The sequence below is a fragment of the Mesorhizobium sp. CO1-1-7 genome (genome assembly GCF_020164885.1).
GTDB classification, from domain to species: domain Bacteria; phylum Pseudomonadota; class Alphaproteobacteria; order Rhizobiales; family Rhizobiaceae; genus Mesorhizobium; species Mesorhizobium australicum.
Map to the genome: position 1 here is coordinate 1 of NZ_JAIUHA010000015.1, position 55,626 is coordinate 55,626.

The following is a 55,626-nucleotide window of genomic DNA, read 5'->3' on the forward strand; positions in this document are numbered from 1 at the left end:
GGTGTCGAGCGAAGCTCGACGGAGTGGGGGTCGACCCATGGCGCGAATGGTCAATCCACCAGAACAAAAAACCCGGCGCTAGGCCGGGTTTTTCAAGCGATGCCTGTCAGCCGAGGATCAGCTCACCTGGGTCTTTGAGGACGCGGCCTGGTCTTCGGCGAGCTTCTGCTGGAACATCTGCGCGAAGTCGATCGGGTCCAGCATCAGCGGCGGGAAGCCGCCATTGCGCGTCGCCTCGGCGATGATCTGGCGGGCGAAGGGGAACAGCAGGCGCGGGCATTCGATGAACAGGATCGGCAGCATGTGCTCCTGCGGGAAACCCGAAATGGCGAAGACGCCGCCATAGACAAGCTCGACGTTGAACAGCACTTCCTGGTCGAACGAGGCCTTGGCGTTCAGCGTCAGATTGACGTCGAACTGCTTGTCGGAGAGCGGGTTGGCGTTGACGTTGACGTTGATGGCGATGCCGGGCGCCTTGTCGCGGCCGCGCAGCGAGTTGGGCGCGCCGGGGCTTTCGAAGGACAGGTCCTTCACATACTGGGCCAGCACGTTGAGCGACGGCTGTGCCGCGTTGCCGTTGCCATTGGCGCCGACCGGCGCGTCATCATTGCTGGCCATGAGCCACTATCCTTTTCCCCTGGGCAGTCTCGCTCACCGAATTGAATCGGGGCTGACCGAATTGAAATCGGGCGTTCGCTACCATGGCCGGCAAGACAAGACAAGGTTTGCCGCCGTGTGACCGGAGCGGACCCAGACTGCATCGAGATTCAGGTCAGGCCGAGGCGAAAAGGGTGGTTTCCGAGAACCGGAGCGGAGCGTACTTGAAGTACGTGAGCACCGGAAGCGCAGGAAGCCGCCCTTTGCAGACCGGCATCACCTGAATATCGATGCAGTCTCAATCGTCCTTCAGCCGCCGCCACGGCGAATTGTGGTCCGGGCCGCGCTTGAGGTCGTCCTCGCGCGAATAGTCGCCGTCGTCGAGGTCGATGACCTTGTCGCGCTGCCGGCGGAAGCCGCCGGTGGAGAAATTGCTGGCCACCACGATGCGGCCCTTCAGCCTGCTCCAGGCAAGGTCGCGCACCGGCGGCAGGAACAGGAGCAGGCCGACAATGTCCGTGATGAAACCGGGAATGATCAGCAGCACCGCCGCGACCACGATCATGGCGCCATGGGCGAGCTGGCCGCTGGGGTCGCGGCCGGCGGCCATCTCGGTGCGGATGCGGCTCATGACGCCGAAACCCTGGTGGCGCAGCAAAAGCACGCCGGCGAAGCTCGAGGCCAGCACCAGGCCGACCGTCGCCAGCGCGCCGACCTCACGGCCGACGACGACGAAACCGGCGATTTCCAGCAGCGGAAGCGCGAGGAGAAAGAGGGGAAGCAGCGAAATGCGCAAGTCTTTACCGATCATTCGATTGTTTTGTCCCGCTGGCGGCCAATCGCCGCTGGCACGGAGGCTGTTAGATAGGTATGCCTGCCTTTGATTTGAATGATTGCGCCTTGCGTTCTATATGCTTTGAATGGTGAACGCTATGCGACCGCGGCCTGCTGGGCTGGACGGTCCGGCCTAGAGGCAGGGATTGATTGGCGGAAAATATGGGCTTCTTCGACTTCGGCACGATTTTCTTCCTGATCGCGGCGGTGGTGATCTTCTTCCAGCTGCGCAACGTGCTGGGCCGCCGGACCGGTAGCGAGCGGCCGCCCTTTGACCCCTACACGGCGGCGCGCACCGACAAGGACGCCACGCAGAAGCCCGAGAACGTCGTTTCGCTGCCGCGCAAGCGGGCGCCCGGCGAGCCGGCGCCGGCCGACGCCTATACGGCCATCGACGCCTTCGCCAAGCCCGACACCGATCTCAACAAGGGCCTGCGCGCGATCAAGGACAACGACCCCTCCTTCGATCCCAAGGGGTTCGTCGACGGCGCCAAGATGGCTTACGAAATGATCGTCATGGCCTATGCCGACGGCGACCGCAAAACGCTGAAGAACCTTCTGTCGCGCGAGGTCTATGACGGCTTCGTCGCCGCGATCGGCGAGCGCGAGGCCAAGTCGGAAAAGATCCAGTCCTCCTTCGTCGGCATCGACAAGGCCGACATCGTCTCGGCCGAGATGAAGGGCGGCGAGGCGCATGTGACGCTGCGCATCATCAGCGAGCTGATCTCGGCGACGCGCGACCAGGCCGGCACGGTGATCGACGGCGACCCCGAGACGGTGGCCGAGGTCAAGGATGTCTGGACCTTCGCCCGCGACACACGCTCGCGCGATCCGAACTGGAAGCTCGTCGCCACCGAAGAAGAAGACTGAGTCCGGCAAAGGCAGGCTCCGGTGTCGCTGTCGCCTCTCCTTGTTGAAAGGTCCTTCGGCGACCTGCCCGGCTGGGGCGACGACGACCATCTGCCGGCCTTCGCCGCCTTTGTCCGGTCCGCCTTCCATGTGCCGGTAAAACCCTATCGCAGCGGCGCGCTGGGCGTCGATTTCAGCGGCTTCGCCGAGGCCTATGCGCAAGCACGCGAAGCCCCCGCCGCCAGTTCGTCCGAAGCGCGCGCCTTCTTCGAGCGCCATTTTGTCCCCATGCTGGTCCGGCCCGAAACCGGCGCCGGCCTCGTCACCGGTTTCTACGAACCGCAAGTCGAGGCCTCGCCGGTGCGGACGGAGCATTTTGCCGTGCCGCTGCTGTCGCGTCCGGCCGATCTCGTCGATGTCGACGACACCAACCGGCCCGCCGGGATGGATCCTTACCTCGCCTTCGCGCGCCGGACCGCCGATGGGCTGGCCGAATATCCCGACCGTGGCGCGATCGAGCGCGGAGCGCTCGCCGGCCAGGGGCTGGAGATTGCCTGGCTGGCCGACAAGGTCGATGCCTTCTTCATCCATGTCCAAGGCGCGGCCCGGCTTGCCATGACGGACGGGCGGCTTTGCCGCGTCACCTACGCCGCCAAGTCAGGCCAGCGCTTTACGGGCCCCGGCAAAATCCTGAGCGGGCTCGGCGAAATCCCGCTGGCCGAAGTGACGATGCAGTCGATCCGCGCCTGGTTCAAGGCGCATCCTGGGCAGGTCGACGAGATCCTGTGGCAGAACCGCTCCTACATCTTCTTCCGCGAGGCTGCAGTGGATGATGCCGCGCTTGGCCCGATCGCTGCCGCCAAGGTGCCGCTGACGCCGGGCCGCTCGATGGCCGTCGACCGGCTGCTGCACACATTCGGCACGCCTTTTTACATCGACGCGCCGACGCTCACCGCCTTCGACAAAAACCCATTTCGGCGGCTGATGATCGCGCAGGACACCGGCTCGGCCATAACAGGGCCGGCGCGGGGCGACCTGTTCGCCGGCTCGGGCGATGCCGCCGGCGAGATCGCCGGCGTGGTGCGCAACGCCGCCGATTTTTATGCGCTGGTGCCGCGAGCGCTGGCCAGGGGCGCGAGATGAGCAAGCGAGGCGATAAACTCAGCGACGACGACCGGGTGCTGTGGAACCTGGTGGCGCGCACCGCCAAGCCGCTCAAGGGCCGCGCCGCGGTCGACATTCCGGACATGGCCGTCGATGCCAGGCCGGCGCCGGCGCAGCCGGTCCAGCCCGCCGCCAATGCGCCGGGCGCGGCAAAACCGAAGGTCCAGCATGTCACGCACCGGCTCGACGAGCCGACGCTGGACAAGCTGCAAAAGGGCCGGCTGCCGATCGAGGGCCGCGTCGACCTGCACGGCATGACGCAGGACGAGGCCTATTCGCTGCTGTTCTCGTTCCTGCACCGGGCGCATGCCGGCGGCGTCCGCTATGTGCTGGTCATCACCGGCAAGGGGTCTTCCTCGGGCGGCGATGGCATCTTGCGGCGCGCCGTCCCGGCCTGGCTGTCGACACCCGCGTTCCGGCCGCTGGTCTCCAGCCACGACCATGCCGCCCGCAACCATGGCGGCTCGGGCGCGCTTTATGTCAGGCTGCGGCGGGCGCGCTCGTGACGCCGTTCGGCGAGCGGCTGCGGGCGCTGCGGGCCGAGCGCGGCGTCAGCCAGAAGGACATGGCGGCGGCGATCGGCGTCAGCGCCGCCTATCTCTCGGCGCTCGAGCATGGCCGGCGCGGCGCGCCGACCTGGACGCTGATCCAGAAGATCATCGGTTATTTCAACATCATCTGGGACGATGCCGAGGAACTGGCGCGGCTGGCCGAAACCTCGCATCCGCGGGTGAAACTCGATACGTCAGGCCTGTCCCCCGCCGCCACCGAACTTGCCAATCTTCTGGCCGAGACCATCGAGAAACTCGACGAGGCCGAGCTTCTGCGCATCACCGCTTCGATCCGCGCGGCATTGGGCCGGCGATCGTAGAAGACAGTGCCCGCCGGCGAGCAGCCAGCGGGCAGCCGTGGTGCGATCAATTCTTGCCGGCCGTGCTGCCGCCATTGCCGCCGCGACCATGGTCGCCATGGCCCTGGCCGCCATTGCCACCGCCCAGGCAGTCCGACGCGCCGGCCTCGCCGCAACAGCGGCCGGCCCACAAATCGTTGAGGTTGGTGTTGGCGCAGCTTGGAATGGTCTGCCCGGCCAGAGCTGATCCGGTGAGCGCCGAAACGGCGGCGGCGGCGAGAAGCGTGTTGCGCAGAAAAGCAGTCATTTGAAGTCTCCATGATTTGGGTTGGTTCGGTTCACGGCTGTGTGTCGCCGGGCGAACGGAAATGGTTCACGGAGGGATGCGGAAATTTTCTGGAGGGTCCCCAAAGGGAGCCGTGGGTCAAGGCAGTGCGGCAATGGCAGAGGCCCCAGGGATTGCGGAACCTCCACGGTTCATCATCCACGGGCGGAGCGGGAGCGAAGCGGACGCGCAGCCCCGAGGATCCATGCCGCGATCTGCGAGCTTCGCAACGTGCAGAATGTAACGGTATGGCAGCGCCGGGGTGGCGCCGCCTCAGGCAGGTGCCCCGCTATGGCCCTACTGCACCGAGCCGACCAGAACCTGCTGGCCGCCGCGGATCGAGACCCAGCGGCCGGTGTTGTCGATCGCCTGGCGCTTGAGGAAGCGGTAGCCGGTCTGGTCCCAAGACTTGACCTTGTCGGTCAAATTGTCGAGCACATAGTCGCCGCCGTCGGTGCGCACCGTCAGCACGGCGTGGCCTTCACCGTCGGGCTTGCGGACCACGGTTATCAGGAGATCGGCGAGCGACATGCCCATGCGGGACAGCTGGCGCCGCTTCTCCAGCACGTAGTCCTCGCAGTCGCCGACGCCCTTGTCCGGATAGGCCCAGACCTCGTCCTTGCCGTAGATGTCCATGTCGCTCATCGGCTTGACGGCGGCGTTGACCCTGGCGGTGACGTTGACCAGCTTGCGCATCAACCCGTCGGTCAGCACCGCCGGCGCGAGATTGGCCGGGCGGATCGAACATTCGCCTGGACGCTGCTTGCAGAAATCGTAGTGGCCGATCGGCTGCGAGGTGAGGCCCCCGGTGGCCATGGCGCCCGAAGCCCAGGCCGGTGCCATCCAGCCCCCCGTTAACGCCAGCCCTGCTGCCGCGCATACGCGCAGCCTTCGCATGGTTGAGGAATTCATTGTCCCCGCTCGCCCTGTTGTTAACGAAACGTTAAGGGCGATTTACACTCCGTGTCAATTACGACATCGGCCTGATTTGCAGCATGGTTACCCGCGAGGAGGCAGAGCGGCACTTGTGCAACGGATCGGACCCGCGGCGGTTCCGTTTTCAAAACCGTCTACCGCTTGGCGGTGCGCACCAGCTTCGGCTTCACCGCGACGCGGTTCTGGCGGCCATAGCTGGTGATGAAGTCGACGATGCGCGGCACGATCTCGGAGCGGAAGCGCGAGCCGTTGAAGACGCCGTAATGGCCGACTGCCGGCTGCATGTAGTGGGCCTTCTTGTCGGCCGGGATGTTGACGCACAAATCCTGCGCCGCCTTGGTCTGGCCAAGACCCGAAATGTCGTCGTTCTCGCCCTCGACCGTGAACAGGGCAACGTTGCGTATGACGGACGGATCGATCCTGGTGCCGCGATGCGTCATCTCGCCCTTGGGCAGCGCATGGCGCACGAAGACCGTGTCCACCGTCTGCAGATAAAACTCCGCCGTCAGATCCATCACCGCCAGATATTCGTCATAGAAGTCGCGGTGTTTTTCGGCATTGTCGCCATCGTGCTTCACAAGGTTCATGAAGAATTCCTTGTGGGCGATGATGTGGCGGTCGAGGTTCATGCTCATGAAGCCCGAAAGCTGCAGGAAACCGGGATAGACCTCGCGGCCGAAGCCCGGCACTGGCCAGGGCGCGCGCATGACGACGTTGTCGCGGAACCAGTCGATGCCCTTTTCCTCGGCCAGCAGATTGACGGCGGTCGGGTTGCGGCGGGTGTCGATCGGCCCGCCCATCAGGGTCATCGTCGAAGGCACGAAGGGATCGCCCTTGGCCTCCATCAGCGCCACGGCCGCAAGCACCGGCACGGAAGGCTGGCACACGGCCATCACATGCGTGTCGGGACCCAGGGTGTGCAGCATGTCGATGACGTAGTCGATATAGTCGTCGAGATCGAAGCTGCCATCGGCCAGCGGCACCATGCGGGCGTCAACCCAGTCGGTGATATGGACATCGGCATAGGGCAGCATCGCCTCGACCGTGCCGCGCAGCAGCGTGGCATAATGGCCCGACATCGGCGCCACGATCAAAAGCTTCGGGTCGGCCTTGCGCCCGGGGGGAACGGCGCGCTCGAACCGGACGAGATTGCAGAACGGCTTCGACCAGACGGTCTTCTCGGTGACCGCGACGCTCTTCCAGTCGACCACCGTCTTGGCCAGGCCGAATCGCGGCTTGCCGTAGCGGCGCGTGGTGCGCTCGAACAGTTCGGCGCCGGCCGCGATCGAACGGCCCCAGGGCGTATGCGAAACGGGGTTGAGCGGGTTGGAGTAGAACAACCGGACCGCGTCGGCATAGAGCCGCGCCGGCTGCAGGGCCGCGTGGTTCATTTCGTAGAGCTGGTAGAACATACGTTACCCCGCGACCGAAGGGACGACGATCAGCGCCGAGCCCTAGATGTCTCGCGGGGAAGTTAACAACTAATTGCTGCGATGCAATACGTCACGTGGCGTGACCAATGCTTCTTTCGCCGAAGGCCTTGAAAACCGGGCACGGCCGGCCCAGCCGGCTCAATGTGCAGTGCCGAAATGTGTAGGATATGTGTCAGGCTCTCGCGCCCGCCTGACCATGATCCCGAAAGTTCCCGGTTGCTGCGCTGATCCGCGGTCGGGAAGGCTCATGGTCAGGAGAGGGTCAAATCAGACGCGCGCCATGCAGACGGAGGTCTGTCCGGAGCCGATGAAGCCGAGCTGGCCGGCGGCGCCTTTCGACAGGTCGAGCACCCGGCCCTTGATGAAGGGACCGCGATCGTTGATCCGCACGACGACGCTGCGGCCGTTGTTCTTGTTGGTGACCCGCAATTTGGTGCCGAAAGGCAGCGTGCGGTGGGCGGCGGTCATCGCCGAGGGGTTCATACGCTCGCCCGATGCGGTCCTCGAGTGCAGCGCGTACCAGGAAGCGCGGCCACACTGACCGGCGGCGGCGGTTGCCGAAGTGGCGGAGGCGCCGACCATCAGGCCAGCAGCGATCGTTACCGCGACAAGCGCGGTCTGTTTCGTGGTCTTCATATTTGGGGGATGGCTCCGTTTTTGACAGACCCAAGCCGTTAGGTGGGAAATAAGGCAGGAAATGCGGCAGTGATCTGGCGGTTCCATGGCAAGATCACACGTTTGGAGTCAGGGGGTAACAGTTTGTCAGGGATCTTCGGACCAGATTTCACCAGTTATCGATGATGTTCGTGCCGATATCCGAGATCCGTTTGACAAGATCCGGGATTAATCTCCAAGTAGAAACCGCTGGGATCGAGCCACTTCCTTTGGCTCTTTCATCGCGGCTATGGCGCCGCTCTCGATCGACTGGGAAAGCGAGATCCGACAATGAGACTGACCAAAAATCTGCTGGCGTTGATTGTGCTGGCGATCGGTGCGTTGTGGTCGCTGCAAGGGATCGGCGTGGTCGGCGGCAGCTTCATGACCGGCCAATCGCAATGGCTCTATATCGGACTCGCCGCCATGCTGGTCGGCCTGGCCGGCCTGGTAAGGGCGAACCGTGGGCATGGTTGATTTTCGAGCAAGCGCGCCCGCTGCTGAGCGCGCCGCCCGTGGCGACTGCGTTCACTGCGACCAGTACTGCCAGGCCCAGTAAAAACTCTCGTCGCGAGGTGGCAGGCGATCGCGCCCGGCGCGGAGATGGACCGGCGCCGGCGAGCGCGGGCTGTCGTCACTTGCCGCGTTCTCGTCGGAAGCAAGGCCGAGCAGCCAGGCGCTGACATGGGCAAACAACACGGCGGTGGAATGGGTCATCGTCATTCTCCTTTTCCGATCATTCCCGCCCCGCCCATGGGACCAGCACGCGCTCGATGCGGCGGATGGTGAATTCGAGCACGAAGGCGATGGCGGCGATCACCAATATCCCCATGATCACCACGTCGGTGACGAGGAACTGGGCCGCCGACTGGATCATGAAGCCAAGCCCGCGCGTTGCCGCCACCAGCTCGGCCGCGACCAGTGTCGACCAGCCGGCGCCGAGCGCGATGCGCAGGCCGGTCAGGATCGAGGGCAGGGCGCTGGGCAGGATCACGTGGCGGACCACTTGGCGTCGAGTCGCACCAAGCGAACGCGCGGCGTTGACGCGCTCCCGCGAGACGCCGCGGACGCCCGAGGCGGTCGACAGCGCGACCGGCGCTAGCATGGCGATGGCGATCACCAGGATCTTCGACGGCTCGCCGATGCCGAACCAGATGATGACCAGCGGCAGGTAGGCCAGCGGCGGGATCGGCCGCAGGAATTCGAGCAGCGGATCGAAGATGCCGCGCCCCACCGTGCTGATGCCTATGGCGAGCCCCACCGGCACGCCGACCAGGATGGCGGCGACCAGCGCGGCAAAGACCCGGCCCAGACTGGCGACGACATGCTGCGGCAGCGTCGCGTCGACGAAGCCGTCGCTGATAACCACGATGAACTTGTTCCACACGGCAAGCGGCGAGGGCAGGAACACCGGCGACACCAGTTGCAGGCGGGCCGACAGTGTCCAGAGCGCCAGCACCGCCAGGATGGTGGCGGCGCTGACCATGCGCGCCGAAACGCCCGTCCGTTTCGCCCGTGGCCTCGACCAGGGCACCGACAGGCCGTCGGTTTCGTCTGTCCTTGAACCGGGCCGTTCGGTGTAGGAGGAAATGGTCATGCCGCCTCTCCCTCGAAGATCGCGTCGGTCAGTTCGCCGCGCGCCGCCGCGAAGGCCGGATCGGCCTTGATGGCGCGAATGGGCTCGCCTGCCGCGTAACGCCTGGAGAAGCTCGGCTCGAAGGTTCGCACCACGCGGCCCGGGCCGGGCGCCAGCACGACGATGCGGGTGGCGAGCACCAGCGCCTCCTCGATGCCGTGCGTCACCATCAGCACGCCGGCATGGCTTGCCGTCCAAAGGTCGAGCAGCGTCGTCTGCATGCGCTCGCGCGTCAGCGCGTCGAGCGCGCCAAGCGGCTCGTCGAGCAGCAGGAATTCGGGTTCGGCGGCGAGCGCCCGGGCAAGGCCGACACGCTGGCGCATGCCGCCGGACAGCTCCCAGATGCGTTTGTCGCCGGCTTCAGCGAGCTTGACCAGCGCCAACAGTTCATCGGCGCGGCGCGCCCGTTCGGCTGGCCTCGCTCCGCGCAGCCTGAGCGCGAAGGCGACGTTCTCGCGCGCCGTGAGCCACGGAAACAGCGCATCGTTCTGGAACACCACGGCCCGGTCCGAACCGGGCCCGGTGATCGGCTTGCCATTGACCGTGGCACTGCCGCGCGCCGGTATGACCAGGCCGGCGGCGACGTTGAGCAGCGAGGTCTTGCCGCAGCCGGAGCGGCCGACAAGGACGACGAAATCGTTCTTGGCAACGCCGATCGACACGTGCTCGACGGCGGGTGCCGGCTGGCCGTCATAGTGGATGGAGATCTTGTCGAGCACGAGATGCGGCATGGGCCCTCGCCGATTGGAAGGATATCCGCCTGCCCCGAAATCGCGCCTCGTCGGCGGCTTCGGGACAGGCAATACGCGGCGTGGGAAGGAGAGCCGCGTGTGCGACGCGTCAGTTCGAGGCCAGCGCCTCGGTGACGTATTTCGAAGTGACGTATTTCGAATAGTCCGGCAGCACCGCGTCGACCTTGCCTTGCTCCTTGAGGAAGGCGGATGCCGCCGCGATCGCACTGACCGTACCGCCGCCGAGGAACTTCCCGGATGCCTGCTGTTCCAGGGTGGGAAAGACATAACCCTTGAGCAGCTCCGGCACCTCTTCCAGCTTGGCGCCGGTGAGCTTGGCGATCGCGGCGGCCTGCGGCGACGACACCGACCAGGCGTCGGGCTTGGCGAGATAGTCCGCATAGGCGGTGCCCGTCACCTTGACGAAGTCGCGCACGGCTTCCGGGTTCTTCTCGGCGAAGTCGGTGCGCACGATCCAGGCGTCGAAGGTTGGCGCGCCCCAGGCGGCGACCTGCGAGGAATCCAGCACCACCTTGCCGGATGTCTTGATCTGGCCCAGCGCTGGGTCCCAGACATAGGCGGCGTCGATGTCGCCGCGCGCGAAGGCGGCGGCGATTTCCGGCGGCCGCAGGTTGAGGATCTGGACCGATTTCGGATCGACATTCTCGTGCTTGAGCGCGGCAAGCAGGCTGTAATGCGTCGTCGACACGAACGGCACGGCGACCTTCTTGCCGGCAAGGTCTGCGACCTTCTCGATGCCGGCGCCGTTGCGGGCGACCAGCGCCTCGGATTGCCCGATCAGGCCGACGACGAAAATGGTCTGGATCGGCAGTTCGCGGCTGGCGGCGGCCGCCAGCGGGCTCGAGCCGACATAGCCGATATCGACCGAGCCGGAGGCGACCGCGGCGATGACATCGGCGCCGGAATCGAATTTGCGCCAGTCGATGCTGGCCTTGGTCGCCTTTTCATAGGCGCCATCGGCCTGCGGCACTTTCGAGGGTTCGACCACCGTCTGGTAGCCGATGGTGATCTTCAGGTCTTCGGCGAGCGCCGGGCTGAGGAAGGCGGCGCCGGCGAGGGCGGCCGACGACAGAAGGAGAATGCGTCGCGAAATGGTGGGCATCAAAGGGCTCCATGAAAAGGGAAAACCGGATTGCATGTCCATAGTTCGCTAATTCCATGGTTCTTGTAGAGTTAAATCCTTCCAAGGAAGGAGAGCTTGTTGGAAAAAAGCCACTGGCGGCGGGCCGCCACGGCGGAAGTGACGGTTGCCGTCGTCCAAGAGCGGCGAGCCCATCAACTTAGCCCGAGGGCTCGACCTCGACCGTTGCAGATACAGACAGGTTCAAACGAGAATTCCGGGTTTTCCCTACCTCCAGCAAACTGATGCTTCGAATGGCACGGAATTTAGAATGAGGTTCCACGTGTCGGCACCTAAGTATAGTAATCTTATGGACATAGGTGCGGGGTGCCGATGACAGGGCATCCCAAGCGTATCGTGGAGATCGCTGGCGTCGTCGGTTCCCAGCCGCGGGCCGTCATGCGAGCAAGCTTGGCGTCTGTGTCCTCGAAATCACAAGGCGGGCCTAAAATCGCCGCAACGAGTTGAAAATCAAGCAAGATTAACCGCAATTGGCTTGTATATCATGTCACTGGAATTTATGTGTCGTGGAGGCTTCGGCGCGGCGGGGAGGCACGCGAGGCGTTTCGCAACGGATGGCCTAAGGCCATCGCACGACAGAGAAACGTTCGGTTCATGCTCACCAAAAAAGGCAAGTACGGCCTCAAGGCGCTCGTCCATCTCGCGCACATGCCGGCCGGACGGCTCGCCTTCGTCGGCGATATCGCGACCGGCAACAACATTCCGAAGAAATTCCTCGACGCTATACTGGGCGAGCTGCGCAATGCCGGCTTCGTCCAGAGCCGGAAGGGCAAGGAGGGCGGCTATCGCCTGGCCCGGCCCGCCGACGAGATCAAGGTCGGCCACGTCGTGCGCGTCCTCGACGGTCCGCTGGCTCCGATCCCCTGCGCCAGCCGCACACAGTATCAGCGCTGTGAAGACTGCAACGAGGCGACATGCCAAGTCCGACATCTGATGCTGGAAGTCCGGCAGGCGATCGCCGAGGTGCTCGACCAGCGCAGCCTCGCCGAGATGCGCGACATTGCCGACGACCTCCCGGTCGCGAGGGACGACCTGCCGGTGGTGCGGAACGACCTGTCGGTCGCGGTGAAGGTCCAGGCCTGAAGCCGGCACTTCGCATGGGGCTCGCTTGCGCATGACCGGGCGAACGAACCCGACCCGTTCCATCATCATCGTCGGCGGCGGCGCCAGCGGCGTCGTGCTGGCCGCGCATCTGCTCAAATCGCCCAATCCGGACCTGCGCGTCACATTGATCGAAAAACGCCCGCATTTTGGCCAGGGCATTGCCTATTCGACGCTGCTGTCGGCGCATGTGCTGAATGTCAGCGCCGCAGGCATGAGCGCCTATGCCGACGATCCCGGCAATTTCTGGCGCTGGCTGCTGGAGCGGGGGCTTGCGACACCGGAGCAGGTTCCGGTCTATGCGCCGCGCAGCCTCTATGCGCGTTATCTCAAGGAATTGCTCGACGACCTGGAAACGCGCGAGCGCGAGAGCGGCCGGCTGCGCCTGATCCGTGAGGAGAGCCTGTCGATCACGCCGACGGCGTCCGGGGTCGAGGTGGCGCTCGCCAACGGCACCAGCGTGGTCGCCCATCTTGCCGTGCTCGCCACCGGCCATGACGAACAGCCCGCGCAGGGCCACGCGATCCGGATGGGCTCGGAAGCCGACACCGCGCTCGATCCAGATAGCCGCATCCTGGTGCTGGGCACGGGCTTGAGCATGGTCGATGCATTCCTTTCCCTGGAGCAGCGCGGCCATCGCGGCGACATCATCGCGGTGTCGCGGCGCGGCCTGCTGCCCTCGCCGCACCGCAAGGGCAATCCGATCAAGCTCGACGTCGCCGACATCCCGCTCGGCACCCAGCTTTCCTATTTCGTCGGCTGGTTCCGCGACCTCATCCGTCAGAACCAGAAGGCCGGCGTCGACTGGCGCGACGTGGTGGACGGCCTGCGCCCCTTCAACCAGAAGATCTGGCAGAACTGGCCGGCCTCGGCCAAGCGCCGCTTCGTCGAGCACACCAAGGCCTGGTGGGACATCCATCGTCACCGCATGGCACCGGAGGTCTACGCCAGGGTGACGGAGGCCGTGCAATCGGGCCGCATCCGGCCGCTCGCCGGGCGCGTCGTCGCCGTCACGCCGGGCGACGGTTTCGCGGTGGAGGTCCAGTCGCGCCACACCCAGCGCCTCGAAACATTCGGCGTCGCCCGCATCTATGATTGCTCCGGTATCGTGCGCGACATCTCGACCTCGTCGAACAGCGTGGTGCGCTCGCTGGTCGACCGCGGCCTGGCGCGGCCGGACCCGCTGCGCATCGGCCTCGACGTCTCGGCCAATTGCGAGATCATCGCCGCCGATGGCACCGTTTCGCGAAAAATTCTCGCCGTCGGCCCGCTGACGCGCGGCACCTTCTTCGAGATCGACGCCATTCCCGATATCCGAGTCCAGTGCGCCAGGCTGAGCAAGCGGTTGCTGGGGTAGACAACCCCAGGCGGCGATTGTCTTTGGCAAGTGGTGCCCGCCTTAAGCGGCGAGCGTCTTCCGTGATCGCACCATATTCGGCTGGGCGTAGTCTGGTATTCGTCCTGAGCGGCCCTATGTCGGTCTGAACAACTTCCGTTCTTAACTATAAAACGGCAGGACTAAAGTCTTGCGCGCTAGCAGGCCTTGGTCCGAGGGGTCTTCGAACGTTCCATGCTTGTCCATTGGACGTTCCATTACTTTAGTCAATCGAGATATACGTGGTTTGATATGGGCCGCGGTAATGGGGGTGCGAAATCGGCCTGCCAAAAGGCGCGATCTTCCTTCCGTCGAGTGCCCCAATGCCTCCCCAGCCCGGTTTCGAGCCAGTGCTTTCCTATGCCCTCGGACCAAAAGAATGGCCGGTGCGGGGATGCTTGGGTTGGAAGCAGGTCGCACCGGCCATCGCGGGTTAGGCTTCGATTGGGATCGTCCCCCGCACGACCAAGCTACATATATATTAGCTATTGCTCAACTAAGACTGAAGTCCCTCCAGCTACCAGCCGGAGGGATGGCGTTCAGCCCAATGCCTCACATACGGCGCGCGGTCTCGGCGGCTAAAAGGTTCTGCTGGCCGGTGATGCCATCGCGCACCGCAAAAGGCGCGCCACAGCGTTATCGAAGGCGGGAAAATGCCATTCCAGCAGCCCGGCCTTCGACAGCGGGATGCCGTCGGTGTAGTTTCTGCTTCCTTGCGGGGGAGATGCCCGGCAGGACAGAGGGGGCGCTGTCCCGCTGGCGTCTCGGTCGGAACCGCGTCGCCTGGATGACGGGCCCATGGAATTTCATTCCCCGTCTGGCCACCGGATTGGCACGATCTATCTTCTTTCCAACTGCGATCGGCTGGAAAAGACGCTAGGGTTGACCCATGGAGGCTCCGACATGAGTGAGCATAGAAAAACCACGGCCGACAGTGGCTCCTCGGATAGGGCGCTCTCGCGCCTGCGGCCGCCCTATGCGTCGTTGCTCGATCTGATCGGGCAGACGCCCATCGTCGAGCTGACCAAGTTCGACACCGGAAAATGCCGGCTGTTCATCAAGCTCGAGAGCCAGAACCCGGGCGGCTCGATCAAGGACCGTATCGCGCTGTCGATGATCGCGGCGGCCGAAAAACAGGGCAAGCTGAAGCCCGGCGGCACCATCGTGGAGGCGACAGCCGGCAACACCGGCCTTGGCCTTGCCCAGGTCGGCATTCCCAAGGGTTACCGCATCATACTGGTCGTGCCCGACAAGATGTCGCGCGAGAAAATCCAGCATCTGCGCGCGCTCGGCGCGGAAGTGCGCATGACGCGTTCCGATGTCGGAAAGGGCCATGCCGAATATTACCAGGACATGGCGGAAAAAATCGCCGCCGAACTGCCCGGCGCCTTCTACGCCAACCAGTTCGCCAATCCGGCCAACCCGCTGGCGCATCAGACGACCACCGGCCCGGAGATTTTCTCGCAGCTTGACGGGGATGTCGACGCGGTGGTGGTCGGCGTCGGCTCGGGCGGCACGCTGACCGGGCTTGGCCGCTACTTCGCCGAGGTGTCGCCGAAGACGGAGATGGTGTTGGCCGATCCGGTCGGCTCGGTGCTGGCGCCGCTGATCAAGACCGGCAAGATGGAAGAGGCGGGAAGCTGGACCGTGGAAGGTATCGGCGAGGATTTCGTACCGCCCAATGCCGATCTGTCTTTGGTCAAGAAGGCCTATTCCATCACGGACAAGCAGAGCATGCTGGCGGTGCGGGATCTGTTGTCCCGCGAAGGGATCCTGGCCGGGTCGTCTTCGGGCACGCTGTTGTCGGCGGCGTTGCGCTACTGCCGCGAACAGACGGTGCCCAAGCGCGTCGTCACCTTCGTCTGCGACAGCGGCAACAAGTACCTGTCCAAAGTGTTCGACGATTTTTGGCTGGCCGAGCAGGGCCTGGCCGAACACGAACAGCATGGCGACCTGCGCGACCTCGTGATGCGCACTCACCGCACCGGCGACACTGTCTATGTCGGGCCGGACGAGAGCCTGCTCAATGCCTATGGACGCATGCGCCGCTCCGATGTCTCGCAACTGCCGGTGCTCGACAATGGTAAGCTCGTCGGCATCGTCGACGAGAGCGACATCCTTGCCCATGTCGACGGCCCCTATGACGGGCGCTGGGAGCGCTTCAACGGCCCGGTGCGCACAGCCATGACCTCGAACCTGCACACGCTGCAGGCCAGCCAGACGCTGGACGCGCTGCTGCCGGTGTTCGACCGCAACGAGGTTGCCATCATCTTCGACGGCGACGAGTTCGTCGGCCTGATTACCCGCATCGACCTGATCAACCATCTGAGGCGCGCACGATGACAACATCCGGAAAGAACCGCCTGGCGTTTTCGACGCGCACCATCCATGGCGGCCAGAGCCACGACCCGCTCACCGGTGCGGTGATGGTGCCGATCTACGCCACCTCGACCTATGGCCAGCAGTCGCCCGGCGTGCACAAGGGTTTCGAATATGCCCGCAGCCAGAACCCGACGCGCTTCGCCTTCGAGCGCGCCGTGGCCGATCTCGAAAGCGGCTCGGCGGCTTTCGCCTTCGCTTCCGGCCTGGCGTCGATCGCCACGGTGCTCGAATTGCTCGATTCCGGCGCGCATATCGTCGCCACCGACGACATTTATGGCGGCTCGTTCCGGCTGATGGAGCGGGTGCGCAAGCGCTCGGCCAGTCTGCAAATTTCCTTCGTCGATTTCACCAATCTGGCCGCGGTTGAAGCCGCGATCCGGCCGGAAACAAAAATGCTTTGGGTCGAGACGCCGACCAATCCATTGCTGCGCATCGTCGATCTCGAAGGCGTCGCGGCGTTGGCGAAGCGCAAGGGGATCTTGTCCGTCGCCGACAACACCTTCTGCAGTCCCTACATCCAGCGGCCGCTGGAGCTCGGCATCGACATCGTGGTCCATTCGACGACGAAATATCTGAACGGCCATTCCGACATGGTGGGCGGCGTCGCAGTTGTCGGCGACAAAAAGGATTTGGCCGATCGCCTGAAATTCCTGCAGAACGCCATCGGAGCCATATCCGGCCCGTTTGATAGTTTCCTGGCGCTGCGCGGTTTGAAGACCCTGGCGCTCAGGATGGAGCGTCATTCCGCCAACGGCCTCAAAATCGCGCAATGGCTGGAAGCGCGAAAAGATGTTCGCCGCGTCATCTATCCCGGCCTCGCCAGCCATCCCCAGCACGCCATCGCGGTCCAGCAGATGCATGCCTTCGGCGGCATGATCACGGCTGTGCTCGATCGCGACCTTGCCCGCACAAAACGCTTTCTCGAACGCACGCAGCTGTTCACGCTGGCCGAAAGTCTTGGCGGGGTGGAGAGCCTGATCGAGCACCCGGCGTTGATGACGCATGGCTCCATTCCCGCCGAGAAGCGGGCGGAGATCGGCATATCGGATTCGCTGGTGCGGCTGTCGGCGGGGATCGAGGATGGCGACGATCTGATCGCCGATCTGGATCGGGCGCTGGGAGGCTGAGTGCCTTTCGGCCGACCGAGGAGCCCGTTGCTTTCGGGCATGCGTTGCGTCGCGCCTTGCTCCGTCCATGACGACGAACTGATGGTCGTCTCGCCGATCTGAACCAGATCAGGCGTCGTGTTTGTGGCGATGCTTTCCGCGGTCTTTCTCGGCGTGGGATTCTCCGGAGCGCACCGGCTTGGCGTTGTCCTTGTCGCGGCGCCCTCGGTGCTGGTCGCCTATCGGAGATAGCGGCACGCCGTGGCGCGCGGTTTTCGTTTCGAGACGGGTGATGAAAATATCGAAGCGATTGGGCATCGTCCGGTCAGTGCTCCGTCGTGCTGTCGGGTTTGTTGTCGGAAAGCCTGACATCCGTCGGCAAGGCAATCGAGGCCTGCTTGGTCAGGCTGGTGTCGTCCCGGGCCGGCAGCCGCTTGTCCTGGCGTGCGACAATCCGGCCGCGGCCGGCATAGTAGGGCTCGAAAGCGTCCTGTATCGTCAGGCTGTCCATCCTGTCCTCCCTTGGGAATCAGGGGCTAAATCTGCCAAAACCGGTTTCGTTCCCTACTGTGGCGAAGGAATGGCGATTGCCTTACATCGGTGTGAGTTTTGCAAGCCGGCGCCAGCCATGCCAAATGGGTTTGGCAGGCCAAACAGGGCTGAACGGAGACGGCATCGGTGACTGGCGAGACGGGCAAGCGCAGCTATGTGGTCGGGCAGACCGAGATCGCGGCCCGTCCGCTCGACCCGGCGCTCTATCTGGTGGCGACGCCGATCGGCAACCTCGCCGACATCACGCTGCGCGCGTTGGAGACGCTGGCCGCCGCCGACATCGTCGCCTGCGAGGACACGCGCGTGTCGCGCGTGCTGCTCGACCGCTACGGCATTCGCCGCCGCACCACGGCCTATCATGAACACAATGCGGGCGAGGCCGGGCCGAAGCTGGTCGCCGCACTCGAAGCCGGCCAGAGCGTGGCGCTGATTTCGGATGCCGGCACGCCGCTGGTCTCCGATCCCGGCTACCGGCTGGTCGGCGAGGCGCTCGACCACGGCATCCGCGTCGTGCCGATCCCCGGCCCCTCGGCGCCGCTTGCCGCGCTGACGGCGTCGGGCCTGCCGTCGGACGCTTTCCTGTTCGCCGGCTTCCTGCCGGTTAAATCCGGACAACGCCTGGCCCGGCTGGAGGCGCTGAGAGCCGTGCCGGCGACGCTGATCTTCTTCGAATCGCCCCGCCGGCTGGCCGAGTCGCTCGGCGCCATGGTCGAGGCGCTCGGCGGCGAGCGCAAGGCCGCCATCGGCCGCGAATTGACCAAGACGTTCGAGGAGATGCGCACCGGCACGCTGCGGAAGCTTGCCGAGCATTATGCGGCGGCCGATACGCCCAAGGGCGAGATCGTCGTCTGCGTCGGCGCCGCCGAGGCCAAGGCCGACGAACCTGAAGACATCGATCGCCTGCTCTTGTCGCTCGCCGCTGAAATGCCCGCCTCCAAGGCGGCGGCGGAAGCGGCGAAAATGACCGGCGGCCAGAAGCAGGCGCTGTATCGGCGGCTGCTCGAGCTCAAGGACAGACCATGATCGCGAAAAGCGGAAACCGGTTTTCTCGGACAAACGGTTCCGTTTGTCCAAAAGTCATGGCCGAGCAACGAGAAACCAGCGGTGGCTGAGCGCCCGAGCGCCAGCCGCCAAAAGGCCTACCGGCGCGGCCATCGCGGCGAATGGCTGGCGGCGGCCGCGCTGATGTTGAAGGGCTACCGGATTCTCGCGCGCCGCCACCGCACCCGCTTCGGCGAGATCGACCTGATTGCGCGGCGCGGCGACCTCGTCCTGTTCGTCGAGGTCAAGGCGCGCCGCACGCTGATAGAGGCCATGGAGGCGATCGGTCACGAATCGGAGCGCCGCATCGAGGGTGCTGCCGATATCTGGCTGTCCCGCCAGCCCGACTATGGCAGGCTGTCGATGCGCTTCGACATGGTCGCCGTGCTGCCGTGGCGCTGGCCGGTGCATGTCCCGAATGCGTTTTACGGAAGGAGTTGACAGAAATCCGTGCGAGGCAGCCCCCTCATCCGGCCGCTAGGGGAGAGCTCGGGTTGCCCCGAATTGCCCCTCTCAATTCGGTTGGCAATCCCGGTGAGGGGCCTGCAACAACGCACGTTCAGCCCCAGATCATCAACGCCACCAGCCCGACGATCCCCACCACCAGGCGCCACCAGCCGAACAGCGAGTAGCCGTTGCGCGAGACGTAGTCGAGCAGGTAGCGCACCACGACCAAGGCCGTGACGAAAGCGGCGACGAAGCCGATGGCGATGATCGGCAGATCGGCCGAGGTCAGCACGTTGCGGTTCTTGAACAGGTCGAAAGCGAAGGCGCCGACCATGGTCGGGATGGCGAGGAAGAAGGAAAATTCCGCCGCCGCCCGCTTGTCTACACCCAGAAGCAGCGCGCCGACGATGGTCGAACCCGAACGCGACGTGCCGGGGATCAGCGACAGGCACTGGAACAGGCCGATCTGCAGGTAGAGTCTGGTCGGGAACCGCTCGACGTCGCGATAGACCGGCTTGAGGTTCATTCGGTCGACGACCAGCAGCACGACGCCGCCGATGATCAGCATGATGCAGATCAACCGGGGTGATTCGAACAGCACAGTCTTGATGAAATCATGCGCCAGCGCGCCGATGATCGCCGCCGGCAGGAAGGCGATGAGGATGCCGATGACGAAATGCCGCGTCAGCCGGTCATGCGGCAGGTCGAGCAGCATCTGCCACAGGCGCCGGAAATAGACGCTGAGGATGGCCAGGATGGCGCCGAGCTGGATCAGGATCTCGAAGGCCTTGCCGGTCGACTGGAACCCGAGGAAATGGCCGGCGAGCAGGATGTGGCCGGTCGAGGACACCGGGATGAATTCGGTCAACCCCTCCAGCAGGCCAAGCAGCAGGGCTTCGACGATGGTCTGGCTTTCCATTTCTACCTCGGCATTGGCGTGACGGCTAACAGAATGGCTTGCTTGTCATGGCGCCGAAGTCCCCCTATAGGTCGCAACACCCCTGACGGCCCGCTAGCCGGGCGGCCAAGACTTACCGGTGCGCCCTGCGATTCGCCAGTGTGGCAATCCGGAATTCGCCACACCTGGGACGAGCGCGATGCGCGAATTCCGGATTCTGAACGACACCAGTGCGCTTTATCACCGCGGAACCATGCTGACGCTTTTCCACCATCCCATGTTCGCCACCTGCCGCTTCGTCCGCCTCGCCTTTGGCGAGTATGGCGAGGAGCTGGCGCTGATCGAGGAAAAGCCGTGGACGCGGCGCAAGGAGTTCCTGGCGCTGAATCCGGCCGGAACACTGCCGATCCTGCTGGCCGAAGGCGACGTGCCGATCATCGGCGCGACGGTGATTTCCGAATATCTCGACGAGACGCGCGGCGTGCTCAAGCGCGACAAGCGGCTGTTCGCCGAGGACCCGATGCAGCGCGCCGAAATCCGCCGGCTGATCGACTGGTATCTCAACAAGGCCGAAAGCGAAGTGACGCGCCATCTGGTGCGCGAACGCGTGCTGAAGCCGGTGATGCCGGAAACGGCGGGCGGCGGCTCGCCCGATTCAGGCGCCATCCGCGCCGCGCGCGCCAACATCCGCCAGCACATGAAATACACCAACTGGCTGGCGGGCACCCGTCATTGGCTGGCCGGCGGCAGGGTCACCTATGCCGATCTGGCGGCCGCCGCGACGCTGTCGGTGCTCGACTATCTCGGCGAGATCGACTGGCGCGAACACCCCGCCGCGCGCGAATGGTACACGCGGGTGAAGTCGCGGCCCTCCTTCCGGCCGCTCCTGACCGACCGCGTGCGCGGCCTGTCACCGGTATCGCACTATGCGGATCTCGACTTCTGACGCGTCGAAACTGCGCGCGCTGATCGACGCGGAGGCGCGGCGCGCCGGCTTCGACGCGGTCGCCGTCACCACCCCCAATGCCATCCCGCTGGCGCCGGCGCGCCTGGCCGAATTCGTCGCCGACGGCTTTCACGGCTCGATGGACTGGATCGCCGAGACGATTGCGCGCCGCGGCGAGCCATCCACGCTGTGGCCCGACGTGCGCTCGATCATCGTGCTGGCGATGAATTACGGGCCGGACCATGATCCGCGCGACGTGCTGGCCAGACGCGATCGCGGCGCGATCTCGGTCTACGCGAAAAACCGCGACTATCACGAGGTCATGAAGGGCCGGCTGAAGGAGATCGCCGGCAAGATCGTCGCGCGCGCCGGCGGCGACGTGAAGGTCTTCGTCGACACGGCGCCCGTGATGGAAAAGCCGTTGGCGGAAGCAGCGGGGCTGGGCTGGCAAGGCAAGCACACCAACCTGGTCAGCCGCGAGCACGGCTCCTGGCTGTTCCTTGGCACCATCTTCACCACGGCCGAACTGGAACCGGACAAGCCCGAGATCGACCATTGCGGCTCCTGCCGCGCCTGCCTCGACGCCTGCCCGACCGACGCGTTCCCCGCGCCCTACAGGCTCGATGCGCGGCGCTGCATCTCCTATCTCACGATCGAGAACAAGGGGCCGATCCCGCATGAATTTCGGGAAAAGATCGGCAACCGCATCTATGGCTGCGACGACTGCCTCGCCGCCTGTCCTTGGAACAAATTCGCCCGTGCCGCGTCCGAGGCCAAGCTCGCCGCGCGCGACGATCTGCGCGAGCCGCCGCTCGCCGATCTCTTGGCCCTCGACAATGCTGGCTTTCGCGCCTTCTTCTCCGGTTCGCCGATCAAACGCATCGGCCGCGACCGTTTCGTCCGCAACGTGCTGATCGCCGCCGGCAATTCCGGCGACGGCGCGCTTGCCGGCGTCGTCCGGGACCTGCTCGGCGATGCTTCTCCCCTGGTGCGGGGCGCGGCAATATGGGCGCTGGCGCGGCTGGTGCCGGAAACCGAATATGCCGAACGGGCCGCGAACGGCTTGAACAGTGAGGACGACGCGGCGGTGCGCGAGGAATGGCGCCTGGCGCGGCCAAACAGGGCACATGCATGAGCGGAAAACAGGTCTTCATTTTCGGTGCCGGTTATTCCGGAAAGGCCTTTGCCCGCGCCAATAGGGGAACCGCCAGCATCTTCGGCACGACACGCTCCGAGGAAAAATTCGAAGCGCTGCGCCAGGCCGGCATCGTCCCACTGCTGTTCGACGGCAAGTTGACGAACGAAATCGGCGCTGCGCTGGAGAAAACCACGCATCTGGTGGTTTCGGTCGGTCCGGAAGAAGCCGGCGATCCGGTGTTGAATGCCGCTCGCCAGGCAATCGCAGGGATGCCGGCGCTGGAATTGATAGGCTATCTCTCGACCGTTGGCGTCTATGGGGATCATGGCGGCGCCTGGGTCAACGAGACGGCCGCCTGCCGGCCGGTGTCGAAGCGTTCGGTGATGCGGGTCGAGGCCGAGCGGGCGTGGTTGAGGCTTGGCGAGGACATCGGGCGCCCAGTGGCGATCCTGCGGCTGTCCGGCATCTACGGCCCCGGCCGCAACGCGCTGGTCAATCTGGAGAACGGCACTGCCAGGCGGCTGGTCAAGCCGGACCAGGTGTTCAACCGCATCCATTGCGACGACATATCAGGCGCGCTGTGGCTTCTGATCAGCGGCAATAGAGGCGGCATCTTCAACGTCACCGACGATGAGCCGGCGCCGCCGCAGGATGTCGTCGCCTACGCCGCACATCTGATGAGCGTTGAGCCGCCGCCCGAAATTCCCTTCGACACCGCCCAACTTTCGCCCATGGCGCGGTCCTTCTATGGCGAGAACAAGCGGGTCGCCAATGCGGCGATCAAGGCGGCGGGCTATCGGTTTCGCTTTCCCGACTATCGCGCCGCTTTCGACCATATGTGGGCAAGCGGCGACTGGCGTGACGGTGCGCCGCGCAGCCCGATGAGGGGCGTGAAGGGATAGGATGATCGAAGCGTGGCGCTTGGCGTGGTATGATTCGGCGATTGCAGGCACGGGGGTGCGGTTCATGAAATCATCGATGCGGTCGCTTTGCCCCAGAAATGCGGTATTGGCGGCAGCGCTGGCTCTGGCAGGCCTGGCCGCGCAGCCGGCAGCGGCCGAGGAGCGGGCGAAAGACCTGTTCGGCGCCGAGAAGCTGCCGACGGCCACCGCCCCGCAATCCTTCGGCTTCTATTCCAAGGGCTGTTTTGCCGGCGGCGTCGCCATTCCCATGGATGGTCCGACCTGGCAGGTGATGCGGCCATCGCGCAACCGCCGCTGGGGCCATCCGGCGATGATCGCGCTGATCGAGAGATTGTCGCGCGACGCCGTCGCCGACGGTTGGCCGGGCCTGTTGATCGGCGACATCGCGCAGCCACGCGGCGGCCCGATGCTATCAGGTCATGCCTCGCACCAGATCGGGCTCGACGCCGACATCTGGCTGACGCCGATGCCCGACCGCACCATGACCAGGGCGCAGCGCGAGACCATGAGCGCCACCTTGATGGTCGACGACAAGACGCATCTTGTGAAGGACGCGCTGTGGACGCCGGCGCACACGCGGCTTTTGAAGCGCGCGGCGAGCTATCCGGAGGTCGAGCGCATCCTGGTCAATCCCGGCATCAAGAAAAAGCTCTGCGACACGGTCAGGGGTGACCGCTCGTGGCTACGCAAGATCAGGCCGTTCTGGGGCCATGACTACCATTTCCACATGCGCATCGGCTGCCAGCCTGGCTCGCCCAATTGCAAGGCGCAGGAAGCAACGCCGGAGGATGATGGCTGCGGCAAGCCGCTGGCCTGGTGGTTCACGCAGGAGCCGTGGCGACCGAACAAGAACCCGGATGCGCCCAAGGCACGTGACCTGATGACGATGGCCAACCTGCCCAAGGAATGCCGCGCGGTGCTCGACGCGCCGGGGCCTGCCTCGGCCGAGGCCGCGACCTATCACGGCGACGCCGTGCCGGTCGCGGTGGCGGTGCCTGAGCCGGAAGCGCCGTCGCTGCCCGCCGTCACGGCAAGCGGCACCGCCGGCCTGCCAAGCGCGGTGAACGCCTTCACCGCGACGCCCGAGGTCGGCGTACCGGTGCCGCGGCCACGGCCGCCAGCGAAGTGATTGGCGCGCCACCCGCAGGCTCAATCGGTTTAGCCCCCGTTTTCATGAAACAGTGGCCGTTTGGCCGCAGAACCTCTCCCTGCGCGCCACCAGGCCCGAAAACCGTTTCCCTTTTCAAACTCATGCGCTAGTCAACGCAGGAACGGCGAATGCCGTCGCGGGCGCCGGGGGACGGACGAGAGCATGCCAAGCACAGGCGATGACGAGACTTTGCTGCGGTTTCCGATCCTGATCGGCGATATCGGCGGCACCAATGCGCGCTTTTCGATCGTGCTCGACGCCAATTCCGAGGCCGGCGAGCCGATCATCGTCCAGACCGCCAACTACAACACCATCGACGAGGCGATCCAGGCGGCGGTGCTCGACCGCTCGTCGGTCCGGCCAAATTCGGCGGTGCTGGCCGTGGCCGGCCCGGTCGACGGCGATGAGATCGAGCTCACCAACTGTCCCTGGGTCGTCAAGCCGAGGCAGATGTTCGCCAATCTGGGGCTGAGCGACATCGTCGTGCTCAACGATTTCGAGGCGCAGGCGCTGGCCGTCGTGGCGCTTGGCGAAGAGCACATGGAAAAGATCGGCGGCGGCGCGCCGGAGCCCAATGCCGGCCGCGTCGTCCTTGGCCCCGGGACCGGGCTCGGCGTCGCCGGGCTGGTCCACGCGCTGCATCACTGGATCCCGGTGCCCGGCGAAGGCGGTCATATGGACATCGGGCCGCGCACGCCGCGCGATTTCGAGGTTTTCCCGCATATCGAGAAGCTCGAGGGCCGCATTTCGGGCGAACAGATCCTGTGCGGACGCGGTCTCGTCAACGTCTACCGGGCGGTGGCCAGGGCGGATGGAAAGCCGTCGCCCTTCACCACGCCGGCCGAAGTCACCGGTGCGGCGTTGGCCAAGACCGATCCGGTGGCGCAGGAAGCCCTCGAGACCTTCGTCACCTGCCTCGGCCGCACCGCCGGCGACCTGGCGCTGGTGTTCATGAGCAGGGGCGGCGTGTTCCTAACCGGCGGCATCGCGCAAAAGATTGTGCCGGCGCTGAAGCAAGGCAATTTCCGCGCTGCCTTCGAGGACAAGGCGCCGCACAGCGCGCTGATGCGCACCATGCCGGTCTATGTCATCACCCATCCGCTGGCTGCCCTTCTCGGCCTTGCCGCCTATGCCAGGAACCCCTCGCTGTTCGGCGTCCAGACATCGGGCCGGCGCTGGCGCGACGAAGTTAGTCACCCCAAGGCATAGGCAAGCCGGCTGCTTGGCGGTAATAGGGGTGCCGAATTGCCCGGCCACGGGAAGCGAAACCGACAAAGCCCTCTGATTTGACACTTCAAACTCCAAACAAGCTGAAAGCCCGGCCCGGCGAGGTCACAGCGGTGCTGCGCCGCATTCTCGCTGAGAACAGCCACGACTATCGCTGGACTTATGTGATGGTCATCACCTGCTCGCTGATCGTTTCGGGCACGACCGCCTTCACGGCCTGGATCATGGCCCCGATGGTCAACCAGATCTTCTACGAACGGCGTGGCGACGCGATCGTGTGGATCTGCGCAGGCTTCATGGCGGCCTTCCTGCTGCGCGGCTTTGCCGGCTATGGCCAGGCGGTGGCGCTGGCCAAGATCGGCAACAATCTGGTGGCGCGCTACCAGAAGCGCATTTTCGATCACCTGATGAAGCTCGGCGTCGGCTTCTTCAATGATACACGCTCCGGCCGGCTGGCGGCGCAGGTCAACGAAAACGTCGGCGGCATCCGCGACCTCCTGTCGTTGACGCTGACCTCGATCACCCGCGACGCGGTGACGCTGCTCGGCCTGCTCGGCGTCATGGTCTACCAGGATCCGGTCCTGTCACTTAGTTCGCTGCTGATCGGACCGCCGCTGATCTGGGCCGTCGTCTATCTCACCCGTCGCGTGCGGCGCATTACCCGCGAATCCGTGCTGATCAATTCGCGCCTGATCGGCGCCGTTCAGGAAGCCACGCAAGGCATCGCCATCGTCAAGGCCTTCACCATGGAGGACGAACTGTCCAGCCGCATCGGCAAGCTCGCCAGCGACGCCGAACAGCGCTCGAACAAGATTGCCCGCGTCTCCGAACGGCTGTCGCCGATTTCCGACATGCTGGCCGGCTTCGCCGTCACCTCCGTCATCGCCTATTCCGGTTACCGGGCTCTGGTTCTCGGGCAGCCGCCTGGCGCGGTCTTCTCCTTCATCACGGCGCTGATCCTGGCCTATGATCCGGCGCGCCGCCTGGCACGCATGCAGGTCGGCATGGAACGGGCTCTGGTCAATGCACGCATGATCTACGAGCTGCTCGACCTCGAGCCGAAGCAGGGCGACGCGCCTGGCGCCACCAAGGCAAACTTCACCACGGGCGAAGTGCGCTTCAACAACGTGTCCTTCCGCTATGTCGAGGAGACGCCTGTCCTTCAGGACCTCAGCTTTGTCGCCGCCGCCGGCAAGATGACCGCCGTCATCGGCGCCTCCGGTGCCGGCAAGACCACACTGGTGGCGCTGCTGCAGCGCTTCTACGACGTCGAGAGCGGTACGATCGAGATCGATGGCCAGGACATTTCCAAGGTCACCAAACAGTCGCTGCGCGGCTCGATAGCCTATGTCTCGCAGGCGCCCTATCTGTTCGAGGGCACCATCCGCGACAACATCCGCTATGGCCGCCCCTCGGCCACCGATGCCGAGATCGAACAGGCCGCGCGACTGGCCGCGGCCGACGAGTTCATCCGCCAGCAGCCGCAAGGGTATGACACGCCGGTCGGCGAGAATGGCGCCACGCTTTCCGGCGGCCAGCGCCAGCGCGTGTCGATTGCCCGCGCCATTGTGCGCCAGGCGCCGATCCTGCTGCTCGACGAGGCGACGTCGGCGCTCGACAACGAGGCCGAAGCGCGCGTCCAGCAGGCGCTCACTAAGGTCATGGAAGGGCGCACCACCATCGTCATCGCGCACCGCCTGTCCACCGTGGTCAATGCCGACCACATCATCGTGCTGGAACAGGGCCATCTGGTCGAAGAGGGCACGCATGCCTCGCTGATGGCCGACCCGCACAGCGTCTATGCCCGTTTCCACCGGATACAGGGCGTCAAGGGCCTGGGGCTTGTCGACGACAGCGCCCCGGCCGAAACTTCGGTTCAGGAACTAGAGACCCAGGACATCGCCGGGAGCACGCCATGAGCGAGACCACATCAGGCGAGCCGGCCGGCGATATGGGCCTTGTGGTGGTCGGCGCGGCCGGCCGCATGGGCCAGACGCTGATCCGCGCCATCCACGCCATTCCGGGCGCCCGCGTCATCGGCGCGGTCGAGCGCCCGGATTCGCCTCACCTGGGCAAGGATGCGGGGGAACTCGCCGGCGTCGGCCGCATCGACGTGGCGATCGGCAGCGATCCGTTGCCGGTCTTCGCCAGGGCCGACGGCGTGCTCGATTTCACCACCCCGGCCTCGACGGTCGAGTTCGCCGGTTACGCGGCGCAGGCGCGCATCGTCCATGTCATCGGCACGACAGGCTGTTCGGCCGACGACAACGCGAAAATCGCTGCCGCCGCCCGCCACGCGACCATCGTCAAGTCTGGCAATATGAGCCTCGGCGTCAATCTGCTGGCGGTGCTGGTCGAACAGGCGGCACGCGCGCTCGACGCCGACGATTTCGACATCGAGATCCTCGAAATGCACCACAGGCACAAGGTCGACGCGCCTTCGGGCACGGCGCTTCTGCTCGGCGAAGCGGCCGCCGCCGGGCGCGGCATCGCGCTGGCCGGCAATGATGTGCGTTCGCGCGACGGCCATACGGGTGTGCGACAAACCGGCACGATCGGTTTTGCCACACTGCGCGGCGGCTCGGTGGTCGGCGACCACAGCGTGATCCTGGCCGGCACCGGCGAGCGCATCACGCTGTCGCACCATGCCGAGGACCGCGCCATCTTCGCCCGCGGTGCCGTCAAGGCCGCACTCTGGGCGCATGGCCAGAAGCCGGGACTGTATTCGATGCGGGACGTGCTTGGGCTTGCCTGAAACGACCCTGAACCATCTTCGTTCTTACGCAGGACGGAAAACCACTACACACTTTTCCTGGAATGCTCAGACCCCAGAGGAGCAAAAATGTCGAGAACCCTCGTGCTCGTGCGCCACGGCCAGAGCGAATGGAACCTGAAGAACCTGTTCACCGGCTGGCGCGACGTCGATCTGACGGAGCAGGGCCATGCCGAGGCCAAGGCTGCTGGCCAAAAACTCAAGGCGCGCGGCCTGAAGTTCGATATCGCCTTCACCTCGGCGCTGATCCGGGCACAAAAAACCTGCCAGCACATTCTCGACGCGGTCGGCCAGAGCGACTTGCAGACCGTTCGCGACCAGGCGCTGAACGAGCGCGACTATGGCGACCTCTCCGGCCTCAACAAGGACGACGCGCGCCAGAAATGGGGCGAGGAGCAGGTGCATGTCTGGCGCCGCTCCTATGATGTGCCGCCGCCCGCCGGCGAAAGCCTGAAGGACACCGGCGCCCGCGTCTGGCCCTATTACCTGCACGATCTGCAGCCGCATGTGCTGCGCGGCGGCACGGTGCTGGTCGCCGCCCACGGCAATTCGCTGCGCGCGCTGATCATGGCGCTGGACGGCAAGTCAGGCGAGGAGATCGTCAAGCTGGAACTCGGCACCGGCGTGCCGGTGATCTACCAGCTCAACGCCGATTCGACCGTGGCTTCGAAGGAAGTGCTGGAAGGCTAAGCCGGCAAGCGAGCAGCGGGTTTAAAAAAGCGCGTTGACAGCAATCGCTTGCCCGCTTATTGAGCCCGCACCAGCCCAGATGGCGGAATTGGTAGACGCGCACGGTTCAGGTCCGTGTTCCGCAAGGAGTGGAGGTTCGAGTCCTCTTCTGGGCACCAAATTCCCGTTTCGAACCATTCGATCGGTTCAGAAACCCTGAGAAAAAGCCCGGTTCGTCCGGGCTTTTTTCTTGCCCGATGACCTGCCCTCCTGGCCAGTCCCCGAACAAACCGCTTCAAACCGCGCGTCCCCTTCGCTACGCTCGCAATCATGTCTCAATCCAGCACCGCGATCTTCGGCGCCCGCCGCGACTAGGCTTTTCCCGTCCTCGCCGAGGCGGACATCGATCGCATGCGGCGGTTCGGCGAGGCCAGCGCCTATGCCGCCGGCGAGCACATTTTCGAGGCCGGCGATGTGTCCCCGGGGCTGATCGTGGTGCTGGCGGGCAAGGTCGATATCACCCAGGACGGCAATTCGGCCGGCGCGAGACGATCGTTACGCATGGGCCCGGCAACTTCGCCGGCGAGCTGGCGCAGCTTTCGGCCCGTCCCTCGCTGGTCAATGCCCAGGCGACCGAGCCGGTCGAGGCGTTCGTCATCCCGTCGCAACGACTGCGCGACCTGATGGTGCAGGAGGCCAATCTCGGCGAGCGCATCATGCGGGCGCTGATCCTGCGCCGCGTCGGGCTGCTCGAGAGCGGCACGATCGGTCCCATCATCGTCGGACCTGCCGACAATGGCGACGTCCTTCGCCTGCAAGGCTTTCTCGCCCGCAGCGGCCAGCCCCACCGCGTGCTCGATTCCAAAACCGATCCTTGCGCGAAGACGCTGTTCGAGCACTTCCAGGTCGATCCCCACCACCTGCCGGTCGTGCTGTGCCCGAATGGCAGGCTGCTGCTCAATCCGGCGGAGAAGGACCTCGCCCGCTGCATCGGCCTGCTGCGGCCGGTCGACGCCAGCAAGGTCTATGACGTCGCCATCGTCGGCGCCGGACCGGCCGGTCTGGCGGCGTCGGTCTACGCGGCCTCGGAAGGGCTGTCGACGATCGTGCTCGATTGCCGTGCCTTCGGCGGCCAGGCCGGCGCCTCCGCTCGCATCGAGAACTATCTCGGCTTCCCCACCGGCATTACCGGCATGGCGCTGATGGCGCGCGCCTACAACCAGGCGCAGAAATTCGGCGTCGAGATGGTCATCCCCGACGAGGTGAAGCTGCTCGGTGCCGCCACCGACGGCGCGCGCTACCAGCTCACGGTCGGCGACGGCGAGACGGTGCGCACGCGCTCGGTGGTGATCGCCAGCGGCGCGCGCTATCGTCGCCTCGATGTCGCCAACCTCGCCGAGTTCGAGGGCACCTGCGTGCATTATTGGGCCTCGCCCATCGAAGCACGGCTTTGCGGCGGCCAGGAAGTGGCGCTGGTCGGCGCCGGCAATTCAGCCGGCCAGGCGGCCGTCTATCTGGCCAGCCAGGTCAGGAAAGTCGCGCTGCTGGCGCGTGGCGGCAGTCTCGAGGTCTCGATGTCGCGTTACCTCGTCGAGCGCATCAGGGCGCAGCCGAACATCGAGGTGCTGACCGGCGCCGAAATCGAGGCGCTGGACGGCGAGGCAGGCAATCTTGCCACCGTACGCTGGCGCGACCGCTCGAGCGGCGCCTCGACGACGCGGCCGATCCGCCATCTCTTCCTGTTCATCGGCGCCGACCCGAACACCGATTGGCTCGCTCAATCCGACGTGGCGCTGGATGCCAGGGGTTTCATCCGCACCGGATCGGACATAGCATCGGCGCATGGCGTGATGGAGACCAGCCGCAGCGGCGTGTTCGCCATCGGCGACGTGCGCTCCGGCTCGGTCAAACGCGTCGCGGCGGCTGTCGGCGAGGGCGCCCAGGTGGTGGCGGCGTTGCATGCATTTCTTGCGCGGGACGGCAGCCAGGCCGACGCGCCTCAAGTATGATCCCGAAAGGTGGGAACCGGTTTTCGGAAAAGATCATGCTTCGAATGAGAGATAGGTCGGGAGAGTGTGATGGCGGATGAATGCAAGCACGCCGCTGGGATCAAGGACGTGACGCCGAGCGCGCTCGGCTGCGAGGAGTGCCTGAAGAGCGGCTCGTGGTGGGTGCATCTGCGGCTCTGCCGCACCTGCGGCCATGTCGGCTGCTGCGACGACTCCCCCAACCGCCACGCCACCAAGCATTTTCACGCCACCAGCCATCCCGTCATAGAGGGCTACGACCCGCCGGAAGGCTGGGGCTGGTGCTATGTTGACGAGGTTTTTCTGGACCTCGGCGACCGCACCACCCCGCAGAACGGCCCGATCCCGCGCTTCTATTGAGTGCTTCGAAGAGCCGGGGAAAGCAGGTTCGGCCTGCTTTATCGCACCGATCCGGTGACCGTGCGGTCAACGTCGGGAACGGATTTGCGATCGTTGCCGGCAAGGGCGGCGATGAGCAGCAGGCTGGCAACCACCGGCACGAACAGGATGGCGACGCGGGCTTGTACATAAAAAATGGCGCGCCATTCGCTGCGCTTCTCAGGGCTGTCGCTCATCATACTCACTTTGCAATCGACCCCCCGTAGGTCACATAGCCGTGAACGGTTAAGCAACTCCTTCCGACTTCGTTAACGCAGGTGTTCAAGCACGAACTCAGCCGAGCCCGATCCGCCTGGCGCCTTGCCGAAACAACGCCTCGGCATCGGGCTCGAAGCGGAAAGTGGCGATGAAATCGTCGGCGCGGTAGTCCGGCAACGTCTTGCGGATGGCGGCGGCAAAGCCGCGCGCCTCTTCGAGCCGCCCCGCCAGTGCCAGGCAATGTGCCGCGATCGCCAGGATGATGGCGTGCGCGTTCGGCCGGGCGGCTGCCTTCAGCGCCCATCCGGCCGCCTCCTCGAACTGGCCGAGCCGGACGTGCGCCATGGCCCGCGCCCCCAGCATGCCGAACAGCAGCGGATCGAAAGGGCTGAGATGGCGCGAATGGTCGGAGGAGCCGATCGCCGCCCGCGGGTCGCCCGACTGCGAATGGACGAAGGACAGCGCATAGTGGCCAAGCGCGAAATTGGGGCTGAGTTTGACCGCCTGTTCCAGTTCGCCGAGCGAGCCGTCCAGTTCGCCGCGCAGCCACAGCGCCCGCCCCATCGCCCAGTGCGCGGCCGGATTGTGGTCATCGACCAGCAAGCTCTGCCCGGCACTCTCGAACGCCAGCGCGCTTTCGCGATCGCGGTCGCCCCAGCGCTGGAAGGCGTTCTGCCAATGGGTGAAGGACAGGCCGGCATAGGCGCGGGCGAAGGTCGGATCAAGCCGCAGGGCGCTGGCAAAGAAGTGCCGTGCCGTTTCGTTCTCGGCCTGCGTGAAACGGTACATGTGCCAGAGGCCACGGTGGTAGGCCTCCCAGGCATTGAGCGAGTTGGGAGCCTTGAGCAGGGCGCGGTTGCGTTCGACCGTCTCGATCTCGGACGAGATCGACGACACGATGCTGTCGCCGATCTCGTCGAGCACGGTGAAGAGATCGTCCGACCGTCGCTCGAACGTCTCGGCCCAGACGATCCTGGCCGTGCGCACCTCGATCAGTTCGACGTTGACGACCAGCCTGCCGGCCGGGTTGCGCACCGCGCCGGTGGCCACATAGTCGACATTCAGCCGGCGGCCCGCCTCCTCGGGCGCGATGGCTTCCTCGGCCAATGCAAACACCGACCCGCGCGCGATGACGAAGAAATCGCGAAGCTTGGCCAGCCGGGTGATGATGTCGTGTGTGAAACCGTCGGCCGGTCCGCCGCGCGCCTCTCCGGCAAACGGCATCACCGCCAGCGAAGCGTGGCTCGGCTCGGTGGTCTCGGCGACGGTCGGCCCGGCCACCGGCTGCGATACCATGGACAAGCCGGCCGGCCGCCGCTCGCGGATCGCTTGCCAGGCCGCGCGCAGCGGCGCGAAATCCAGCTCTTCCGACCCGAACAGCTGCTCGGCCGCCGCCAGATGTTGCTCGGCCGCGCCGACGGCGCCACGCCGCGCCAGACTGGCCAGCAGCGCCCGGTGCGCGCGCTCCTCGAACGGCGACAGTTCCAGCCATCTGTCGAGATGAGCGACCGCTTCGTCGCAATCCGCCGGCAAGGTTTCGACGAGCCTTTCCAGCACGGCCACGTGCCAGGCACCGAAGCGACGACGTTGTGCCGTCAGCCAGCTGTTGAAAAGCGGGCTTCGCTCAAGCTCCAGGCCGTCAAGGAACTCGCCGGCGAACAATTTCGCCAGCGCCGGCAGGCGCTCGACACCAAGCGTTGCGATGCCTTCGAAGCCGGCGCGGCTGACCTCCAGCGCATCGACAGGGCAATCCTCGAGATCGAGCGCCACTGTATCGCCTTGTGTGACGACCCGATCCCGTTCCGGCCCGTCCAGAGCGGTGCGCAACTTACTCAGGCACCAGCGCAGCTCGCCACGCGGATCGTTGGGCACATCCCACAAAAGCTCGCACAGGCGGGAGCGGCCGACGGGGTGCGGCGCCAGCGCCAGATAACCCAACAGCGCCCGCAGCTTGCGCGAGCCCGGCAGGGTGGCTGGCACTTGGTCGCGTGTGATCGCCAGCGTTCCGAGCAGGCGCACGGACGGGGCCGTTGCCCTGCCGTCCCGCCTCGCCTGTGCGGTTTCCACGTCGGTTTCCACGCCTGTTCCCACGTTGGCCTGTCGGCCCTTACTCTATCACAGACCCGACACGGCGCATCCGGTGGCGATGCTTTCGCGCCCGATGTCACCTTTGCCGTATGAGCGGCACGTCATATCGCGGCAAGGTGTCGAAACCTCGCCGCCCAGGCCGCCGGTTTGTAACCGGCCCGTGAGAACACGATCGAGGAGATCGACGATGTTGAACAAACAACAAATCAGAACCACCGCGGGGCGCGGCCGATTGTTCGACAGCATCCTGGACACCGTCGGCGACACGCCGGTGGTACGCGTCAACAATCTGGGTCCGGCCCATGCGACCATCTACGTCAAGGCCGAGTTCTTCAACCCGGGCGCCTCGGTGAAGGATCGGCTGGCGCTCAACATCATCGAAGAGGGCGAACGCAGCGGCGCGCTGAAGCCCGGCCAGACCGTGGTCGAGGCGACCAGCGGCAACACCGGCATCGGGCTTGCCATGGTCTGCGCGCAGAAAGGCTATCCGTTGGTCGTTACCATGGCCGACAGCTTTTCCGTCGAGCGCCGCAAGCTGATGCGCATGCTGGGCGCCAAGGTGGTGCTGACGCCACGCGCCGAAAAAGGTTTTGGCATGTACAAGAAGGCGGTCGAACTGGCCGAGGCCAATGGCTGGTTCCTTGCCCGCCAGTTCGAGACGGCCGCCAATGCCGCCATCCACGAGTCGACGACCGCGCGCGAAATCATAAACGATTTCGCCGGCTCGCGGCTCGACTGCTTCGTCACCGGCTATGGCACCGGCGGCACGGTCGTCGGCGTGGCGCGGGTCTTGCGCCGCGAACGGCCCGACACCCGCATCGTGCTCTCGGAACCGGCCAACGCGCAACTGGTCGGCAGCGGCAAGGCGCAGCAGCGCGGTGCCGATGGCGCGCCAGCCGCCAGCCACCCGGCCTTCGAGCCGCATCCCGTCCAGGGCTGGACGCCGGACTTCATCCCCAACGTGCTGCAGGAGGCGATCGACGCCAGCCTCTATGACGAGGTGATGCCGATCGCCGGTCCGGAGGGCATCAAATGGGCGCGGGCGCTGGCGCGGAAGGAAGGCATCTTCACCGGCATTTCCGGCGGCGCCACCTTCGCCGTCGCGCGCCAGGTCGCCGAGAAGGCGGCGGCCGGATCGGTGATCTTGTGCATGCTGCCCGACACGGGCGAGCGCTACATGTCGACGCCGCTGTTCGACGGCGTCGAGGCTGAAATGGATGCCGATGAGCTGGCGCTCTCGCGCTCGACGCCCGGCTGCCAGTTTCCGGCGGCTTGACGGGAGGCTGTCATGGACATCGCGCAGGAAAGCCTCGGCATGGCGGCCGAGGAAACGCTTGACCCCGCCGACTGGGCCGATGTGCAGGCCTTCTCGCATCGAATCATCGACGATGCGGTAGACTACCTGCGTGAGGTGCGCGAGCGCCCCGTCTGGCGGGAGATGCCCGGCGAGGTGCGGGATCTTTTCACCGCACCCCTGCCGCGCTCGCCGGCACCGCTTGCCGTCGTCTATGGCGAGGTCTCCCGCACCGTGATGTCCTATCCGATGGGCAACATCCATCCACGGTTCTGGTCGTGGTATATGGGGTCCAGCAACTTCACCGGCGCGCTCGGCGATTTCCTTGCGGCGATACAGGGCTCCAACCTCGGTGGCGGCAACCATGCCGCCGGACTGATGGACGGCCAGGTGGTGAACTGGTGCAAGCAGATGCTGGGCTTTCCAGACTCGGCCTCCGGCACGCTGGTCAGCGGCGGCTCGATGGCCAACATCATCGGGCTGACGGTGGCGCGCAACGTCAAGGCCGGCGTCGACGTGCGCGAGCACGGCGTTTCAGCCATCGAGAAGCCGCTGCGCTTCTATGGCTCGGACCAGATCCATTCCTGCCACCGCAAGGCGATGGAAGCGCTGGGCCTCGGCAATCGGGCGCTGCGCCGCATCCCGACAGATGCCGGGCTGCGGATCAATATCGACGCGTTGCGCGCGGCGATCGTCGAGGACCGGGCAGCCGGCTTCAAACCGGCCTGCGTCGTCGGCAATGCCGGCACGGTCAACACTGGGGCGATCGACGACCTGCGGGCGCTTGCCAAACTCGCTCACGAGGAAGGCCTCTGGTTCCATGTCGATGGCTGCATCGGCGCGCTGATCGCCATCGCCCCGCAAAACGCCCACCGCGTCGCCGGCATCGAATGGGCCGATTCGGTCGCGCTCGATCCCCACAAATGGCTGCATTCGCCGTTCGAGGTCGGCTGTGCCCTGGTCAGGGACGCCGCCGCGCACCGCCGGACCTTCGCGGTGACGCCGGAATATCTGGAATCGACGCCGCGCGGCCTCGCTTCCGGCGAATGGTTGCACGATTATGGTCTGCAGACGTCGCGCGGCTTTCGTGCCTTGAAAGTGTGGATGGCACTGAAGGAACATGGCGTCGAAAAATTCGGCCGCCTGATCGACCAGAACATCGCGCAGGTCTCCTATCTGGCCGGGCTGATCGAGGCTGAGCCTTCGCTGGAGCTTGCGGCGGCGCCGACCATCAACATCGTCTGCTTCCGCTATCAGCCCGGTTTGGCGGGCGAAGCGCTGAAGGCGCTCAACACCGAGATCATGTTGCGGCTGCAGGAGCAAGGCATCGCTGCACTCTCCGACACCACCGTGCATGGCGGGCACTGGCTGCGTGTGGCGATCACCAACCATCGCACCCGACGCGACGATCTCGATCTGCTGATCCATGAAGTGGTGAGGCTGGGACGTGAGATCACCGCGCAGGGCCACGTGTCTTCCTAGTTCCCGGCCGCCGTGCGAACCTGCCCGCGGTGATTCGGGGAGGTCGGCGGTGACGCTGTTTCGCATGCTTGCGCTGGCGGCACTGGTCCTGGCCAATTCGGCCGAGGCCGCCGACATGGCCTTTTTCGTCAAGAACCTGCGCAAGGAGGGGGTCGCGGTCGAGCTGTTCAGCCGCGATCGCGAGACCGTCTGGCCGGGCAACGACAAGGTGTTCCTTGTCGATCCGGGCTCGCAGAAATCAGTGCCGATCTCCTGCAATCAGGGCGAACGCATCTGCTATGGCGCCTGGGTCGATGGCAACGACAAGATTTCCGCCGGCGTCGGGCCAGACAACGACCAGCCTTGCGATACCTGCTGCTTCATCTGCGTGGAGCACACGACCGAAACCATCGACCTGGTACCGTAGCGGCGCTTCGGTGCAGGAGCCACCCCGGCGCGTCAGTCGGGAAGGCCGGCCTTGCCAAAGCCATCGAGGAAGTGCTCGCGCGTCGCGTCGTCGCGGAAGGGCTCCGTCCAGACCCAATGGCGGGTCGTGAAATGCGGATTGCCGACGAGGAACAGTTCCACCTCCGTGCGCGCCTCCTCGAGCCGGCCAAGTTGCGCAAGGCTTGCCGCCAGGAAGCGGCGTGAGCTGGTGCGGTAGGTCTCGTCCCGGCGCAGCGTCTCGACGGCGCCTGCGTAGTCGCGCGCCGCATATTGCGCCTGGCCGAGTGTCAGATAGTACCAGCTCGGTGGAAACGGGTTCAGCCGGAACGCCTTGCGGATTTGCTCCAGGGCCTCCCCGACCCGCCCGGCCAGGGTCGTTATGTCGGACAATGTCGCCCAGGCATCGGCCTCGTTCGGGTCGAGTTCGAACGCCCTGGCGAATTCGGCCTCCGACTCGGCGAACTCATGCTCATAGGCAAGCAAATTGCCGAGCACCCAGTGGCACCCGGCATCGTTGGGATCGATCGCGACCGCCTTGCGCGCCAGCTCCAGGGCAATGCGGCGGTTAGGGTCGATCGGCTCGCCCCAATGCACCCATCCCATCCAGTGGTTCATGGCAAGCCAGCGATAGGCCTCGGCGTAGTGGGGATCGAGCGCAACCGCGCGCGTCAGCATCAGATGCGCTTCCCGTGCGGTCTGCGGCGAATCATCGATCAGCTTGCGCGCCCGCACGCACAGGTCGTAGGCGTCGAGATTGGTGGGCCGGTTGCGTGGCGGCGGTGCGCGCAGCCGGCCGAGCAATGCCTCCACGATCTTGGCGGTCACCTCGTCCTGGACGGCAAAGATATCGTCCAGGCCGCGGTCGAAGCGTTCCGCCCATAGATGGTCGCCGCTGGCCGCGTCGACCAGCTGCGCGTTGATGCGCACCCGCCCCGCATCGCGCCGCGCGCTGCCCTCCAGCAGATAACGAACGCCGAGTTCCCTGGCGATCTCGCGCACGTCCATTGCCTTTCCCTTGTAGGCAAAAGTCGAATTGCGCGCGATGACGAACAGGCCGGAGATCCTGGACAGGTCGGTGATCAGGTCTTCGGTCAAGCCGTCGCAGAAAGAGTCCTGCCCGGCATCGTTGCTGAAATTGACGAAGGGCAGCACCGCTATCGAAGGCTTGTCCGGCAGCGGCAAGGGTTTCGGCTTGGCGCCGGCGAGCTGTTCGACGGCCCCCGTGAAACGATAGCCGACGCGCGGAACGGTCGTGATCCATTCCCCGCCCCCTTCACCCACAATGCCAGGCGGGCCGAGCAGCTTGCGTAGCTGCGCGATCTGGACGGTGAGGTTGCCTTCCTCGACGGCCGTGCCCGGCCACGCCGCGTCCATCAGTTCGGCTTTTCCCAAGATTTCGCCGGGTTTTGCGACGAGCGCCGCAAGCAGCTTTAGCCCCCGATAGCCAACGGCAACGGGATCGTCGTTCCGAAGCAGCGTTCCCGCACCCGGATCAAGCACGAACGGACCAAAGGCGAAGCGCTCTCCCTGCATTGGCGCATCTATAGACAATTCCGGGAAAAGTGCGAAGCGGTTTCGCCAGGAAACGCGGGGCTAGCCCTCCCGAGAGTGGCGTCAAAACAAACAGTTAGCGCAAGTTTGGAACTTTTGAGAACTATTTGGGAGGGCTTAATTACGGCGCCGCTCGTATCCTGCAGAATTCAATCTCTTTCCGGGTGAGGTCCACGGTTCCCAACGGTGTGGGCCGCCAAACCCAATGGAGGTTGCCGTGAACAATACAATCGCATCGGTCCAGCATCGGGCAGTGCGGCCGGGTGTGCCCGTCCAACGATCGTCGCATCCGCGCTCCCTGCGAAGCATGGTGGCAAGCTGGCGCGAGCGGACACGCTTTCGCTGGGACCTCAAGCGAATGTCCGAGGTCAGTCCGCATCTGATCGACGATATTGGCCTGACGCAATTGCAGGCCAAGGCTGAGATCGCCAAGCTGCCATTCTGGCAGCGCTAAGGCGAAATGCCGCGACGATCTGGAAACAATCGCCGGCATCATCCCTTTAGCGGCCGGCCGTGTCGTGCCATGATCCCCTATCGGCCGTGGGGGCCGATTCTACATCGGGGGTTTTCCATGTCGTTCACATTCGCGCGCCGGCTCGCCGCCGCGTTTTCGCTTGCCGTCCTGTCTGCATCGGCCGCCCAGGCCGGCGACGTCACCTTCGCTGTCAAGAACAGCCATCCCAACGCCATGCGTCTGGAACTCTATAGCCAGGACCGCGACTATGTCTGGCCTGGCAGTGGCAAGGATTTTTATCTCGACGACGGCGAGACCAAGCAGCTGCCGATTTCCTGCAACGAAGGCGAATCGATCTGCTACGGCGCCTGGGTCGATGGCGATGAGGGCACCTATTGGGGCGTCGGCCCCGGCAACAAGGAAAAATGCGAGGATTGCTGCTACACCTGCAGCGGCGGCGAAACCGAGGAGATCGATCTGGTCCCCTGACCGGTTGCCCGCTTGACGGTTTTCCTGTTCGAGCCATAGCTTGGCCATGCATGCCGCCCAAAATCGGTTCCGGTTTCGGCGCGACGACATGCACCGAAACAAGACCATACCAAGGGTACGCCGCGCCTGTGCATTCAGGCGCGGCGTACTCCAGGCAACAGGAGCACCGCGATGGCCGGCACGGTCGAGGGCGAAAAAATCGACGTCGGGTTTTCCGGCAAGCGCTGCATCCATTCGCGCAATTGCGTGCTCGGCGACCCGCATGTCTTCGAGCCCAACGCGCCGGGCCAATGGATTCATCCCGAGGCGGCCAGCGTCGAGAAGATCGTCGCGCTGGCCGAGAACTGCCCCTCGGGCGCCATCACCTATGCGCGCAAGGATGGCGGCCCGCGGGAAAAGCCGCCCGTGGTCAACACCGTGCGGCTGCGCGAAAACGGCCCGCTGGCGGTGCATGCCGAGATCGTGCTTGGCGCCGAGACGTTTTTCCGCGCCACGCTTTGCCGCTGCGGCGCCTCCCAGAACAAGCCGTTCTGCGACAACAGCCATATCAAGGCGGGCTTTGCCGCCACCGGAGAACCGGCGCTGAAGGACACGCCGGCGCTGGAGGTCCGCGACGGCCCGCTGCAGGTGACGCCGACCACGAACGGCCCGCTCAAGCTCGAAGGCAATGTCGAGATCGTCACCGGCACCGGCCACACGATCGACCGCACCACAAAGGTCTTCCTGTGCCGCTGCGGCCACTCGGCCAACAAGCCGTTCTGCGATGGCAGCCACAAGAAGGTTGGGTTTGTGGGATAGATAGGTAGCCGATCTTCCCCACGAGGGGGGAGATCGCTTGTGGCCTATCTCTCCCGGCTTTATCCGCAAGCCGGTATCGGCTAAGGGCAGGCAACCAAACAATCTGCCCGGACTTTCGCCCAAAATGACCGCCAAGACCAAGTCTGCCCCTCTCTTCCTCGGCATCGACACCGGCGGCACCTACACCGATGCCGTGTTGTGGTCCGAGACCGAGGGTCCGCGGGAGGGGCCGAACAAGGGCAAGGTGCTGGCCAAGGCCAAGGCGCTGACCACGCGGCATGATCTGGCCGTCGGCATTTCGGGCGCCGTCGATGCTGTGCTGGAAAAGGCGGGCACCAATCCGGCCGATATCAAACTGGTCTCGATGTCGACGACGCTCGCCACCAATGCGCTGGTCGAGGGCCAGGGCGGCCGCGTGGCGCTGGTCATGATCGGCTTTTCCGAGGCCGATCTTGCCCGCGACGGGCTGAAGACCGCGCTCGGCACCGACCCGGTGGTGTTTTGTGCGGGCGGCCATGATGTGCATGGCAATGCCGGCAAGCTCGACCTGTCCGGGCTGGAGGCGATGCTGCCGGAACTCGGCGTGTCGGTGTCCGGCTTTGCCGTCTGTGCCTATTTCGCCACCCGCAATCCGGCGCACGAAATCGCCGCCCGCGAGCTGATCCGCGACAGGACCGGCCTCCCGGTTACGGCGAGCCATGAGCTGTCGGCCAAGCTCGGCGGTCCGCGCCGGGCGCTCACCACGCTGCTCAATGCCAGGCTGATCTCGATGATCGACCGGCTGGTGGCGGCGACCGAGGGGTTCCTTCAGGCCCGCAACATCGCCGCTCCGTTGATGGTTGTGCGCGGCGATGGCGCGCTGGTTTCGGCGGCGTTTGCCCGCCAGCGGCCGATCGAGACGATCCTCTCCGGCCCCGCCGCCAGCCTGGTCGGCGCCCGCCACATGACCGGGCTCGACAACGCGGTGGTCTCCGACATTGGCGGCACCACCACCGACGTTGCCGTGCTCGACGGCGGCCGGCCGCGGCTCGATCCGGAAGGCGCCACCGTCGGCGGTTTCCGCACCATGGTCGAGGCGGTCGCGATGCGCACTTTCGGCCTCGGCGGCGATTCCGAAGTGATGCTGGAGGATGGCGCGCTCAATCCGAAAATCCTGCTCGGGCCGCGCCGCCTGGTGCCGCTGGCGCTGTCCGGCATGGCGCATGGCGAGGCGGTGACGGCGGAACTCGAACGCCAGTTGCGTGCGCCCAACACAGGCCGCATGGATGGCCGCTTCGCGGTCCGCACCGGCGTGCCTGACAGGCTCGCCGCGGGGCTGACCGCCCCCGAGGCAAAGCTCTACGAAGCGATCGGCGCGACGCCGCTTGCCCTCGACAGGCTGCTGACCTCGAATGCCCAGAATGCCACGCTGAACCGGCTGGTCTCGCGCGGGCTGGTGCACATCTCGGGCTTCACCCCGTCGGACGCCGCGCACGTGCTTGGCAAACAGGCGAACTGGGATGCCGCCGCCGCCCGCCTTGGCGCCGAACTGTTCGCCCGCAAGCGCGACGGCCGTGGCCAGGCGATCGCGGCCTCGCCGGAAGTGATCTCTGAACGGGTGCTCTTGACCCTGACGCGCTGGTCGGCCGAATACATCCTGGAAACCGCTTTTGCCGAGGACGGGCTCGACGGCGCGGCGACGGTGGCGCACGCGCTGGTGCAGCGCGCCGTCGACGCTCACCCCGGCATCGCCCGCCTCAGCGTCGCGCTCGACCGGCCGGTCATCGGGCTCGGCGCTTCGGCGCCGTTGCACTATGCCGGCCTGGCGCCCTTGGTGGGCAATGACTGCGTCGTGCCCCGGGATACCGACGTCGCCAACGCGCTCGGCGCCGTCGTCGGCCAGGTCAGGGTTTCGGCGGAGGCCCGCGTCAGCCAACCCAAGGAAGGCCTGTTCCGGCTTGCCTCGGGTGAGATGGTGCGCGATTTCCTCGACGAGGCGGCGGCGATCGCGGCCGCCGAGGCCGATGTGCGCGCCATTGTCGCCCAGCGGGCTCTTGATGCCGGCACCGACAGCGCCGAGATCGATGTGGCGACGGAGTTCCGGGTCTCGACTGTCGAAGCGCAGCGCATGTTCATCGAAGCGCATATCGTGGCGGTGGCCTCGGGCAGGCCGAGGATCGCGGTTTGAGGAAGAAGAGCCATCTCCGCCCTCCTCGGGGAGATTGGCCAACCGCCCAAAATGCCCCACCTACACCCTAAGCTGAATTGACCCTGCACCCCTGACATGCCAAACGCCCGCAAAGCCTTTCATCTGGAGTAGCCTGATGACCGATCGCATCGAGATCGCCGGATTGCGCATTGCCCGCGAGCTGCATGACTTCGTCGTCGACCAAGCTTTGCCCGGCCTCGACATCGAAGCGGCGCGTTTCTGGGACGGGTTCTCGGTCATCGTCCATGATCTGGCGCCCAAGAACCGGGCGCTGCTGGCAAAACGCGATGCCATGCAGGAAAAGCTCGATGGCTGGTATCGCGACAATGGCGCGCCCATCAACATGAACGCTTACAAGGCGTTCCTGAAGGAGATCGGTTATCTCGTGCCGGAAGGGCCGGCCTTCAGCGTCTCGACCGACAATGTCGACCCGGAAATCGCGGTCGTGGCCGGACCGCAGCTGGTGGTGCCGGTGATGAACGCGCGCTATGCGCTCAACGCCGCCAATGCACGCTGGGGCTCGCTCTATGACGCGCTCTATGGCACGGACGCCATCCCCGAAACGGATGGCGCTGAGAAGGGCAAGGGCTTCAACCCGGCGCGCGGCGCCAAGGTCATCGCCTGGGCCAAGGACTTTCTCGACCAGTCGGTGCCGCTCACCTCTGGCAAATGGGCAGGGGTCAACGGCCTGTCGATTGCCAACGCCGCCCTGAAGCTCAGCGCCGGCGCCGGCTCGACGACGCTGGCCGATCCCAGGCAATTCATCGGCTATCGCGGCGACGCCGCCAATCCGCAAGCCGTGCTCCTGGTGAAAAACGGGCTGCATGTCGAGATCGTCATCGACCGCGACAATCAGATCGGCCGCACCGATCCGGCTGGCATTGCCGACGTCATCCTGGAATCGGCGCTGACCACCATCCAGGACTGCGAGGATTCGGTCGCGGCCGTGGATGCCGAGGACAAGGTCGTCGTCTACCGCAATTGGCTCGGCCTGATGAAGGGCGACCTCACCGAAGAAATCAGCAAGGGCGGCAAGAGTTTCGTCCGCAAGCTCAACCCCGACCGCGCCTACATCGCCCCTGCCGGCGGCACGGTGACCGTGCCTGGCCGCTCGTTGATGCTGGTGCGCAATGTCGGCCACCTGATGACCAATCCGGCCATCCTGGACCGCGACGGCAACGAGGTGCCGGAAGGCATCATGGACGCGGCGATGACGGCCCTGATCGCGCTGCACGATGTCGGGCCGAAGGGACGGCGGATGAACTCTCGCGCCGGCTCGATGTATGTCGTGAAACCCAAGATGCATGGCCCGGAGGAAGTCGCCTTCGCCGTCGAGATGTTCGATCGTGTCGAAGCCCTGCTCGGCATGGCCCGGAACACCATCAAGATGGGCATCATGGACGAGGAGCGGCGCACCACAATCAACCTCAAGGAAGCGATCCGCGCCGCGAGGGAGCGCGTGGTGTTCATCAACACCGGCTTCCTCGACCGCACCGGCGACGAGATCCACACCTCGATGGAAGCCGGCCCGATGATCCGCAAGGGTGACATGAAGCAGGCCGCCTGGATTTCCGCCTATGAGGCCTGGAACGTCGACACGGGCTTGGAATGCGGGCTCGCCGGCCACGCCCAGATCGGCAAGGGCATGTGGGCGATGCCCGACTTGATGGCCGCGATGCTGGCCGAGAAGATCGCCCACCCCAAGGCCGGCGCCAACACCGCCTGGGTGCCATCGCCAACGGCGGCGACGCTGCACGCCACGCACTATCACAAGGTCGATGTCCATGCGGTCCAGGCGGCGCTGAAGAGCCGGCCCAAGGCCAAGCTCGACGACATATTGTCCGTGCCGGTGGCCGTGCGGCCGAACTGGACGCCCGACGAGATCCAGCGCGAACTCGACAACAATGCCCAAGGCATTCTGGGCTATGTCGTGCGCTGGATCCACCAGGGCGTCGGCTGCTCCAAGGTTCCCGACATCAACGATGTCGGCCTGATGGAAGACCGCGCCACGCTGCGCATCTCCTCGCAGCACATTGCCAACTGGCTGCGCCACAAGGTCTGCTCGGAAATCCAGGTGATGGATTCCTTGCGGCGCATGGCGGCAATTGTCGATCTGCAGAATGTCGGCGACCCGCTCTACCGGCCGATGGCCGCCGACTTCGAAAAGTCGATCGCCTTCCACGCCGCCTGCGACCTGGTGTTCAAGGGAACAAGCCAGCCCAACGGCTACACCGAGCCTGTGCTGCACAAGCGCAGGCTGGAGCTGAAGGCCCATCAAGGGTAGAACGGTGTCGCGTTGAAAGGGTTTGGAGCGACTGGATGTCGTCGGTTCGCGTCGGCGAAGACGGCGGCGTCAGCCCAGCGGCAATGTCGTGCCGAAGGCGGCAGGCTCTTATGGCTCGATACGGTTCCTTTGCTTTTTTCGGTTAGTGCTGGCTGGAAGGCTCGGGAGCATTGGCATGGCCACGATGGCGATCGAAAAGAAACTGTTGAATTCCGTCCATGACCGGGCGGTTTTCCAGCGCCGCGTGCGCATCCTGTCCGACCGGCTGGCCGACGAACTGGGCCCGGCCGGCACCGTTCTCGATCTCGGCTGCGGCGACGGCTCCATTGCCAAGGCGATCATGGAAAAAAAGCCGGGACTGACGTTTCGCGGCATCGACGTGCTGATCAGGCCGCAAACCCATATCCCGGTAGAACTGTTCGATGGCAGCACCATTCCCGCCGCGAATGGCTCCTATGACTGGGTGACGATTGTCGATGTGCTGCATCATGCCGACCACCCGGGCCATCTCGTGCGCGAGGCGGCCCGCGTGGCGCGCAAGGGCGTTGTCATCAAGGATCACCTGCGCGAAGGCTTCGCGGCCTACCAGACGCTTCGTTTCATGGATTGGGTGGGCAACAAGGGGCACAATGTGCGCCTGCCTTACAACTATCTCTCCAAGGCCGAGTGGGACGCCATTTTTGCCGCCGCGGGTATCACACCCCGCACCTGGCGTGAGAAGCTGTCGCTCTATCCGTTCCCGGCCAGCGTGTTTTTCGACCGTCGCCTGCATTTCATCGGGACCTTGCGATAGCTAACCGGAGCTGCGCGGAACGCGGCTACGCCGCCTGCGCCATACGCTCCGAACTCATGCGATAGGAAATCGCTTCGGCCAGATGGATGCGGCCGACACATTCGCTGGCGTCGAGGTCGGCGAGCGTGCGCGCCACTTTGAGCACCCGGTGGTAGGCCCGCGCCGAAAAGGCGAGTTTTTCGCTGGCATCCTTGAGCAGCGACAGGCCTGCGGCGTCCGGCATGGCGATCGTCTCGATGACGGCAGGAGAACAATGCGCGTTGGTGGTGGCGCTGTTGACGCCGAGCCGCTCGAAACGCTCGCGCTGGATGGTGCGGGCACGCGCCACGCGCGACGCCACGTCGGCGCTCTTTTCCGCTCGATCCGGCCGGATCAGGTCGCTGGCCGAGACCGCCGGCACTTCGATCCTGAGATCGATGCGGTCGAGCAGCGGACCTGAAATGCGCGCCTGGTAATCGGTGCGGCAACGATCGCCGCGCAGGCAGCGATAACCCGGTTCGCCGGCCATGCCGCAGCGGCACGGGTTCATCGCCGCCACCAGCTGGATGCGGGCCGGATAGGTGACGCGATGGTTGGCCCGTGCGATCATGCAGTCGCCGGTTTCAAGCGGCTGGCGCAGCGCATCGAGCGTCTGCGGCGTGAATTCGGGGAACTCGTCGAGGAACAGCACGCCGTGATGAGCGAGCGACACCTCGCCCGGCCGCGCGCGCAGGCCGCCGCCCACCATCGCCGCCATCGAGGCCGAATGGTGCGGGGCGCGGAACGGCCGCCGGTCGGTCAGCTTGCCTTCGCCGAGTTCGCCAGCCACCGAGGCGATCATCGAGACTTCGAGCAGTTCCTTCGGCGCCAGTGGCGGCAGGATCGACGGCAGGCGCTGCGCCAGCATCGATTTGCCTGAGCCTGGCGGACCGATCATCAGCAGATTGTGTCCGCCGGCGGCCGCCACTTCCAGCGCCCGCTTCGCCGTCTCCTGGCCCTTGATGTCGGCAAGGTCGGGCAGGTCGCGCGCCGCCGCGCGGATGCCGGCCTCCGGGCGCGACAGCACCTGTGTGCCGCGGAAATGATTGGCGATCGCAATCAGGCTGCGGGGCGCGAGAATGTCGAATTCCCGCCCCGCCCAGGCCGCTTCCGGCCCGCAAGCGAAGGGACAGATCAGCCCTTTGCCTTCGGCATTGGCGCCGATCGCCGCCGGCAAGGCACCGGCAACGGCGGTGATCGTACCGTCGAGCGACAGCTCGCCCAGCACGACATAGCCAGCCAGCATGTCGCCCGGAATGGCGCCAAGGGCTGCCATCAAGCCGAGCGCGATCGGCAGATCGTAGTGGCTGCCTTCCTTCGGCAGATCGGCGGGCGCCAGATTGACGGTCACCTTCTTCGACGGCATCGACAGGCCCGACGCATGCAATGCCGCCTGCACCCGCTCGCGGCTTTCCGCCACCGCCTTGTCTGGCAGGCCGACGATATGCATGTTGACCTTGCCGGGCGCGATCATCACCTGCACGTCGACCGGCACCGCCTCGATGCCCTGGAAAGCGACCGTACGAACCCGCGCCACCATTGTCTGCCCCCGATGCCGGCTCGCCCTTGCCCCTTAACGGCCGCGACCGACGTCAACGCAAGACAACCACAGATTTCAGCCCAGGGCAAGAACATTACAGGAACAAGTGAGGTGAGCGCATGGAGCGACTACTGGCTGGTGCATTCCGAAAGCCGCCGCAACACGCCTAAGATCAAGCTGTTCCGAGATTGGGTCCCAGACGGCTGACGTCAGGGAGAGCGCGAACAGCGCCGGCTCTGAGGCGCCACTCTTGATCAAATCGGGAACATTGGCGCAACCGGTAGCCGCACAGGTTGCGCGCCGGTTGTGCCCGGCTGCAAAAGCGGAACATGGTTAACACAAACTGAAAACAAATTATGTCCGCTTCCCCTCCACCACGTCCCAGAACAGGCTGGCGATGTCGGCGCCGCCGAAGCGCTTGACCTCGCGCACGCCGGTCGGCGAGGTGACGTTGATCTCGGTCATGTAGTCGCCGATGACGTCGATGCCGACCAGGATGAAGCCGCGCTCTTTCAGCGACGGCCCGATGCGGGCACAGATTTCGCGCTCGCGTGTCGTCAACTCGGTCTTCTCGGCGCGGCCGCCGACATGCATGTTGGAGCGGGAGTCGTGCTCGGCCGGCACCCGGTTGATGGCGCCGACCGGCTCGCCGTCGATCAGAATGATGCGTTTGTCGCCCTTGCGCACATCCTTCAGGTAACGCTGCACGATATAGGGCTCGCGAAACATCTGGCCGAACATTTCGAGCAGCGAGGCGAGATTGCGGTCGGCTTCAAGCATGTGGAAGATGCCGGCGCCGCCATTGCCGTAGAGCGGCTTGACGATGATGTCGCCGAATTCCTTGCGGAAGGCGGCGACTTCGAGCGGATCCTTGGTGATCAGCGTGTCCGGCATCAGGTCCGGGAACTCGGTGACGAAAATCTTTTCCGGGCTGTTGCGCACCCAGGCCGGGTCGTTGACGACCAGCGTCTTTGGATGGATGCGCTCGAGGATGTGGGTCGTGGTGATGTAGTTCATGTCGAAGGGCGGGTCCTGGCGCAGCAGGACGACGTCCATTTCGGACAAGTCGGTGCGCACCTTTTCGCCCAGCGAATAGTGGCTGCCCTTTTCGTCGCGCACCGTCATCTCCTCGACGCGGGCAAACACCTTGCCGTCGCGCATCGACAGCCGGTCGGGCGTGTAGTGGAACAGCTGGTGACCGCGCCGCTGCGCCTCCAGCGACAGGGCGAACGAGGTGTCGCCGGCGATCGACACGGTGGAGACATGGTCCATCTGGACGGCGATTTTCAACTTCATGGCAGGTCCCCAGCATAGTCGACGCAAGCGATATAAGCGTCGCGGCGCGTTCTGCCAATCGCGACGTTTTGAACATTGGGATCAGCAAGGCGCGTCTGCCGGTTGCAGACAAGACGAGGACTGACATCATCGCTTTCTTAAGCCTTGCCGTGCGACGGTAAGCTTCGAATGCAGCCGGCCGACCTGACGCAGCGCCGGGCACCCGATGGAACGACGATCATGAACGCGCTCACTGCCGTCCGCGCAGCCTCGACCCAGCAGCTCGAACTCACCATCCTGATGCCATGCCTCAACGAGGCCGAGACGCTCGCCGTCTGCATCGGCAAGGCCAAGGCCTTTCTCGACCAATCCGGCATAGCGGGCGAGGTGCTGATCGCAGACAATGGCAGCACCGACGGCTCGCGGGAGATCGCAGCGCAAGGCGGTGCTCGTGTCGTCCCGGTCGCGCAGAAGGGCTATGGCGCGGCGCTTCTGGGCGGCATCGCCGCCGCCAGGGGCCGCTTCATCATCATGGGCGACGCCGATGACAGCTATGATTTCGGTGCACTGGAGGCTTTCGTGACCCGGCTGCGCGGCGGCGCCGACCTGGTCATGGGCAACCGCTTCCAGGGCGGCATAGAGGCTGGCGCCATGCCGCCTCTGCATCGCTATCTCGGCAATCCGGTGCTGAGCTTCGTCGGCCGCCTGTTCTTCCGCATCAAGACCGGCGACTTCCACTGCGGCCTGCGCGGCTTCAACGCCGACAGCATCAGGAAGCTCGATCTGCAGACCACCGGGATGGAATTCGCCAGCGAAATGGTGGTGCGCAGCGCGCTTGCCGGGCTGCGCATCGAGGAAGTGCCGACCACGCTCAAGCCCGACGGCCGCAGCAGGCCGCCGCATCTCAGGACCTGGCGCGACGGCTGGCGGCATCTCAAATTCCTGCTGGTCTACAATCCGCGCTGGATGTTCTTCATTCCAGGGGCGGTGCTTTCCGGCCTCGGCACGCTGTTCGCGGCGCTGCTGGTGTTCGGCCCCTTGCGGGTGGTCGACAATCTTTCGCTCGATCTCAACACCTTCGTCGCCGCCTGTTTCATGATCGTCACCGGCATCCAGCTCATCACCTTCGGTGCCATTTCGCGATACTATGCCGAAATCACCGGCATCCTGCCGCCAAGCCGCGGGTCGGACTGGCTGACCAGGACCATCAGCACCGACCGTCTCGCCGCCAATGCCGGCATCTGCTTTGCCGCCGGCTTCCTGTTCTTCCTCTATGCCGTGGCGCGCTGGGCCCATCTCGGCTTCGGTCCGCTGAACGATTCCGAAATTCCGCGCATCGTCGTGCTGGGCTTGAGCCTGATCGTCATTTCGTTCCAGGTCTTCTTTTCGGCATTCCTGCTCGGTGTCCTGGAGATCCCTGTCAAGCGGCTGAAGGCCGGGCTGTCGCGGGAAGCGACGGCACGCGATCAGCAATGACCGACGTGCTGCCGGCGCTTGTCCAGGCGCGCCCGTTCCGCTTCATGGTGGTGGGCATCGGTGCGGCGGGATCGTTTTTCGCGCTCTCGTGGCTGCTGGTTTCGCTGGGCGTTCCGCCGTTCGCCGGCAGTGCCGTCGCTTATGCGACGGCGTTCGTCGTTGCCTATCGGGCGCAGCGGGGCTGGACGTTCGGTGCGGAACACGATCACAAGGTCGCGTTCCCGCGCTATCTTGCCCTGCAAGCCGGATGCGCCGCTTTTGCCGGCCTCGTCTCGCAGGTGGCGGTGACGCGTTTCGGCCTGTCGCCCGTCGCGATGTCGGCGCTGACGACGGTCGTGACAAGCACCATCAGTTATCTGGTTTCGAGGCTTTGGGTGTTTCCGGCGCGCGGCCACGGCTATCCCGGCAAAATGACCGCTGGACATGCCGCGATGCCTTCCAAGGTCACCGCCCGTCCCTCCTGGCGGGCGGACATGCTGGCGGCGCTGCTCGCGGCCCTGGTGCCGCTCACGGTCTTTGCCGTGACCGGATTTCCGCAACTGGCCAACCCGGCGGGCGACAATGACAGCCTGCTGCAACTGGTCGAGGTCCGCGATCTTCTGGCCGGCCAGGGCTGGTTCGACCTGCACCAGTACAGGATGGGACTGGACGGCGGCTTCGTCATGCATTGGTCGCGGCTGCTCGACGCGCCACTGGCCCTTGGCGTCCTTGCCGTATCGGCCCTGACGGGCAACGTCGCCCTGGCTGAACAGGTCGTGCAGGTGGCCTGGCCTGCCCTGCTGTTCTGGCTGGCGGTCTTCTTCATTATCCGCGCCGCGCGCGCTTTCGCCGGCGGCCACGCTGTCCTGCCCGCCGCCGTCGTCGGTGGCGCCGCGCTCTATTACCTCGGCATTTTCTCCCCAGGTTCGCTGGATCATCACAATGTGCAGCTGATGCTGATCCTGGCGAGCCTTGCCTTGCTGCTCGAGGCTCCCTTGCTGCGGCCGGCCGCCTTGCTTTCGGGCATCTGCGCCACGCTGAGCGTGGCCATCGGCATGGAAAGCGCTCCCTACGCCGGAACCCTTGGCGCCGCTGTCGCGCTGCTGTTCCTTGGCAATGGCGCTCGGGAAAGGCTGACCGCGAGGGACTTTGGCCTCAGCGTCGCCGCTGTTTCGGCTCTCGTCTTCGTCGCCACCGTCCCGGCATCCGCATGGACCCAGGCACAGTGCGACACATTTTCGATTGTGCAGTTCGCCGTCGCCGGACTTGCCGGCGCGGGGCTGGCGATCATCGCTTCATGGAAGGCCACCAGTGCCACCGTCGCCGGCCGCCTGGCCTCGCTCGGCCTGCTTGGGCTAGCCATTGCGGCTGTCGTGGTATTCCTGTTCCCGCAATGCCTGGCCTCGCCGTATGCCAACATCGATCCGCGCCTGAAGGAGATGTGGCTCAGCCATATCGACGAGGCGCAGCCGATTTTCCAGATCGTCACCGATGATCCGGCCAGGGCGGTGGCACGGTTTGCCACGCCGTTGGTGGCCATCATCCTGATGGCGCTCCGCGTCGGCCATGGCTGGCGTCGGCAGGACAGCCTTGTCGGCTCGCTGCTGGTTATGGCGTTCCTGGTCAGCGCCTGGGAAGTTCGCGGCTCGACCTTCTCCATCGCCTTCGCGGTGATCCCGCTTGCGGCATGGATCGCCTGCTGGCGGCAGCGTGCGCAAACCAGTCCGTCCAACAGCGCCGCACTCAGGATGGCCGCAGCCTGGCTGATCTCGGTAAATGCAATCTGGGCAGGCGCTGCCGGGGCGGCGTCGAGTGCTTTCCAAACCGACGCGGCTGCCACCGGTGCCAAGGCCGCAGACACGGCTTGCCTCGGCAAGGCATCGTTCGCGGCGCTCGGCCGGATGCCGGCCACAACCGTGCTTTCGCTCTCGAATCTTGGCTCGCCGATACTGGCCTTTACTGGTCACCGCGTGCTGGCCGGACTCTACCACCGCAACGTCGCCGGAAATCTGGTCGCGCTTGATGCCTTGCTGGGCTCGGATGCCGATGCCAGAACCGTTGTCGAAAGGCATCATGTCGGCCTTGTCGCACTCTGCCGTGGCAACGCGGAAAGCCGCCTGCTCATGGCCAGGGCACCGGACGGTTTCCTGGCCAGGTTGATGAGCGGGGACGTGCCGGACTGGCTGGAGCCGGTGGCGGAGACCAAGGGAAGACCCCTGGAACTGTATCGCGTCAAGCCAAACGGCTGAAAATTCAAGCGCTTGACGGATTTTGTAGCCGGCTTCACGAAGCTATCCGGCTTACGGTTTGGGCACGGCTCACGGCGAAAGCCGGACCCCGTTTTTCGGGATCATGCTCCGGCTACAAAAATCGGTCCGTGGGATACGTTTCCTAAAGGGTTTGCTGCCAGTCTGGAAATAAATTCCGACTACAAAAGCAGGGACGAACAGGGACACCGATGCAAACTCCGTTTGGCACCGGTCAGGCAAACAGGGAAAGCACGGATCTGGCGTTCACCGATCCGTTGACCGGGCTTGGCAATCATCGCCGCTTCTTCGACAAGGTCGACCGCCTGATCAGCGACCGTTCCGACGATCCCGCACCCTTCACCGTCGGCATTCTCGACCTCGATGGTTTCAAGCCGATCAACGACCTGTTCGGCCACAAGGCCGGCGACGACATCCTGATCCAGGTGGCGATGCGGCTGCGCGCCTCGATGGACGGCCATTCGACGGTCTGCCGCATCGGCGCCGACGAATTCGCCTTCCTCTACCCGCTGGTGTTCTCGGAGGAGGCGGCGGCGGAAAAATCCCGCATGCTGATCGAGATCCTGTCGGCGCCCTACGATGTCGGCGAACGCACCGCCAGGCTCTCGGCCTCGGTCGGCTGCTCATTGTTCTATTCCGGCGACGAGACCACCGAGATCCTCATCAACAAGGCCGAAACGGCGCTCTACCATGCCAAGCGTTCCGGCCGCGGCCGCGTCGTCGTCTACACCCGCGAGATGGAGGAGGCCGCCAAGCGCGTCACCCGCATCGAGCAGGCGCTGCGCCGCGCCGTCTCGGCCGGCGAGGTGGAGCCGCATTTCCAGCCGATCGTCGATCTCACCACGCGCCGCACCATCGGCTTCGAGACTCTGGCGCGCTGGACAGACCGCGACCTCGGCGCGGTGCCGCCGACCGTCTTCATCCCCATCGCCGAGGAGCGCGGCATCATCGGCCCGTTGTCGCAGCTCGTGCTGCGCAAGGCCACCGAGGCCGCCAGGAGCTGGCCGAAAGACCTGTTCCTGTCCTTCAACCTGTCGCCCTCGCAGCTCGTCGACCAGAACACCGGCCTGCACATACTGGCGATCCTTGACCGCACCGGCTTCGATCCGCGCCGGCTGGAGATCGAGATCACCGAAACCGGCCTGATGAACGACCCGGCTTCGGCGGCGCAGATCGTCGAGGATCTGCGCCGCGTCGGCATCCGTGTCTCGCTCGACGATTTCGGCACCGGCCAGTCCTCGCTCGGCCGCCTGCGCGAATTCCATTTCGACAAGCTCAAGATCGACCGCGCCTTCGTCTCCTCCATTCTCGACGACCGGCCGTCCGAACACATCATCCGCGCCATCCTCGCCATGTGCGAAGGGCTTGGCATGGACGTGGTCGCCGAAGGCATCGAAGAGGAGGCGCAGGCCGATCGCCTGGTCCAGTTCGGTTGCGCCGGCGGGCAGGGCTATCTGTTCGGCAAGCCGGCCGATGCCGACGCGACATTGGGCTACCTCCGTGATTCCTTCCGTGGCGCCTTGCGCGCCAAGGCGATCTGAGCGGCAGGTTTCGGCCCTGCCCGCGATGCGCCGATGCCGCCTGGCGGGGTCGAGCGCGGGCGCGATCGCCTTTTTGTCAGACATAAGCCCCGAAATCGGTCTTTTCGCCCTTGCCCGCCGGACGTGTCTGGCTAGGATGCGCGCCGGTTGACCCGGGAGACGAAAAATCATGATGCCATCGGCGCGTTTTGCCGACCTCGAAGGCGCTTCGGTGCTGATCACCGGCGGCGGCTCCGGCATCGGCGCGGCATTGACCGAAGGGTTCATGCGCCAGGGCGCCAAGGTCGCCTTCATCGACATCGCCGACAAGCCCAGCATCGCACTCGCCGACCGTATCGAGGAAGAGCTCGGCCGTCGGCCGCTCTATCTCAGGACCGATCTGCGCGATATCGAAGCACTGCGGGCGTCCGCCGCGAAGGCGGCCGAAGCGCATGGCGACGTCACCGTGCTGGTCAACAACGCCGCCTGGGACGAACGCCACGCCGTCGAAGACGTGACGGTGGAGTTCTGGGACAATAACCAGGCGATCAACCTGCGGCCGCATTTCTTCACCGCGCAGGCGGTGGCGCCGGGCATGAAGCGCGCCGGCGGCGGCTCAATCATCAATTTCACCTCGACGTCCTATCTGATCAATCATCCCGACCTGCCGGCCTACACCGCCGCCAAGGCCGGCATCCTCGGCCTCACCAAGGGGTTGGCCGGCAAGCTCGGGCCCGACCGCATCCGCGTCAATGCCATCGCGCCCGGCTGGGTGATCACCGAGCGGCAGAAGCAGCTCTGGGTCACTGAACAGGCGCTTGCCGCCCATGTCGCCAAGCAGTGCATCAGGGACGTCATGCGGCCGGACGACATGGTCGGCACGGTGCTGTTCCTGGCCTCGGATGCCTCGCGCATGCTGACCGCGCAGATGCTGATCGTCGATGGAGGTTTCCTGTGAGCCCGGGGTTTGCCAGCAGCGTGCCGGCAGTCGCGGCGCTCGATTGGGGCACGACCCGGCTTCGGGCCTGGCTGATCGACGGCGGCGGCAAGGTGCTTGCCGAGCGGCGCGGCGACGATGGCCTGATCACCGCGCGCGAAAAGGGCTTCGCCAACGTTCTGGAGGGCCATCTGGCAGCGATGGGCGCGCCGGAGGAATTGCCAGTCATCATCTGCGGCATGGCCGGCTCCCGCCAGGGCTGGCTGGAGGCGCCCTATGTCGGCGTTCCGTCGCCGCTCGGTGCCATTCTCGGCGGCGCCGCTAGGGTGCCCGGGCAGAAGCGCGACATCCGCATCATTCCCGGCCTTGCCCAGCGCCTGGCCGACGCGCCCGATGTCATGCGCGGCGAGGAGACGCAGCTTGCCGGCGCCGGCCTGCCCGCCAGGGGCCGCGAACTGGTCTGCATGCCCGGCACGCATTCGAAATGGGTGCTGGTGGAGGACGGCGCCGTCGCCGGCTTCGGCACCTGGCCGACGGGCGAGCTGTTTTCCGTGCTTGCCGCGCACTCGATCCTGCGCCATTCGCTGGGTGAACATCCAAGCCCGGTTGCTCCAGACAATCCGTTCTTCCGCCGCTGGTGCGAAACAGCGCTAGGCGATGGCGGCGATGTCACCTCTCGGCTGTTTGCCATCCGCGCCGCCGGCCTGCTCCAGGACCTCCAGGCCGATGATGCCGCCGCCTGCCTGTCCGGCCTGCTGATCGGCGGCGAGATCGCGTCTGCCCGGCGCCGGCATGGCGCCGGCGCGACATCGGTCGTGCTGATTGCCTCGGGCGCGCTGGCCGGGCTCTACCAGGCCGCCCTCGGCCTTGCCGGGCTTGGTGTGCGGACAGTCGACGCGGACGAGGCTGTACGCGCCGGTCTCATCGAGGCCGCGCGGGAGAATGGCATGATTGCCAGAAGTGGAGCCGCCATATGACCGAGACCGCACCCTTTCCAAAACTTAAGCGCGGTCTGGTCGCCATCCTGCGCGGCCTCAAGGCAAGCGAGGCGATCGCCATCGGCCAGGCATTGTTCGATGCCGGCATCGAGGCTATCGAGGTGCCGCTCAATTCGCCCCAGCCGTTTTCGTCGATCGCCAGGCTTGTTCAAGTGCTGCCGAAGACAGCTTTGGTCGGCGCCGGCACGGTGCTGACGGCGGCCGACGTCGACAGTCTTCACGCGGCCGGCGGACGACTGCTGGTCA

55 protein-coding genes, 1 tRNA gene and 1 pseudogene (1 of these 57 only partly in view) are annotated in these 55,626 nt (G+C 65.3%); 38 read left to right on the top strand and 19 right to left on the bottom strand.

The genetic code is table 11. The features are described 5' to 3' along the window. Positions 1 to 117: 117 nt before the first annotated feature. The gene (secB, locus tag LB516_RS27125; protein ID WP_015314738.1) at positions 118 to 618 is read right to left on the bottom strand and encodes a protein-export chaperone SecB; all 501 of its coding nucleotides are present in this window, start codon (positions 616 to 618) and stop codon (positions 118 to 120) included. A 277-nt stretch (positions 619 to 895) separates the two neighbouring features. Further along, complete coding sequence (locus LB516_RS27130) at positions 896 to 1,393, bottom strand: FxsA family protein (protein ID WP_318011851.1); 498 nt, start codon at positions 1,391 to 1,393, stop codon at positions 896 to 898. 200 nt (positions 1,394 to 1,593) lie between these two features. Between LB516_RS27130 and LB516_RS27135 the strand changes: the two genes are divergently transcribed. The 4 genes from LB516_RS27135 to LB516_RS27150 are packed head-to-tail and all read left to right on the top strand — an operon-like array spanning position 1,594 to position 4,315. Next, positions 1,594 to 2,301, top strand: coding sequence for a Tim44/TimA family putative adaptor protein (locus tag LB516_RS27135; protein ID WP_015314736.1), 708 nt, complete (start codon positions 1,594 to 1,596; stop codon positions 2,299 to 2,301). Positions 2,302 to 2,322: 21 nt separating this feature from the next. Continuing rightward, positions 2,323 to 3,423, top strand: a complete 1,101-nt coding sequence (locus tag LB516_RS27140) for a murein transglycosylase A (protein ID WP_224720695.1) — start codon at positions 2,323 to 2,325, stop codon at positions 3,421 to 3,423. Further along, the gene (locus LB516_RS27145; protein WP_224720696.1) at positions 3,420 to 3,950 is read left to right on the top strand and encodes a Smr/MutS family protein; all 531 of its coding nucleotides are present in this window, start codon (positions 3,420 to 3,422) and stop codon (positions 3,948 to 3,950) included. The genes LB516_RS27140 and LB516_RS27145 overlap by 4 nt, the downstream gene beginning before the upstream one ends. Further along, positions 3,947 to 4,315, top strand: coding sequence for a helix-turn-helix domain-containing protein (locus LB516_RS27150; RefSeq protein ID WP_015314733.1), 369 nt, complete (start codon positions 3,947 to 3,949; stop codon positions 4,313 to 4,315). The genes LB516_RS27145 and LB516_RS27150 overlap by 4 nt, the downstream gene beginning before the upstream one ends. Before the next feature lie 46 nt (positions 4,316 to 4,361). Here the strand turns inward: LB516_RS27150 and LB516_RS27155 are convergent, their stop codons facing one another. The 4 genes from LB516_RS27155 to LB516_RS27170 all read right to left on the bottom strand — a co-directional run bounded on the left by LB516_RS27155 (position 4,362) and on the right by LB516_RS27170 (position 7,624). Then, complete coding sequence (locus tag LB516_RS27155; protein ID WP_140619862.1) at positions 4,362 to 4,601, bottom strand: hypothetical protein; 240 nt, start codon at positions 4,599 to 4,601, stop codon at positions 4,362 to 4,364. Between the two features lie 315 nt (positions 4,602 to 4,916). Further along, complete coding sequence (locus tag LB516_RS27160) at positions 4,917 to 5,531, bottom strand: transglutaminase-like cysteine peptidase (protein ID WP_140619860.1); 615 nt, start codon at positions 5,529 to 5,531, stop codon at positions 4,917 to 4,919. A 158-nt stretch (positions 5,532 to 5,689) separates the two neighbouring features. Further along, the gene (locus LB516_RS27165; protein WP_140660312.1) at positions 5,690 to 6,967 is read right to left on the bottom strand and encodes a polyhydroxyalkanoate depolymerase; all 1,278 of its coding nucleotides are present in this window, start codon (positions 6,965 to 6,967) and stop codon (positions 5,690 to 5,692) included. Between the two features lie 288 nt (positions 6,968 to 7,255). Beyond that, positions 7,256 to 7,624 carry a septal ring lytic transglycosylase RlpA family protein gene (locus LB516_RS27170; RefSeq protein WP_015314729.1) on the bottom strand — a complete coding sequence of 123 codons (369 nt, stop codon included), beginning with the start codon at positions 7,622 to 7,624 and terminating at the stop codon, positions 7,256 to 7,258. Between the two features lie 309 nt (positions 7,625 to 7,933). Between LB516_RS27170 and LB516_RS27175 the strand changes: the two genes are divergently transcribed. Then, positions 7,934 to 8,119 (top strand): hypothetical protein, encoded by a 186-nt coding sequence (locus LB516_RS27175; protein ID WP_224720697.1) that lies wholly within the window; start codon positions 7,934 to 7,936, stop codon positions 8,117 to 8,119. 51 nt (positions 8,120 to 8,170) lie between these two features. On the opposite strand, the gene LB516_RS27180 is transcribed toward LB516_RS27175, so the two are convergent. The 4 genes from LB516_RS27180 to tauA form a co-directional block, all read right to left on the bottom strand. Continuing rightward, entirely contained in the window at positions 8,171 to 8,359 is a 189-nt protein-coding gene (locus tag LB516_RS27180) for a hypothetical protein (RefSeq protein WP_224599507.1), read from the bottom strand. A gap of 19 nt (positions 8,360 to 8,378) precedes the next feature. Beyond that, positions 8,379 to 9,239, bottom strand: coding sequence for an ABC transporter permease subunit (locus LB516_RS27185; RefSeq protein ID WP_140660310.1), 861 nt, complete (start codon positions 9,237 to 9,239; stop codon positions 8,379 to 8,381). Then, positions 9,236 to 10,009, bottom strand: a complete 774-nt coding sequence (locus tag LB516_RS27190; protein WP_140660309.1) for a taurine ABC transporter ATP-binding protein — start codon at positions 10,007 to 10,009, stop codon at positions 9,236 to 9,238. The genes LB516_RS27185 and LB516_RS27190 overlap by 4 nt, the downstream gene beginning before the upstream one ends. Before the next feature lie 109 nt (positions 10,010 to 10,118). Next, the gene (gene tauA, locus LB516_RS27195; protein WP_140876043.1) at positions 10,119 to 11,132 is read right to left on the bottom strand and encodes a taurine ABC transporter substrate-binding protein; all 1,014 of its coding nucleotides are present in this window, start codon (positions 11,130 to 11,132) and stop codon (positions 10,119 to 10,121) included. Positions 11,133 to 11,765: 633 nt separating this feature from the next. Between tauA and LB516_RS27200 the strand changes: the two genes are divergently transcribed. From LB516_RS27200 to LB516_RS27215, 4 genes are all read left to right on the top strand, one after another. Further along, on the top strand, positions 11,766 to 12,254 hold the full coding sequence (locus LB516_RS27200; RefSeq protein ID WP_140619852.1) for an RrF2 family transcriptional regulator: 489 nt from the start codon (positions 11,766 to 11,768) through the stop codon (positions 12,252 to 12,254). A 31-nt stretch (positions 12,255 to 12,285) separates the two neighbouring features. Continuing rightward, complete coding sequence (locus LB516_RS27205) at positions 12,286 to 13,629, top strand: FAD/NAD(P)-binding protein (RefSeq protein ID WP_140719492.1); 1,344 nt, start codon at positions 12,286 to 12,288, stop codon at positions 13,627 to 13,629. Between the two features lie 921 nt (positions 13,630 to 14,550). Beyond that, positions 14,551 to 15,990 carry a pyridoxal-phosphate dependent enzyme gene (locus LB516_RS27210; RefSeq protein WP_140619846.1) on the top strand — a complete coding sequence of 480 codons (1,440 nt, stop codon included), beginning with the start codon at positions 14,551 to 14,553 and terminating at the stop codon, positions 15,988 to 15,990. Continuing rightward, a complete protein-coding gene (locus LB516_RS27215) occupies positions 15,987 to 17,156 on the top strand; it encodes a trans-sulfuration enzyme family protein (RefSeq protein WP_224682720.1) in 1,170 nt (389 codons plus the stop codon). Before LB516_RS27210 ends, LB516_RS27215 begins: the two co-directional genes overlap by 4 nt. Positions 17,157 to 17,264: 108 nt before the next feature. Here LB516_RS27215 and LB516_RS27220 read toward each other — a convergent pair whose 3' ends face one another. After that, positions 17,265 to 17,453 carry a hypothetical protein gene (locus LB516_RS27220; RefSeq protein ID WP_015314719.1) on the bottom strand — a complete coding sequence of 63 codons (189 nt, stop codon included), beginning with the start codon at positions 17,451 to 17,453 and terminating at the stop codon, positions 17,265 to 17,267. A gap of 7 nt (positions 17,454 to 17,460) precedes the next feature. Continuing rightward, the gene (locus LB516_RS27225) at positions 17,461 to 17,646 is read right to left on the bottom strand and encodes a hypothetical protein (protein ID WP_140719488.1); all 186 of its coding nucleotides are present in this window, start codon (positions 17,644 to 17,646) and stop codon (positions 17,461 to 17,463) included. A gap of 167 nt (positions 17,647 to 17,813) precedes the next feature. Here LB516_RS27225 and rsmI point away from each other — a divergent pair, with 167 nt between their 5' ends. Both rsmI and LB516_RS27235 read left to right on the top strand, forming a co-directional pair. Beyond that, on the top strand, positions 17,814 to 18,710 hold the full coding sequence (gene rsmI, locus LB516_RS27230; protein ID WP_140719487.1) for a 16S rRNA (cytidine(1402)-2'-O)-methyltransferase: 897 nt from the start codon (positions 17,814 to 17,816) through the stop codon (positions 18,708 to 18,710). 81 nt (positions 18,711 to 18,791) lie between these two features. After that, positions 18,792 to 19,169, top strand: a complete 378-nt coding sequence (locus LB516_RS27235) for a YraN family protein (protein ID WP_015314716.1) — start codon at positions 18,792 to 18,794, stop codon at positions 19,167 to 19,169. 118 nt (positions 19,170 to 19,287) lie between these two features. On the opposite strand, the gene LB516_RS27240 is transcribed toward LB516_RS27235, so the two are convergent. Next, positions 19,288 to 20,094, bottom strand: coding sequence for an undecaprenyl-diphosphate phosphatase (locus LB516_RS27240; RefSeq protein ID WP_015314715.1), 807 nt, complete (start codon positions 20,092 to 20,094; stop codon positions 19,288 to 19,290). A 232-nt stretch (positions 20,095 to 20,326) separates the two neighbouring features. Between LB516_RS27240 and LB516_RS27245 the strand changes: the two genes are divergently transcribed. From LB516_RS27245 to LB516_RS27295, 12 genes and pseudogenes are all read left to right on the top strand, one after another. Next, positions 20,327 to 21,019 carry a glutathione S-transferase family protein gene (locus LB516_RS27245; protein WP_015314714.1) on the top strand — a complete coding sequence of 231 codons (693 nt, stop codon included), beginning with the start codon at positions 20,327 to 20,329 and terminating at the stop codon, positions 21,017 to 21,019. Further along, positions 21,000 to 22,154, top strand: a complete 1,155-nt coding sequence (gene queG, locus LB516_RS27250) for a tRNA epoxyqueuosine(34) reductase QueG (RefSeq protein WP_224720698.1) — start codon at positions 21,000 to 21,002, stop codon at positions 22,152 to 22,154. The genes LB516_RS27245 and queG overlap by 20 nt, the downstream gene beginning before the upstream one ends. Beyond that, positions 22,151 to 23,059, top strand: a complete 909-nt coding sequence (locus LB516_RS27255; RefSeq protein ID WP_224720699.1) for an SDR family oxidoreductase — start codon at positions 22,151 to 22,153, stop codon at positions 23,057 to 23,059. The genes queG and LB516_RS27255 overlap by 4 nt, the downstream gene beginning before the upstream one ends. A gap of 64 nt (positions 23,060 to 23,123) precedes the next feature. After that, entirely contained in the window at positions 23,124 to 24,209 is a 1,086-nt protein-coding gene (gene mepA, locus LB516_RS27260) for a penicillin-insensitive murein endopeptidase (RefSeq protein WP_224682717.1), read from the top strand. 183 nt (positions 24,210 to 24,392) lie between these two features. Further along, positions 24,393 to 25,439, top strand: coding sequence for a glucokinase (locus LB516_RS27265; protein ID WP_140719480.1), 1,047 nt, complete (start codon positions 24,393 to 24,395; stop codon positions 25,437 to 25,439). Positions 25,440 to 25,516: 77 nt separating this feature from the next. Continuing rightward, positions 25,517 to 27,376, top strand: a complete 1,860-nt coding sequence (locus LB516_RS27270; protein WP_015314709.1) for an ABC transporter ATP-binding protein — start codon at positions 25,517 to 25,519, stop codon at positions 27,374 to 27,376. Then, positions 27,373 to 28,212: a 4-hydroxy-tetrahydrodipicolinate reductase gene (gene dapB, locus LB516_RS27275; RefSeq protein ID WP_140711991.1), complete on the top strand. Its 840-nt coding sequence runs from the start codon at positions 27,373 to 27,375 to the stop codon at positions 28,210 to 28,212. The genes LB516_RS27270 and dapB overlap by 4 nt, the downstream gene beginning before the upstream one ends. Before the next feature lie 87 nt (positions 28,213 to 28,299). Continuing rightward, positions 28,300 to 28,920: a 2,3-bisphosphoglycerate-dependent phosphoglycerate mutase gene (locus tag LB516_RS27280; protein ID WP_140619831.1), complete on the top strand. Its 621-nt coding sequence runs from the start codon at positions 28,300 to 28,302 to the stop codon at positions 28,918 to 28,920. 73 nt (positions 28,921 to 28,993) lie between these two features. Continuing rightward, positions 28,994 to 29,078 (top strand) — tRNA-Leu (locus LB516_RS27285). A gap of 78 nt (positions 29,079 to 29,156) precedes the next feature. Beyond that, a pseudogene (locus LB516_RS29195) lies at positions 29,157 to 29,531 on the top strand (hypothetical protein); the annotation flags it as partial. Positions 29,532 to 29,582: 51 nt separating this feature from the next. After that, the gene (locus LB516_RS27290) at positions 29,583 to 30,908 is read left to right on the top strand and encodes an NAD(P)/FAD-dependent oxidoreductase (protein WP_318011850.1); all 1,326 of its coding nucleotides are present in this window, start codon (positions 29,583 to 29,585) and stop codon (positions 30,906 to 30,908) included. A 69-nt stretch (positions 30,909 to 30,977) separates the two neighbouring features. Then, on the top strand, positions 30,978 to 31,286 hold the full coding sequence (locus tag LB516_RS27295; protein WP_015314705.1) for a UBP-type zinc finger domain-containing protein: 309 nt from the start codon (positions 30,978 to 30,980) through the stop codon (positions 31,284 to 31,286). A 38-nt stretch (positions 31,287 to 31,324) separates the two neighbouring features. Here LB516_RS27295 and LB516_RS27300 read toward each other — a convergent pair whose 3' ends face one another. The 3 genes from LB516_RS27300 to LB516_RS27310 form a co-directional block, all read right to left on the bottom strand. Continuing rightward, positions 31,325 to 31,501 carry a hypothetical protein gene (locus tag LB516_RS27300; RefSeq protein WP_015314704.1) on the bottom strand — a complete coding sequence of 59 codons (177 nt, stop codon included), beginning with the start codon at positions 31,499 to 31,501 and terminating at the stop codon, positions 31,325 to 31,327. A gap of 97 nt (positions 31,502 to 31,598) precedes the next feature. Beyond that, the gene (locus LB516_RS27305) at positions 31,599 to 33,602 is read right to left on the bottom strand and encodes a BTAD domain-containing putative transcriptional regulator (RefSeq protein ID WP_224720700.1); all 2,004 of its coding nucleotides are present in this window, start codon (positions 33,600 to 33,602) and stop codon (positions 31,599 to 31,601) included. 36 nt (positions 33,603 to 33,638) lie between these two features. Then, positions 33,639 to 33,857, bottom strand: a complete 219-nt coding sequence (locus tag LB516_RS27310) for a hypothetical protein (protein ID WP_181172879.1) — start codon at positions 33,855 to 33,857, stop codon at positions 33,639 to 33,641. Between LB516_RS27310 and LB516_RS27315 the strand changes: the two genes are divergently transcribed. From LB516_RS27315 to LB516_RS27325, 3 genes are read left to right on the top strand one after another with little or no spacing between them, the layout of a single operon-like run. Beyond that, positions 33,799 to 34,887 (top strand): PLP-dependent cysteine synthase family protein, encoded by a 1,089-nt coding sequence (locus LB516_RS27315; protein WP_224720701.1) that lies wholly within the window; start codon positions 33,799 to 33,801, stop codon positions 34,885 to 34,887. The genes LB516_RS27310 and LB516_RS27315 overlap by 59 nt on opposite strands. Positions 34,888 to 34,899: 12 nt before the next feature. Further along, complete coding sequence (locus LB516_RS27320; RefSeq protein WP_224720702.1) at positions 34,900 to 36,387, top strand: pyridoxal phosphate-dependent decarboxylase family protein; 1,488 nt, start codon at positions 34,900 to 34,902, stop codon at positions 36,385 to 36,387. Positions 36,388 to 36,436: 49 nt separating this feature from the next. Continuing rightward, positions 36,437 to 36,793 (top strand): hypothetical protein, encoded by a 357-nt coding sequence (locus LB516_RS27325; protein WP_015314700.1) that lies wholly within the window; start codon positions 36,437 to 36,439, stop codon positions 36,791 to 36,793. Positions 36,794 to 36,825: 32 nt separating this feature from the next. On the opposite strand, the gene LB516_RS27330 is transcribed toward LB516_RS27325, so the two are convergent. Further along, positions 36,826 to 38,346, bottom strand: a complete 1,521-nt coding sequence (locus LB516_RS27330; RefSeq protein ID WP_224599541.1) for a winged helix-turn-helix domain-containing tetratricopeptide repeat protein — start codon at positions 38,344 to 38,346, stop codon at positions 36,826 to 36,828. A 235-nt stretch (positions 38,347 to 38,581) separates the two neighbouring features. Between LB516_RS27330 and LB516_RS27335 the strand changes: the two genes are divergently transcribed. The 6 genes from LB516_RS27335 (at position 38,582) to LB516_RS27360 (ending at position 45,370) form a co-directional block, all read left to right on the top strand. Then, on the top strand, positions 38,582 to 38,818 hold the full coding sequence (locus LB516_RS27335) for a DUF1127 domain-containing protein (protein WP_015314698.1): 237 nt from the start codon (positions 38,582 to 38,584) through the stop codon (positions 38,816 to 38,818). Between the two features lie 117 nt (positions 38,819 to 38,935). Next, a complete protein-coding gene (locus LB516_RS27340; protein WP_140824613.1) occupies positions 38,936 to 39,307 on the top strand; it encodes a hypothetical protein in 372 nt (123 codons plus the stop codon). Positions 39,308 to 39,478: 171 nt separating this feature from the next. Beyond that, complete coding sequence (locus LB516_RS27345) at positions 39,479 to 40,105, top strand: CDGSH iron-sulfur domain-containing protein (protein WP_224720703.1); 627 nt, start codon at positions 39,479 to 39,481, stop codon at positions 40,103 to 40,105. A 124-nt stretch (positions 40,106 to 40,229) separates the two neighbouring features. Further along, on the top strand, positions 40,230 to 42,272 hold the full coding sequence (locus LB516_RS27350; protein ID WP_224720704.1) for a hydantoinase/oxoprolinase family protein: 2,043 nt from the start codon (positions 40,230 to 40,232) through the stop codon (positions 42,270 to 42,272). A gap of 136 nt (positions 42,273 to 42,408) precedes the next feature. Further along, positions 42,409 to 44,577, top strand: coding sequence for a malate synthase G (locus tag LB516_RS27355; protein WP_224720705.1), 2,169 nt, complete (start codon positions 42,409 to 42,411; stop codon positions 44,575 to 44,577). Between the two features lie 175 nt (positions 44,578 to 44,752). After that, on the top strand, positions 44,753 to 45,370 hold the full coding sequence (locus LB516_RS27360; RefSeq protein WP_224720706.1) for a class I SAM-dependent methyltransferase: 618 nt from the start codon (positions 44,753 to 44,755) through the stop codon (positions 45,368 to 45,370). A gap of 25 nt (positions 45,371 to 45,395) precedes the next feature. Here LB516_RS27360 and LB516_RS27365 read toward each other — a convergent pair whose 3' ends face one another. Beyond that, the gene (locus tag LB516_RS27365; RefSeq protein WP_224599546.1) at positions 45,396 to 46,928 is read right to left on the bottom strand and encodes a YifB family Mg chelatase-like AAA ATPase; all 1,533 of its coding nucleotides are present in this window, start codon (positions 46,926 to 46,928) and stop codon (positions 45,396 to 45,398) included. A 354-nt stretch (positions 46,929 to 47,282) separates the two neighbouring features. After that, positions 47,283 to 48,224: a glutathione synthase gene (gshB, locus tag LB516_RS27370; protein ID WP_140711959.1), complete on the bottom strand. Its 942-nt coding sequence runs from the start codon at positions 48,222 to 48,224 to the stop codon at positions 47,283 to 47,285. A gap of 219 nt (positions 48,225 to 48,443) precedes the next feature. Here gshB and LB516_RS27375 point away from each other — a divergent pair, with 219 nt between their 5' ends. The 6 genes from LB516_RS27375 to LB516_RS27400 all read left to right on the top strand — a co-directional run. After that, entirely contained in the window at positions 48,444 to 49,679 is a 1,236-nt protein-coding gene (locus LB516_RS27375; RefSeq protein ID WP_224720707.1) for a glycosyltransferase family 2 protein, read from the top strand. Next, positions 49,676 to 51,907, top strand: coding sequence for a GtrA family protein (locus LB516_RS27380; protein ID WP_224720708.1), 2,232 nt, complete (start codon positions 49,676 to 49,678; stop codon positions 51,905 to 51,907). The genes LB516_RS27375 and LB516_RS27380 overlap by 4 nt, the downstream gene beginning before the upstream one ends. Positions 51,908 to 52,116: 209 nt before the next feature. Then, positions 52,117 to 53,466, top strand: coding sequence for a putative bifunctional diguanylate cyclase/phosphodiesterase (locus tag LB516_RS27385; RefSeq protein WP_015314675.1), 1,350 nt, complete (start codon positions 52,117 to 52,119; stop codon positions 53,464 to 53,466). 169 nt (positions 53,467 to 53,635) lie between these two features. Then, complete coding sequence (locus LB516_RS27390; protein ID WP_015314674.1) at positions 53,636 to 54,403, top strand: SDR family NAD(P)-dependent oxidoreductase; 768 nt, start codon at positions 53,636 to 53,638, stop codon at positions 54,401 to 54,403. Then, positions 54,400 to 55,359, top strand: a complete 960-nt coding sequence (locus LB516_RS27395) for a 2-dehydro-3-deoxygalactonokinase (protein WP_224720709.1) — start codon at positions 54,400 to 54,402, stop codon at positions 55,357 to 55,359. Before LB516_RS27390 ends, LB516_RS27395 begins: the two co-directional genes overlap by 4 nt. Then, positions 55,356 to 55,626 carry the start of a 2-dehydro-3-deoxy-6-phosphogalactonate aldolase gene (locus LB516_RS27400; RefSeq protein ID WP_224720710.1) on the top strand. 368 nt of this gene lie beyond the right edge of the window, so 271 of the gene's 639 nt are visible here — the first part of the coding sequence; its start codon is at positions 55,356 to 55,358; the stop codon falls past the right edge of the window. Before LB516_RS27395 ends, LB516_RS27400 begins: the two co-directional genes overlap by 4 nt.

Excerpts from the sequence above, each read along its gene's own strand:
- secB (WP_015314738.1), bottom strand. The coding sequence starts at position 618 with ATGGCCAGCAATGATGACGCGCCGGTCGGCGCCAATGGCAACGGCAAC.
- LB516_RS27135 (WP_015314736.1), top strand. The coding sequence starts at position 1,594 with ATGGGCTTCTTCGACTTCGGCACGATTTTCTTCCTGATCGCGGCGGTG.
- LB516_RS27145 (WP_224720696.1), top strand. The coding sequence starts at position 3,420 with ATGAGCAAGCGAGGCGATAAACTCAGCGACGACGACCGGGTGCTGTGG.
- LB516_RS27155 (WP_140619862.1), bottom strand. The coding sequence starts at position 4,601 with ATGACTGCTTTTCTGCGCAACACGCTTCTCGCCGCCGCCGCCGTTTCG.
- LB516_RS27160 (WP_140619860.1), bottom strand. The coding sequence starts at position 5,531 with ATGAATTCCTCAACCATGCGAAGGCTGCGCGTATGCGCGGCAGCAGGG.
- LB516_RS27165 (WP_140660312.1), bottom strand. The coding sequence starts at position 6,967 with ATGTTCTACCAGCTCTACGAAATGAACCACGCGGCCCTGCAGCCGGCG.
- LB516_RS27170 (WP_015314729.1), bottom strand. The coding sequence starts at position 7,624 with ATGAAGACCACGAAACAGACCGCGCTTGTCGCGGTAACGATCGCTGCT.
- LB516_RS27175 (WP_224720697.1), top strand. The coding sequence starts at position 7,934 with ATGAGACTGACCAAAAATCTGCTGGCGTTGATTGTGCTGGCGATCGGT.
- LB516_RS27180 (WP_224599507.1), bottom strand. The coding sequence starts at position 8,359 with ATGACCCATTCCACCGCCGTGTTGTTTGCCCATGTCAGCGCCTGGCTG.
- LB516_RS27185 (WP_140660310.1), bottom strand. The coding sequence starts at position 9,239 with ATGACCATTTCCTCCTACACCGAACGGCCCGGTTCAAGGACAGACGAA.
- LB516_RS27190 (WP_140660309.1), bottom strand. The coding sequence starts at position 10,009 with ATGCCGCATCTCGTGCTCGACAAGATCTCCATCCACTATGACGGCCAG.
- tauA (WP_140876043.1), bottom strand. The coding sequence starts at position 11,132 with ATGCCCACCATTTCGCGACGCATTCTCCTTCTGTCGTCGGCCGCCCTC.
- LB516_RS27200 (WP_140619852.1), top strand. The coding sequence starts at position 11,766 with ATGCTCACCAAAAAAGGCAAGTACGGCCTCAAGGCGCTCGTCCATCTC.
- LB516_RS27205 (WP_140719492.1), top strand. The coding sequence starts at position 12,286 with ATGACCGGGCGAACGAACCCGACCCGTTCCATCATCATCGTCGGCGGC.
- LB516_RS27210 (WP_140619846.1), top strand. The coding sequence starts at position 14,551 with ATGAGTGAGCATAGAAAAACCACGGCCGACAGTGGCTCCTCGGATAGG.
- LB516_RS27215 (WP_224682720.1), top strand. The coding sequence starts at position 15,987 with ATGACAACATCCGGAAAGAACCGCCTGGCGTTTTCGACGCGCACCATC.
- LB516_RS27220 (WP_015314719.1), bottom strand. The coding sequence starts at position 17,453 with ATGCCCAATCGCTTCGATATTTTCATCACCCGTCTCGAAACGAAAACC.
- LB516_RS27225 (WP_140719488.1), bottom strand. The coding sequence starts at position 17,646 with ATGGACAGCCTGACGATACAGGACGCTTTCGAGCCCTACTATGCCGGC.
- LB516_RS27240 (WP_015314715.1), bottom strand. The coding sequence starts at position 20,094 with ATGGAAAGCCAGACCATCGTCGAAGCCCTGCTGCTTGGCCTGCTGGAG.
- LB516_RS27245 (WP_015314714.1), top strand. The coding sequence starts at position 20,327 with ATGCTGACGCTTTTCCACCATCCCATGTTCGCCACCTGCCGCTTCGTC.
- queG (WP_224720698.1), top strand. The coding sequence starts at position 21,000 with ATGCGGATCTCGACTTCTGACGCGTCGAAACTGCGCGCGCTGATCGAC.
- LB516_RS27255 (WP_224720699.1), top strand. The coding sequence starts at position 22,151 with ATGAGCGGAAAACAGGTCTTCATTTTCGGTGCCGGTTATTCCGGAAAG.
- mepA (WP_224682717.1), top strand. The coding sequence starts at position 23,124 with ATGAAATCATCGATGCGGTCGCTTTGCCCCAGAAATGCGGTATTGGCG.
- LB516_RS27265 (WP_140719480.1), top strand. The coding sequence starts at position 24,393 with ATGCCAAGCACAGGCGATGACGAGACTTTGCTGCGGTTTCCGATCCTG.
- dapB (WP_140711991.1), top strand. The coding sequence starts at position 27,373 with ATGAGCGAGACCACATCAGGCGAGCCGGCCGGCGATATGGGCCTTGTG.
- LB516_RS27280 (WP_140619831.1), top strand. The coding sequence starts at position 28,300 with ATGTCGAGAACCCTCGTGCTCGTGCGCCACGGCCAGAGCGAATGGAAC.
- LB516_RS27290 (WP_318011850.1), top strand. The coding sequence starts at position 29,583 with ATGGTGCAGGAGGCCAATCTCGGCGAGCGCATCATGCGGGCGCTGATC.
- LB516_RS27295 (WP_015314705.1), top strand. The coding sequence starts at position 30,978 with ATGGCGGATGAATGCAAGCACGCCGCTGGGATCAAGGACGTGACGCCG.
- LB516_RS27300 (WP_015314704.1), bottom strand. The coding sequence starts at position 31,501 with ATGAGCGACAGCCCTGAGAAGCGCAGCGAATGGCGCGCCATTTTTTAT.
- LB516_RS27315 (WP_224720701.1), top strand. The coding sequence starts at position 33,799 with ATGTTGAACAAACAACAAATCAGAACCACCGCGGGGCGCGGCCGATTG.
- LB516_RS27310 (WP_181172879.1), bottom strand. The coding sequence starts at position 33,857 with ATGCTGTCGAACAATCGGCCGCGCCCCGCGGTGGTTCTGATTTGTTGT.
- LB516_RS27320 (WP_224720702.1), top strand. The coding sequence starts at position 34,900 with ATGGACATCGCGCAGGAAAGCCTCGGCATGGCGGCCGAGGAAACGCTT.
- LB516_RS27330 (WP_224599541.1), bottom strand. The coding sequence starts at position 38,346 with ATGCAGGGAGAGCGCTTCGCCTTTGGTCCGTTCGTGCTTGATCCGGGT.
- LB516_RS27340 (WP_140824613.1), top strand. The coding sequence starts at position 38,936 with ATGTCGTTCACATTCGCGCGCCGGCTCGCCGCCGCGTTTTCGCTTGCC.
- LB516_RS27345 (WP_224720703.1), top strand. The coding sequence starts at position 39,479 with ATGGCCGGCACGGTCGAGGGCGAAAAAATCGACGTCGGGTTTTCCGGC.
- LB516_RS27350 (WP_224720704.1), top strand. The coding sequence starts at position 40,230 with ATGACCGCCAAGACCAAGTCTGCCCCTCTCTTCCTCGGCATCGACACC.
- LB516_RS27355 (WP_224720705.1), top strand. The coding sequence starts at position 42,409 with ATGACCGATCGCATCGAGATCGCCGGATTGCGCATTGCCCGCGAGCTG.
- LB516_RS27360 (WP_224720706.1), top strand. The coding sequence starts at position 44,753 with ATGGCCACGATGGCGATCGAAAAGAAACTGTTGAATTCCGTCCATGAC.
- LB516_RS27365 (WP_224599546.1), bottom strand. The coding sequence starts at position 46,928 with ATGGTGGCGCGGGTTCGTACGGTCGCTTTCCAGGGCATCGAGGCGGTG.
- gshB (WP_140711959.1), bottom strand. The coding sequence starts at position 48,224 with ATGAAGTTGAAAATCGCCGTCCAGATGGACCATGTCTCCACCGTGTCG.
- LB516_RS27375 (WP_224720707.1), top strand. The coding sequence starts at position 48,444 with ATGAACGCGCTCACTGCCGTCCGCGCAGCCTCGACCCAGCAGCTCGAA.
- LB516_RS27380 (WP_224720708.1), top strand. The coding sequence starts at position 49,676 with ATGACCGACGTGCTGCCGGCGCTTGTCCAGGCGCGCCCGTTCCGCTTC.
- LB516_RS27385 (WP_015314675.1), top strand. The coding sequence starts at position 52,117 with ATGCAAACTCCGTTTGGCACCGGTCAGGCAAACAGGGAAAGCACGGAT.
- LB516_RS27390 (WP_015314674.1), top strand. The coding sequence starts at position 53,636 with ATGATGCCATCGGCGCGTTTTGCCGACCTCGAAGGCGCTTCGGTGCTG.